Origin of the sequence: Sphingobium sp. C100, from assembly GCF_000508185.1 — a bacterium.
Lineage (GTDB): Bacteria > Pseudomonadota > Alphaproteobacteria > Sphingomonadales > Sphingomonadaceae > Sphingobium.
Genome location: NZ_AYOY01000024.1, coordinates 1 through 57,520, shown reverse-complemented (window position 1 = coordinate 57,520; position 57,520 = coordinate 1). Strand labels below are relative to the sequence as shown.

Below are 57,520 nucleotides of genomic sequence, written 5' to 3'. Positions count from 1 at the left end.
CCAGCCGCTGCATGTTCGCGAACATCTGCGCCGCCGTGCCTTCGAACAGCCGGCCGCAGCCCATGGCGAATAACGTGTCGCCGACAAAGGCGATCCGGTCGTCGGCCAGATGATAGGCGATATGGCCGGCGGTATGGGCCGGCACCGCCATCACGATGGCGACATGATCGCCGATGCGGACGTGATCGCCTTCCCCCACGGTCCGGTCCAGCGTGCCGATCCGGTCCGCCTCGGCCGCAGGCCCGGTAATGATGCAGCCGGTCGCGGCCTTGATTGCGGCATTTCCGCCGACATGGTCGCCATGCCAGTGGGTGTTCCAGATCTGGCCGATCCGCCAGCCCCGCGCCGTGGCCGCCGCCAGCACTGGTTCCGCCACGGCGGGATCGACCGCCACCGTCTCGCCGCTGGCGTCGTCATGCAGCAGCCAGACATAATTGTCAGAAAGGACGGGGATGCGGACGACCTCCAGCATGGGCCTACCAGACGCCTATATTGGGCATCGACGCCCAGGGTTCGGCCGGCGCCAGATGGCCGTCCTGCAACAGCTCGATCGAAATATTATCGGGCGAGCGGACGAAGGCCATATGGCCGTCGCGCGGCGGCCGGTTGATGGTCACGCCCGCGTCCATCAGCCGCTGGCAGGTCTCGTAGATATTTTCGACACGATAGGCGAGGTGACCGAAATTGCGGCCCCCGTCATAGACTTCGGCCGGGCTGCCATCTTCTGCCGGCCAATTATAGGTCAGCTCCACCTGCGCATCCTCATCGCCCGGCGCGGCCAGGAACACCAGCGTGAAGCGTCCCTGTTCATTGTCGAACCGCTTGACCTCCTGCAATCCCAGCAGCTCGAAAAAGCGCTTGGTCTTTTCAACGTCGGTCACGCGAATCATGCTATGCAGATATTTGGGCAAGCTCGTCTCCGTTCGTCGCTATAAAGCAACGGTTCATCTGATGGATGGCAGTTTCCTCTACAAGATAAGGTCGCGCATCAACGGACGGAAGAGGGAAGCGATATGGAAATGCGGGACAAGGTTTTTCTGGGCAGCGCCGCGCTGCTCGCGTTCGGCGCGATCGCCGGCGGTTACTTGCTCGGCGACGGGCTGAAACGCGCCAAGGCGGCGGACCGCTCGGTCACCGTGCGCGGCCTCGCGGAAAAGGATGTGACGGCGGATTTGGCGACCTGGTCGATCAGCTATTCCGCCACGGGCTTCGACCTGCCGACCGTCCGCACCGAAATCGACAATAATACCAAGGAACTGCGCGGCTATTTCGATAGCCTGGGTTTCAAGGCAGATGATCTGAAACCCGTGGGCGCGGGCGTCAACCAATGGCTTAACAACGGCGTCAACACCATTACCATCACCCAGCGGATGCTGCTGCGCACCACCGACATCGCCCGCGCGCAAAGGGCCGTGGCGCAGCAGTTCGATCTGGTCCGTCGCGGCGTGACGCTACAGGAAGGGTCGGGTATGCGCTACAGCTTCACCAGGCTCAACGACGTCAAGCCGCAGATGGTCGCCGCCGCGACCAGGGACGCCCGCGCCGCCGCCGAACAATTCGCCAAGGATTCCGGCGCCAATGTCGGCGGCATCAAGAGCGCGATCCAGGGCTATTTCTCGATCGACGCCCGCGACGGCGAAGGCGGCGATGGCGGCAGCGACACGCCCTACAAAAAGGTGCGCGTGGTCACGACTGTCGATTTCTATCTCAATTAGGATGGCGATGTCGGCGGAGCAATTGGCCGCCGACGATCACCGCATCATGGTCGTTTAGCTGTCTATTTCGCTGTCGGGTTTTATGCATCCCGACAGGGTCAGCCAGCCGATGCCGGCAGCCGCGACAGATTGTCCGCCGCCGCCTTGCCGGCGGGCGCGTCCGGCGCCAGCCTGACCGCCCGCTGCCAGGCGTCGCGCGCCACATCCTCATGGTCGGTCAGGACGGCGATATTGCCCTCCTCCAGCGCGACCGAAGCATCATCGGGCGAAAGCTGCACGGCGCGGGCAATATGCGTCTGCGCCAGGCGCAGTTCGCCCTGCCGCCGCGCCAGGGTCGCCGACAGCAGCCAGCCGAGCGGGTCTCGCGGCGCCTGCGCCAGCGCGAGGTCCAGTGAATCGCGCGCCGCGTCCATATCGCCCAGCGCCACCAGCGCCCGCGCACGATCGAGGTGCACTTCCCCCTTTTCCAACCCGTCGGCCATGCCGCGCGCCAGCGCCGCGTCGAAATCGTCGCGCGCCTTGGCCGCATCCCCGCTCACCAGCGCGGCATTGCCCGCCTGCGCCCACAGCCGCGCACTCTGCGTCATTTCGCCCTCGCGCTCGGCCTCTTCGGCCGCCTGTTCGAAGGCGATGATGGCCGGCGTCCAGCGTTCGGCGCGCGCATAGGCAAAGCCCATGCAGTGGCGCGCATAGAAGCTCCCGCCGTCGATCCGCCATTTCTGGGCGAAGGCGACGCCGGATTCGGGCGATTGAGTCGCCTCGTCCAGGCAGGCCTGGAAAGGCGCGGCGAACTTCGCGGGCACGGGGATCTTCCCGTCCGCCCGCGCGGCGGCGGCAGGCGACGCGGCAGCCGCCACCGCCTGCTCCTTCTCTTTCCGGCTGCGGTTCATCACCGCCTCGATCTCGGGATCATAGGCCTGGAGCAGGAGCGGCAGGAAAAAGGGCATCAGAGACTGTCCAACAAGCTGGCGACGGTGCGGATCAACAGGGCAATGTCGCTGTCGCGCGACAGGCGATGGTCACCGTCCTTAACCAGCAGCGTCTGCACATCGGATGAACGCAGCCGCGCCGCCGTCCGCAGCGCGATCTCCCACGGCACGTCCGGGTCCGCCTGTCCGTGCAGCAGCCGCACCGGACAATCGATCGCGATCTCGCCCTCCAGCAACCGCGAAGCCTGTCCCGATTCCCAGAAGGCCAATGTGGTCACATAGGGCTGATCGCCATAGGGTGCCGGCTCCTCGATCCGCCCCTCGGTCCGCAGCAGCGCCTTGTCCGCATCGGTAAAGCCCCAGTCGGTGAAATCGGCGGCCGCGGCGATCCCGACGATACCAGCGACCCGCTCCGGTCGCGCCAACGCGACCAGCAGGGCCAGCCAGCCCCCCATGGACGATCCGACGAGCACAACCGGCCCCTGGGTCAATATATCGAGCAGCAACAACACATCGTCCCGCCAACTCGCCAGCGTCCCGTCCGCAAAGCGCCCCTCGCTCGCACCGTTGCCGGCATAGTCCAGCCGCAACATCGCGCGGCCGTGACGCTCCGCCCATCCATGGAGCGCGACGGCCTTCCCACCCTCCATGTCGGACATGTAGCCAGGCAGGAAAATCATCATCGGCCCCGCGCCGTCGCTGCGACGATAGGCCAGCCGCAAACCGTCAGGCCGGGCAATATAGGCTGGCGGCGTGGCGGAGGCGGACTGGGACATGGCAATGGTCATCCTGCTCAAGACGGTGCCGTCCGCCCTTAGACCGCCTTTTGCGCGAAACCCAAAAAAATAATCCCGCCGTCGTTGACAGCCCCCAAGGCACCGGCTAGTTGCGCGCTCCTACCCCGTGCCCAGATGGCGGAATTGGTAGACGCACCAGCTTCAGGTGCTGGCGATCGCAAGGTCGTGGAGGTTCGAGTCCTCTTCTGGGCACCAGAGACCTTTCCGGCGACGTCCGGGAAGGTCCAGCAAGCAGCTGGTTTTACAGCATTTTTTCAGTGAAAATCGCCAAATGAAATCCGGGCTCATCCACCCGAATCCATCGACAGCACCATCAGAATGATGGTGTTTTTGATGGTGCCGGAGAGCCCCTTTGGAGCTGGCACCATCATGGCACTGAATCATATCCAGATCACCAACGCCAAACCTCGGGACAAGGCCTACAAGCTGGCCGACGCCGATGGGCTGTATCTCGCCGTCCAGACGAACGGTACGAAACTCTGGCGCATGAACTACCGGTATCTCGGTCGACAAAAGACGCTCTATTTCGGCGCCTGGCCGGAGGTAGGGATAGCCATGGCGCGCCAGCAGCGCGCCGTGGCAAGGGAGCAGATCGCTGCCGGGCTCGACCCCGCCGCCGAGAAGCGGAGCGAGACACTCGCGCGCAAGGTGGCCGCGGACAACACATTCAAGACGATCGCCGAAGAATGGGTGGTGAAGAATGAGCGGGAGGGGCGCGCGCCGATCACGCTCGACAAGATTCGCTGGCTGCTCGGCATGGCCTATCCCATGATCGGCAGCTTTCCTGTCTCAAAGATATCGCCCCAGGAAGTCCTGGCCGTCCTGCGCAAGGTGGAGGCGACCGGCCGCTACGAAAGTGCGCGCCGGATGCGCAGCGTGCTCAGCCGGGTTTTTCGCTATGCAATCGCGACCGCTCGGGCGGATCGCGATGTCGCAGCCGACCTGCGTGGTGCGCTCATCACCCCGAAGGTCCGGCATCTCGCGGCGATCACGACGCCCAAGGAGGCTGGTGCGCTCCTGCGCGCAATCGACGGTTACACAGGTCACGAAATCACCGCGATCGCTCTGCGGCTGTCGCCCCATCTGTTCGTCCGACCTGGCGAGTTGCGCAAGGCCGAGTGGGAGGAAATCGATACGCAAGACGCTGTCTGGTCGCTCCCGGCGGAAAAGATGAAAATGCGCCGTCCGCACCGTGTTCCGCTGTCACAACAGGCGCTGGCACTACTGGAGGAACTCCGTCTGCTGACGGGCGACGGACGGTATCTTTTTCCGTCGTTCCGGTCACCACGCCAGTGCATGTCGGAAAACACCATCAACGCGGCACTGCGCCGGCTGGGCTACAGCCAGGAAGAAATGACGGCGCACGGTTTTCGGGCGATGGCTGCGACCCTTCTCAACGAGATGGGAATCTGGAACCCGGACGCCATCGAGAAGCAGCTGGCCCACCTCGATACCTCCATGGTGCGCCGTGCTTACACGCGCGGTGAATATTGGGATGAACGCGTCCGCATGATGCAGCACTGGTCCGACTATCTCGACCAGTTGCGGGACGGTGCGAGGATCCTGCGGCCGAACTTTGGTAACGGCAGAGGCACGTCAGGCTAGGCGCCCGTCAGGGCTTTCAGGCTTTTATATGGGATCAGCGTGGATCGCCCGACCTTGACGGTTTCCAGATCACCGGACTGAATCAGCTCATAGAGACGTGAACGGCTGATACCGGTGAGCTGGACCGCCGTAGAGATGCGGACCGTCAGAGGCTCTATGAGGACGGCCCCGCCTTGGGGAGCGTTACTGTGCATCATGGATCACCGCTTCGTCCTGTTTCGCGCAAAGCCCCTGTCACTTTCGAGGAAGGCAGCGAGCATGGCCGGGATCAGCTCGGCAACCGGCTCGTCACGACCATAGGTCGTTGCGTAGAGCGCGGCATAGTCGATCAAGGCCTGATGGAGGTCCGGCATGACAGCGATACTGAGCTTGACCGGATTACGGTCGGGAAGCTGGGGCAATTTGAGGTCAGTCATTTCAGCGCTCCTTCTCTCGCCAAGGTGCGAGAATGAGATCCTTGTGCACAATCAGCCGAACGGCCGCGCCGGGGCGGACCGTGATGGTCGGTTGGATTTGCAGGTTGCGGGATGTGATCTGGTCTCCAGCGCGGGACACGTTCTGCTGTGTGGATTCCCTGATCGCTTGGACGAGATCGCTCTCTCCAGAGAAAGTGACGTTCGCCCCCACGCCCAGTAATGTCGAAATCGCGACGCCCTTGAGCAGCGTCCAGGTGTGGAAATCGACTTTATCAGTAAGTCCCGCATAGCCTGAAGAGTCTGTCGCGGGCACGTTGTCGAGCCGGATCGAACTGCCGTCCGGCAGGATGATCCGCTGCCACACCACCAGCGCGCGCTTCTGCCCAAAAGCGACCACTTGAGACATGCGCCGACGCCTTTGGCCGCAAGCGGCTTGGACATGCGCGTAGGCCACCCGGCCGCGTCGATGGCGGGTCAAACTGGCTTCCCAAGCGAGGTTCTCAAGCCTCGGCGCCGCCTTCGCAGCGCGCAGCCAGACTAACATTCTGATTCACAGAAGCAACACTGCAGGGAAGATTGAAGTTGGACTTGCCTATTGCCTTGAAAGAGCGGACGTCACCTTCACCAATTTTTCATGGCCCTTTCGCCCGGACAATGGTCGTGATCATACGGCACGGCCATCGGTTGAAAACGCACAGTTCATCGTCGATCTCGTGCGTATCATGGAAGCCCGATAGAGCATCATTCGCACAGGCAGAGACCCGGCGAAGCAGGGCGGCGATCTGACGGCTTCAAACCCGCATCATCGATGCGCGCCCTTTTTTGACGCTTGCTTGGCGCCAGGCGCTGCCTCTTCTGGTGCTGTGGCGCGATAGCGTGCTGAACCACCATTACGCCTGACGTCAGGGCTGATGGTCGAAGGCGCACGACCCAATCGCCGCGCTATGGCTCGCAATGGTTCGCCGACATTGAGGCCCCGGGATATCTCCTCGCGTTCCGCAGGGCTCAGGGCGCAGCTGCCACGCTTGCGATCAGCAGGCCGGATACCTCCAGTCAGTGATATAACCGAGAATACTGACCGTCTGTCACCGATCGTCATAATGTTTTCCCGACTGGAATTTCAACGACGACCCCAAACCCAGGAGACGGGAGGAGCGAAAACATGCCCCGGTGCGCGGTCGCGACCGCAGCGACGAGCGCAAGGCCCAGCCCATGTCCCTCGGACGATCGGCTCGCCTCCGCGCGCGCAAACCGCTGGAACAGCCGCGTCGCATCTTCTGGCGCTACCCCGTGTCCGTCATCGGCGACGGTCAGGCGAGCAAAGGCGTCATCACGCTCCAGCGCGACACGAACCGTCGTGCCCGGAGGGGTGTGACGAAGCGCGTTATCGAGGAGGTTGGTGATAAGCTGTTGCAGCAGTCGTCGATCGCCCGTCGTCCATATCGCTGGTGCAATCGCTGTAACGAGCCGATGACCGCTAACCTCCATATCGGGACGGTAGGTTTCGACCAGTTCCTCGACCAGTTGGTCCAGCGGCAAGTCCTGAAAATGGTCGCACGGCGACAACGCTTCCACTTCCGCGATGCGCAGCAAGGCCGCAAAGATGTCGAGCAGCTCGCGCGACTGTTGGGCGGCGGCTTCGATCGCCTGACGCTTGTCGTCCCCGGTTCGGGCTGACAGAGCTTCGTCGAGCCGGTTATGAAGACGGGTCAATGGCGTGCGCAGGTCGTGGGCCACATCGCTGGACACCTGCCGGAGATTGTCCATCAACCCACCGATCCGGTCGAGCATCCGGTTGAGCGTCGTCGCCACCCGGTCGAACTCGTCCCCCGCGCCGGTAAGCGGCATCCGCCGCGCCAGATCGCCATCGATGATGGCCAGTGCGGTTCTATCTATGCGAGACAGCCGCGCGCGCGTGACCGCTCCGACCAGCCAGGCCGCGCCGATGCCGAGCAGGAGCATGAGGCCGAACGCGCCGGCGAACAGCTTGAGCAGCGTCGCGTCCATCTCGTCGATGACGCCGCGATCGGCCGCGACGACCAACCGGCTGTTGTCGGGCAAGCGCGTGGTCAGGGCTTGTGCGATCCTCTGTTCGCCGTCGCGCCGGTAGTGCAAAAACTCCAGATAGCCGGGCGTGATAGGCGCTGTGGCGTCGAGCGGCCCTGCCACCCGGCGACCCGAAGGATCTACCAGCAGATAATCCAGGCTGGCGGTGCTTCGTGCTGCCTCGCGACGACGGATCGCGGCTGCGACTCCGGCAGGGCCGTCGTCGCCTTCGTCGATCAGCGCGCGGGTTTCGATCGCGACCCGGTGATCGAGCTGGATCTCCAGGGCTTCGTGCGTCACTTCATAGGCCACCACCCCGATGACAAGTGTCGCCAGGGCGAAGCAGAACGCTACCAGGGCTACGAGGCCGAAGGTGGAACGCCACGGCCGCGCCATCAGCCGCCGCGGATCATATAGCCAGCGCCGCGCACGGTTTCGATCGCATCCTCGTCGAACCCGGCGTTGAGCTTGGAACGCAGGCGACTCAGGTGCGTCTCGACGATATTGGTCTTTGGATCGAAATCGAAATCCCACACGCGCTCCAACAGCATCGTCCGCGTCATGACCCGGCGCGGATTGCGCATCAGTTCGGCAAGCAGCGCAAATTCGCGCGGTTGTAGTAGGATCCGGCGACCGTCACGCGTGACGGTGCGGCGATGAAGATCAAGCTCGACACCGCCTACAGCGAGGATGCTGGCTTCGCCTTGGGGTGTTGGACGCCGCCCGAGCGCATGGACCCGTGCGGCCAGCTCCGAAAAGGCAAACGGCTTGACGAGATAGTCGTCGGCACCGCCTTCGAGTCCTTCGACACGGTCGGCGATGCCGCCAACGGCGGTAAGCATGAGTGCCGGTGTCATGTTGCCCGCCGCACGCAGTGCCTTGATCAGTGAAAGACCATCCAGACCGGGAAGCATCCGATCGACGATCAGCGCGTCGAACTGGTCGCCGGTCGCCTGAAAAAGCCCGTCACGGCCGTCGGCGCTGGTGACGACATGATGCCCCAGCTCGGAAAGCCCGCGGGCAACAAAGCTCTTCGTCTCGGCATCATCTTCAACGATCAGGATTCGCATGGGTGCTTCTTAGCCCACCGGGCCGCTCGTTTGCCATCCACCACCCAACGCCCGAAACAACGCGACCTGCGCTTGCGCCACGGTGAGGTCGGACTGTGCCTGGGCAAGCGCGGCTTGTGCCAACGCACGCTCGGCATCGACCTGGACCAGGAATGCCGCATCGCCGAGCCTGACCCGAGCGGCGGCGCGTCGGGCGTAAAGTGCGGACTGGACACGCCCGGCGTCGAGTGCCCGATTGCGGCGCATCTCGGCATCGTAGGCGGCGAGTGCAGTTTCGACTTCGCGCAAGGCGCGCAGCACCGCCACGTCCCAACTGGCAAGGGCGCCACGTTCGGTAGCGCGCGCCTGTTGAAGGCGCGCACGCGCCGGAGCCTGGTTCGGGAAGGCCCAGCTGATGAGCGGCGAGGCAGTCGCTACGAAACTTCCGGTCAGCAGCCCCATCGCACCGCCAAGGTTCACGCGGGGATAAAGATCGGCACGCGCGACGCCAATCCGCGCCGCTGCTGCGGCGAGGCGACGTTCGGCCTCGCGAATATCGGGACGGCGCAAGAGCAGCGCCTGACCATCGCCGACCGGCATGGCTGCGCGGAGTTTAGGCGGCGCATTGCAGCCTATGTCAAACCCACGAGCCTCCGCCGGAGGGCGGCCCTGCAAAGTGGCGATCCGGTAAAGGGCATTAGCACGCGCCGCCTCGAACGGCGCGAGCGTCGCGCGGGTCGATTCCAGCAGGCTGGCGGCTTGCGAGACTTCGAGCGGCGAGACTTCGCCAGCGGCAAACTGGTCGCGCACCACGCCAACCGAGCGTTCCTGAACCGCGATAATCTCGCGCGAGACGGTCACCGCGCGGGTCGCGCCGCACAGATCGACATAAGCGAGCACGGTATCGGCCACGACCGCGACGCGCAGCGAGTCCAGTGCCGCAGCCTGCGCGTCCGCATCGGCTCCCTCCGCCAATGCGCCCGAACGCAACCGGCCGAACAGGTCCATGTCCCAGCTTGCGGTCAATGCGAGATCGTAGTCGGTGGTCGGCACGTTGGATGACGCGCTCGGCTGCGTCGCGCTGTTGTCGATCGTGCCCGCGCTCTCGATCGTGGTTTGCGGCAGGCGCGCGGCACGGGCCTGACGGAGCGCGGCGCGCGCGCCGTCGAGATTGGCGTACGCCACCCGCAGATCGGCGTTGGCGGCGAGACTTGCCTGCACAAGCCGGTCGAGCGCCGGGTCGTTATACAGTCGCCACCAGTCGTTCGGGACCGGGGCGATAGCGGCAGTCGGCAGGTCGGCGAATGCGCCGGTGGCAGTCGCGGGCGCGATGGTCGGCGGGGGCAGAGGCGCGGTCATGCACCCCGCAACCGCGAACGCGGCGATCGGCGCAAAACGGCGGATCATGCGGGAACTCCTGCAAGCGGAGCATCGGGCGCAGCCTTCTCCCGGCCGAAGCGTGCGTAGAGCGCGGGCATGAGGAACAGGTTGAGCACGGTCGAAGACACGAGTCCGCCCAGGATGACGATCGCCATCGGGTGCTCGATTTCATGGCCCGGCGCGTTGCCGGCGACGATCAGCGGCAGCAGCGCGAGGCCAGCGCAGGCGGCAGTCATCAGGATCGGCACCAGGCGTTCCTCCGCACCGCGCAGGATCAGGCGGGGGCCGAACGCTTCGTCTTCGAACCGACGGAGATGATCGTAGTGCGACAGCAGCATGATGCCGTTGCGTGCCGAAATGCCGATGACGGTGACAAAACCGACCAGCGAACCGAGCGACAGCACGCCGCCGGTCAGCGCCACGCCGACCACCCCGCCCACCAGCGCGAACGGCAGGCTGGTCGCGACCAGCGCGGTGATGCGTGCCGATCGGAACTCAAGCCAGACCAGCAGCAGGACGCCGATCAGGCACAGCAACCCCGTCGTCCACAGTCGTTGTCGCGAGTCACGTAGCGCTGCATATTCGCCCAGCACTTGCGGATGATAGCCAGTCGCGAACGGCACTTGCCCGACAGTTGTTTCGACCGCGCGCGCGACTGTGCCGAGGTCTGCACCGGCCACGTTCAACGTCACGTCGATCCGGCGCTGACCGTTCTCGCGTTTGATCTCGTTGGGTGCGGGCATGACGCGTATATCGGCCACGTCGCGCAACCTTACCGCTCCTGCTGGCGTTTGGATCATCAGGTCGGCCAGCGCATGCAGATCGCCGCGAACCTTGGGCTCACCCCAAAGCGCCACGTCGAACGACTTCTGGTCGCGATAGATTTCTCCGACCTTCTGCCCGGCGACCAGCGTTTGCGCCTGTCGGCGGACTTCGCCCGCGGTCAGGCCCAGGGTGGCGAGATCGGCGGGCCGTGGGCGGACCTGGATTTGCGGCACCAGCACCTGTTGCTCGACCTTCAGGTCGGCGACACCGGAGATGCCCGCCACTTTCGCGCGGACCCGTTCGGCCGCAGCGCGAAGCTCGACCTGATCGGGACCGAAGATGCGGACCACCACCGTCGCGCCCGCGCCGCTCAGCACCTCCTTGATCCGCTCGCGCAGATAGGTGAGCACGTCGCGGTAGAGGCCGGGATAGCCGTCGATCACGTCCTTGATCCGCGCGACGCTGGCGTCATAGTCAACATTCTCGTCCAAGCTGATCCACAGTTCGGTGAAGTTCGGGCCGACCACTTCGTCCGCAGCTTCCGCACGACCGATATGCGCGCCGAAGTTGCGCACGCCGGGGATTGCACGCAGCTCCTTGGACGCTCGGATGGTGATGCGGTCCATCGCCTCGATCGAGGTGCCCGGCTTCTCGACGAAGTGCATCAGGAAGTCGGTTTCGCGGAAGTCGGGCAGGAACTGGTCCTTGAACCCGGCATAGCCGACCCCCGCCAGCAGCAGCCCTCCGGCGACGATCCCCATCGCCAAGCTCGGCCGCGCCACCAAGCGAGGGAGTACGCCAGCGTAACGACGCTTGAGCGCGGTCACGAGCCGGGTGTCCCGCTCCGCCTTCAAGGGCGCGTTCGGCAGCAGGAACAGGCACATCGCCGGCGTCACGACCAGCGCGACCAGCAGCGAGGCGGCGATCGCAAGGACATAGGCGATGGCGAGCGGCTGAAAGAACGTACCCGCGACCCCGCCCAGGAAAAAGATCGGCAGGAACACAAGCATGACGATCAAGGAGGCGAACACCACCGCCGATCGCACTTCCAGCGAGGCCGACAACACGACATCGAAATTGGTACGCGGGTTGCCCGCCTCGCGGTTGAGCCGCAGTCGGCGGGCGATGTTCTCCACGTCGATGATGGCGTCATCGACCACCTCGCCGAGTGCGATCACCAGCCCGGCGATCACCATCGTGTTGATCGTCGCGCCGCTCCACAGCAGCACCAGCCCCGCGCCGAGCAGCGACAGCGGGATGGCGACGAGGCTGATCGTTGCCTGTCGCCAGTCGCGAGTGAAGACAAACAATACGATCGCGACTAGCAGGCAGCCAATCATCAGCGCTCGCGTCAGGTTATCGATCGAGCGTTCGATGAAGGTCGCGGGGCGGAAGATCGTCGTATCGACCTTCACGTCGCGCAGCCCCGGCTTCAACTCGCCGATCGCTGCCTCCACGTCACGGGTAAGCTGGAGCGTATTGCCGGTCGGCTGCTTCTCGACGATCAGCATCAGGCCGGGACCGTCGTCGATGATCGCATTGCCGATCGGCGCGGCGAAGCCTTCTACTACGCGGGCGACGTCGCCGATGCGGACCGGTGCTTCGCCGCTCTGCTTGATGACCGCCTGGGCAAGATCGGCCGAGGACTGGATCGCGCTGGTCTGTTGTACGGCGAGCCGCTGGTTCGCCGTATCGACGAAGCCGCCCCCGCCCACCAAGACCGCATCACCGGCCGCGGCGCGCAGCTCGGCGAGTGTCACCCCGGCAGCGCGCAGTCGGTCGGGATCGACCAGAACCTGCAATTGGCGGTCACGCAGACCCCAGATCGCGACGTTGGCGACGCCCGGCACTGCCATCAGTCGCGGCCGAATCGTCCAGCGCGCCAGTTCGGAGAGCTGCATCTGATCGAGCTTTGCCGACGATATGCCGATCTTCATCGCCCGACTGGTCGATGACAGCGGTGGCAGCATCACAGGGGGACGCGCCGCAGCGGGCAACCGCGCCTGCACCTGCGTCACCCGTTCCTGCACGAGCTGGCGCGCGCGGATCACATCGGTTCCGCGCTCGAACAGGATCGAAACCGACGACAGGCCGAGCACCGACTTCGACCGGAGAGTCATCAGATCGGGGACGCCGTTGACCGCCGTTTCGATCGGCACGGTGATCAGGCTTTCCACCTCCTCCGTGGAGAGGCCCGGAGCTTCGGTTTGAATCTCCACCATTGGCGGTGCGAACTCGGGAAACACGTCGAGCGGCACGTCGCCGGTCGCGCGCAGACCAAGAACGACCAGCAGCGCGGCGAGCGCGAGCACGAGGACGCGCTGCGTCAGCGCGGCACGGACCAGCCAGGCGAGCATCAGTGCGGCGTCCCGAACTCGGTCCCGAACAGCTCGGCCGCCCCGTCCGTCACGACTTCGGCGCCGCGCTCCAGGCCGCGCGACAACAGCGCACGGCCGTCCGCGACGCTCGCGACCTCAATCCGCTGGCGGACATAGGTGTCGGGCGCGGTTTTCCGGTACACCCATTCGCCGCCATAGATGTCGCGGACGATCGCGGCAGTCGGGATCGACAAACCATCTGCCTTTCCACCAAGCGGTAGAGACACTGCTACCCGCTGACCGACACGATAGGTGCGGTCGCGATTATCCAGCGCGAAGAACAGATCGACCGTGCCCGCGACCATGTTGGCGGATGGAGGAGCCTGCACCGGTCGTGCGGCGCGTGAGGCGGCGCGACCGTCGCCGAGCGGTCGCACGGTCGCGGCGCGTCCACGCTCAATGGCGCTGACATCTGTGCCGAACACCGGCACGCGCACCCAGAGCGTCGCCAGATTGCCCATTGATGCAATCGAAGGGCCAAGCAATCTGCGTTGCGCCCGTGCCGCCTCCAGCGCGGCTCGCGCCGTGGCAAGCGCCGCAGCGGCTTCGTCGCGACCCCGCACGCTGCCCGCTTCTTCGCGCACCAGGGCATCGGCGCGGTTGTAGGCGATGGCGGCGAGCCGGACTTGAGCTTGCGCCCGCGCAACCTCGCCTTCGGCTGCAACCTGACTGACCCCGATTTGGGCAAGGTTGCTCGTCGATCCCGTTGGAACACCCGCCCCGGTGGCTGGCACGACGACCTCGCCGCTCGTCTCGCGTGTTTGCGTTGCCGAACCATCGCCAATTTTTACCGTTCGGATGCCGAGACGCTGTTGCGCTCGCGCGGTGAGAGTGAGCTTAAGCAGATCGTTTTCGTGCGCAACCGCCTCGGTTTTCGCCGGCGGAGCTTTTGGTGGAGTTGGGTCGCTAAGGCAGCCTATCAGGACCGCCAGCAGAGGCATGGTGGCGATAGTAAGGCATCGGATAGGCGTCATGCCATGACGTTAGCAGCCTCATGTTGGCGGGAGCTTGGGGCGACTATACAAAATCCCAATGTTTGGAATATGAGGTATCAAAACCGGTCCGTTTCCAGACTGTCGTGCAGCCGCAGGCTTTCTCCGAAATGCAGAAGCCTGTACGACGCTGTTCGATCTCAGGATCGGCAAGCGTGGACTTCAATGACCGGGATTGGCGCGTTGCGGTCCGGCGGGTTTGCATCAGGCGAACGGCAGGTCCCATCACAAGCGGGCATTCCTGTCCCGGCCGCGTCAGGTCGTAAATTGGTCGGTTTCCGCGGGAAGGCCGCTATGCCTGCCTTGGTGAGACCGCTGGCGTCGAAGGCTGGACTATAGGCCACACCTATGTCGCTGATCGCTCATTCAGGATTAAAACCGCATCCCGATAGCAAGGCCCCCGCCCTTGCTGTCACCCCATGGCATGACCCGGACATCCGAACTGGCCTTGTTTGTGATGAGAAAGCCCGAAAGTTCGCCTACTGCCGCGCCCGCTGCCACGTCATACCAATGGTGTTTATGCGCCTGGACTCTCGCTAGGCCAACGAAAGCGGCGACGACCTGCGCCGGGACGCCCACTTCCCAGCCATAGCGATTTTGCAATGTGGCTGCGGCGGAAAAGGCGACAGATGTATGCATCGAGGGGAAACTGCGGCGGTTGCTTCTGTCCGGGCGCATTTCGGGAAAAGCTTCCTTGAGGCCAGTCGAGACAAGGGCCGAAGCAGCCATGCTGCCGCCGGCCTGAACGCCACCATCCCAGTCGTCCATCACGACAGGAGCGACCAACGCTGCTCCGATCAGTGCGTCCAGCCCTACCGTGCTGAGGTGGCTCCAGCTTTTATCACTCGCTGCCGCCATCGAAGGATGAACGGCGTACAGAATCGCCGCCGCGATACAGCCTGTTCGATATGTCATGAAGTCTCCCCTGGACTTGCGCGGAGACGGCACAGAGCAGACCTTACCTCAGTTCCACTGAGGAATAATTTTAAGAACTTGGATGACAAATGCCCTGCGACCCAACGCAGGGGTCTGGCGATGAAAATATGCTTTTGTTATCGGACTACACACTGCCAACATAAGGCATGAATTTGGACGGAGAAGATCGGCTTGAGATCGCCTATGGCGTGCATCGCGCGGACCTGATGCGTCTGCTGATGGCGCGGACGGGCGACCGGACCGAGGCGGAGGACCTATTGCAGGAGCTTTGGCTCAAGGTGCAGCAGCAACCGGGCGGTCCGGTGGAAAATGGCAGGGCCTATCTGTTCAGGATGGCGCAAAATCTGGTGATAGACCGTCTGCGAGAACGGCGCCGCCGGATGGAACGGGAACGCCGCTGGTCCGATGAGGTGACGGATTTTGCCAGAGCCGGGATCGAGCCCGCCGACAGGCGCAAGACCGCAGAAGACCTCATCCTAGATCGTGAGGAGATAGCGACGCTGACATCGGCCATCACCAATTTGCCCGAAGGCGCACGCCGGGTGTTCGAACTGCATAAATTGCAGGGACTGAGCCATGGCGAGGTCGCAGCGCATCTTGGCATCAGCAAGAGCGGGGTCGAAAAACATATGGCCGTGGCGATGAAATATCTCCGTCGCGCGCTGATGGACTGAGGTATGACAATATCATGACGTCTGACAGGCAGGGAATAACGGAAAGGACTCGCCATGACGGCGCGGTCGAACAGTGAAAAGGCCATGCTGGATCAGGCCGTGGCGTGGGCTGCGGCGCTGGAAAGCGACGACGTTGATTGGGACGGCTACATGGCTTGGCTGGAAGCGGACCCGCGCCATCGGGCGGCCTTCGACTCCATCGCTTTGGTTTCCGCTGCCGTGGACGATCATCGTGCCGAGATCACGAGTCTGATTGCGGCGCAAGCTCCCTCCAAAGCACGGCGACGCGTATTGCGCCTGTTCACCTACGCTGGCGGCAGTATTGCCGCCGCGATCGCGCTGATGGTGGGCGTGCCGCTTCTTTGGTCGCCGCAACCGGTTCGGAGCTATGCTGCCGACGCACATGGAAGCCGCGACATTGCACTTGCGAACGGCATTCATGTTACGCTTTCGCCATCCAGCAGTATCACGGTGCGCGGCAAGGATGCCGGGCAGGTCGAACTGGCGAGCGGTGAAGCCTATTTCGATGTCCGGCATGACCCGGCACGATCGCTGACGGTGACGGCTGGCAGCTATCGAATATCGGATATCGGCACGCGTTTTTCGGTCAATTTCACCCGCACGGCGTTCCGGATCGGCGTTGCGGACGGTACAGTATCAGTCTCGTCCCCTGGCTCGGAAGATGTCCAGGTCTCTGCCGGGCACCAACTTCTGTCGGGAAGCGACGGCCTGACACTGTCGTCGGTAGCGTCGAGCGATGTCGGGAGCTGGCGCCAAGGACGGCTTTCTTATAGCAATACGCCGCTCCCTCTCGTCGCGGCCGATATTTCCCGCTATTCGGGCAAGGCCGTGCAGATCGACCCATCGCTGGAGAAGACGCATTTTTCGGGGACATTGGTCATTGGCGACGGATCGAGGTTGTTGGCCGATCTCGCGATCCTCATGGGCGTTGAAGTCCATTCGCAGGAGAATGGCGCTCGCATCGGTACTGCTGCTCCTCGCTGAATCGGGAGAGCTTTTTTCGCCTGCAGCCGCGCGCGAAGCATCTTATGCGATCGATATTCCGGCAGGTCCGCTGAGTGCCAGTCTTGCGCGCTTTTCGGAGATTACGGGAATTTCGGTCGGACTTTCGGGTGAGATGCCCCGTGTCAGTACGCCCCGCGTCAGCGGCCGCATGTCGCCAGACGCAGCGCTGCGGCTGATGCTGATGGGCACCAGCCTGCGTGCGCACCATATTGGCGGCATTTATCGGATCGAAAAGCTTACCCCTCCAAAATCCAGCAAGCGCTTCGTTGCCGTCCGACCGGCGCCACCATCGGTGCTATCCCTGACAGACATTGTCGTGACAGCGCAGAAGCGCCCGCAAATATTGGCCTCAATTCCCTTTTCCGTGGCGGTTGTTTCGCTCGTTGATCTGGCGAAGAGTTCGACCACGCCGACCAGCCGCGACATCAGTTTCAGCACCGAGGGGCTGGCGATGACCAACCTGGGACCGGGAAGGAACCGCCAATTCATCCGAGGCGTGGCCGACAGCGCGTTCAACGGGCAGAGCCAGTCTACCGTCGCAGTACAACTGGACGACGCGCGCGTGACGTTCGATGCGCCCGACCCCGATCTGCGGCTTATCGATGTCGATCGGGTCGAGATATTGAAAGGGCCCCAGGGGCCTCTCTACGGTTCCGGGGCGTTGGGGGGCATCTATCATATCGTGACACGCCGGCCTGACCTGGAACAGACGAGCGGTTCCGTCCGCCTTTCGGTAGAGGGCGTGCAGCATGGCGGGATAGGGACCGGGGCGGAGGGCGTGTTCAATCTGCCTTTGGCCGATGGCAGACTGGCACTAAGGGGTGTGAGCTATCGATTGCTCAATGCCGGCTGGATCGACAATATTGACGACCGCAAGAACAGCAATTCTGCCGAAACACTCGGCCTTCGTGTCGCTCTGCGATGGCGTCCTGTCGATGAGTGGACGATCGACGCGGGCATAGCCGTGCAGGATATCAACGCGCGCGATAGCCAATATGTCGTGGCGGGAGCGAAAAGCCTGAGCCGGACTAACCGCGACCCGGAACCCACGGATAATGATTTCAAGACGGCCCATGCCACGATCGAAGGCGATGTCGGTGCGCTAACGCTTGTATCGGCGACCAGCTATGTCGATCACGGGTTCGATTATGCGCTCGACGCCAGCGATGCTGCGGCCAGTTTTGGCCTCACCGGCCCGGCACATTTCACCGACAGCCGGGCCTACACGTTGTTCAATCAGGAACTGCGCTTATCTTCGGGTGGGACCAATCACTGGCTGGCTGGATTATCCTTCCTGCGCGCTACGACAAGTGGCATTTCGAACATCACGGGCAACACGGGCGATCCGCTGACGGTCGAACGACTGGACCGCAAGACGAGCGAATATGCTGTGTTCGGTGAGGCAACATGGCGGTTATTCGGTGCGCTTGATGCCACGTTGGGCGCTCGCCTATTCCATTCGATCGCCGAGGACGAAGCAGCAGAGCAAGCGGGTCTGCGGGTTTCAAAGGGCAGCAAGACGATCCTGTCCCCCAGCTTCGCATTGTCGGTGCCGCTGGAAGATCGCGGCACTGTCTTTCTGCGCTACGCCCGTGCGATGCGACCAGGCGGGCTGGCGCCCGTCGGCGAAACATCGGCAGGCCGGTTTGATGCGGACGAGCTTAGTACGGTTGATCTGGGGATCAGGCGGACATCGGTTGGCGGCACGCTGACCGTGACGGCCAGCAGCTACTATACCCGCTGGAACGACATCCAGTCTGACTATCTGCTCGCCAACGGGCTGCTATCCACGCGCAATGCCGGACGTGGCGAGATTTACGGGCTCGAAGCAGCGATCGACTGGCAGATGGGATCAAGGTTCAGCCTGTCTACAGGGGCCAGTATCCAGAGTGCGCAACTCACGCACGCGGCCGATGGACTGGAACTTCACGACAGGCGCTTGCCAGTTACCCCGGATCTTAGCGGACGATTGACGCTGGCAAAGGCCTTCCAGCTAGGCACATGGCAGGGACTGGCCAGCGTGCAGGCCAATTATATCGGGAGCGCAAGGCTGAGTTTCGACAGCGACCTCGATCGCGGTATGGGCGAGTATACAGTGCTCGCTTCCCATGCGGAGTTGGTGCATGCGGGTTGGACGCTGGGCGCTCGCCTCGACAATCTGCTGGATGTAAAAGGCGACAGCTTTGCCTTCGGCAATCCTTTCTCGATCCGGGAAGGACGCCAGTTTACGCCGGTGCGGCCCCGGACACTGACGCTTTCGATCGCGCGTAACTGGTAGCGGATTTGCCGCCGGACAGGCTGAATGTCGCTATATATCCGACATGGTCCGACAACATGCTGCCGTCCGGTGCATGACCGAACGGTACGTCGATCCGGCGCAGGGCGATCATGCTGCGCTGGCCGGGCGCAAAAAATTCCCAGTCGCGCGCGCGCCTGCTGGAAAAGCGGGCGTCGGGAGACAGGGCAATCCCAGTGCGGTGCGCGGCGCCATAGGCGTCGTCCATCGGCTGTGACGCTGGTGACCATAGGGTGCGAACGCGAGCCAGCAAGGCTTCGCGCCGCTGCGTTGCCAAGCCGACATTGAAGTCCCCCGCCACGATCAGCGCGCGAGAGGGATCATGGGCCGCCCGAATGAACATGGTCAGATCGCGGACCTGTTCGCGATAGGCCTGAAGAGACCGGTCATTCGAAACGCCCGAGGCATGGCGGCTATTGAGGTGGGTCGTCACGATGTCGACCGGATCGGCCCGCTCGGGAAGCTTGATGCTTGCCATCAGCGCGCCTTTGTTGGCAAGGCAGTCATAGCCTGCGCAGGCATAAGCCGGAAAGGCGAAGCGGCGGATGCCAACAACCGGATAGTCGGACAATATCTGCAGGCCGCTGCCGACATATTTGCCTAAACCCTCGCCCTTCAGCCACGATCCCGCCCGCGCGAACGGCCTGTCGGCACTGTCGGGTTGCGCGCTTCCTAGCATGTCGGTCGACGGGCCGTTTACGACATAGCGATAGCCTGACGCCTGTCCGATCGACTGGGCGTCGCGGGTGAAGGCTTCCTGAAGCACGACGATATGCGGATTGCGACCATGCGCCCGCAAATCACGCAAGGTAGCAGCGATCTGGACGAGTTGCGCCGGACGCCCCCATGCCACCGGCCAAGGCAGGCCATGGACATTATAGGTCATCACCGACAATTCGCCCGCGAACGGCGGCGGTGTTGCTGGTACAGGGCCGGATGTCGGAACCTGTGGGCCCGACGCACCCATGGACAGCGCGATGGCCATGGCGAGCAATGTCGATCCGTATCTGCGCATCTGCGTCTCCTGGCTGCGTTGGCAGCAAGACGGTGAAGCGTGACGCCTACCTCAGTCGGGCTGAAAATTTCATGCGCAGACTGCGGTTGCCCCTGATGGAGGCGTCTTGCTGCCAGACGGGGAGAAAGCGTCATGATAGCGAAGCATGGCATTGCAACGGGATTGTTGACGCTGGCGACATGGGTTGCGCCGGCTCAGGCAGATACGCCGACAGATGCGCCCGAACGGGCGGTATGGAAAATTCGCGCGGCGATGACGGATACGGGATTGGCGAACCTGCGAGCTGTATCGACGGCGCAGCGGCTCACGCCCCTTGCCACCATCCTGTCTTCGTCCGACCGACGCGGCCTCGCCGAAGTTGCGCACCGATTCACGAGCGTCACGACCGGACCGGTGGATTTCACCCTGTCCGCCGACCGCGCGCGCAACGGTCCTCGCGGTAAAGACCTGCCGCTGGGCATGGACCGCTGGTCGCTGCGCAATGTAGGGTTGGATGCGCGGATCGGCCTGTGGGATCAACTGACCCTGGTGGCCGCCGCCGATTACGGCCGCATGAAAAGGCGGCTGGACGTCATGGACGTGACGCCGCGCCGCCTGTCCACCACTATGGCGCGTGTGGGCATGGCGTTGCTGTTTGGGGACGGGCCGCGGCTGTCGCTCGACTATCTGTCGGTCAGCCGACCCTCGCAACAGGGGGGAATCGTGCGGCTGGCGCAAGCGCTGGGCGGCGCGCCGCTCACCGGGCATGGCCCGGAACTGTCGCTGCGATCACGGCAGGGTGACACGCGCGGCGGGCTGGGCTGGCGGATATCGTTGAGTTCGACGATGCGCCCGGAAAAGGATCTCGGGCTGGAGAGCGATGCGATGCGGCACGACATGCGCGCGACCTCCGGCTTCAGCCTGAAGCTGTAGCATGACGAGACGACTGCTGGTTTCCATTCACGATGTCGGCCCGCGCTTCGAGGCGGAGGTCGATCTGTTGCTGGAGCGGCTGACGCGCCGTGTTCCGGTCGATCGCATCGCCATGCTGGTGGTGCCCGATCATTGGGGCGAACATCCCATAGCGCCGGGCACGCCCTTTGCGGCGCGGTTGCGGGGATGGTCCGACATGGGAATCACGATGTTCGCCCATGGCTGGTATCACAAGGACATGGCCGATCATCGCGACGGGTTGGCCCGTTTCAAGGCGCGGCACATGACCGCCGGCGAAGGCGAGTTTCTGGGGATCGACGAAGCTGCCGCCCTGCAACGGATGGCGGACGGCCGCGCGTTGATCGAGGATATTATCGGTCGCCCTGTGGCCGGCTTCGTCGCCCCGGCTTGGCTCTATGGCAAAGGGGCGATGGCGGCGCTGCGGGCTTCGGGCTTTGCGCTGGCCGAGGATCATATGAAGTTGTGGCAGGCCGGATCGGGCCGGGTGTTGGCGCGCGGGCCGGTCATCACCTGGGCGAGCCGCAGCCGGGAGCGCATCGCATCGTCGCTGTTCGCCGCGCGGATCCTGCCATACCTGTTGCGGTTTGCGCGGGTCGTGCGGCTGGCGGTGCATCCCGGCGATGTCCGGGTGCCCGCACTTCTGCTCAGCATCGACGATGCGCTGCGCCGCCTTGTCCGTACCCACAGGCCCGCGCGCTATGGCGACCTGCTTCCTCGTGACGAGACCGTGCTTGCGCATACTCACCTTCCTGCACAGCTTTGAACCTGGCGGGGTCGAGCGCATTGCGTTGCGCCTGATCCTGCGATGGCGAAGCCAAGGTGTCGATGCGCCGCTGTTCATGGGCCGCGCGTCGGGCGCGATGGCGGCCGAATTTGGTGATCGGCTGGATTATGTCATGCCCGCGCCGCCCTTTCCGGTCGGATGGTGCGAAACATTGTGGATGATCGCGACGCTGCCCGCGACGATCAGGCGAACCCGGCCCGATATCCTGTTTTGCGCCGGGAACAGCTATGCGGTCGTCGTCGTGGCGATGAAGATTCTGCTGGGTCGCCAATGCCCGCCGGTGGTGGCGAAGATCAGCAATGATCTGGACCGGCGCGACATGATCTGGCCGGTGCGCCGGATCTATCATCTGTGGTTGCGGATACAGGGACGCTTCATCGATCATTTCGTGGGGATGGAGGGCCCGATGGAAGCAGAGATTGTAGCGGCCATTCGCCCGGATCCCCATGCCATCAGCATCATTCCCGACCCCGCATTGTCGCGCGGCCAGATCGACCGGCTGCGCGCCTTGCCGCGTCCACAGCGGGGCAAGGGTTGCCGGTTCGTGTCGATAGGGCGGCTTGCCCGGCAAAAGAATTTCCCGTTGATGATCCGGGCCTTCGCGCGCGGCGCACGGCCCGCCGACACGCTGACCATCTATGGCGAAGGGCGCGAGCGGCCCGTATTGGAGGCGCTGATTGCGAAACTGGGGCTTGGCGGACGGATCATGCTGCCCGGCCATGTGCCTGACCCGGCCAGCCGCCTTACCGATTTCGACCTGTTCCTGCTCTCGTCCGATTATGAAGGCGTGCCTGCCGTGTTGCTGGAAGCGCTGGCGGCAGGCCTTCCCGTCATCACCACCCAATCCAGTCGCAGCATAGGGGCGATGATGGGGGACGGTAAGCTGGCCTGCATCGTGGCGGTCGGCGATGAAGCCGGTTTCGGAACCGCATTGGGGCAGGCCGACGCCATCCGCCAGGATGACGCCGCCAGCCTGAGACAGGCCCGGCGCTTCACGATCGAGGATGCGGCAGACGCCTATCTGGTGACTTTTGCCGCGACCGTTCATGCGCCCGAAGCCTATGGAAAAATTATCGCGCTGAACTGAGGCGCGGTCGGCAAGGCGTCGTCTCTGCGACCGAACCAATAGCGAAGAGAAGTATATGACCGGTCTCCAGACTTCCGGCACTATCATCCTTCAACCCACTGACAACAAATTTGAAAATCAGGTCGGGCGCGCGCTCGATCCTGCGCCGTTGATTCGATCGGGTCGCAACTGGACGCGATGGGCCGGCCCGGTTGTGTCCATCCTGATCCTGGCAGTCGCCCTCGTTCAGTTTCGGGGGCTGGACGTCGATAATCTATGGTTGATGATGCCCACAAGCCCGGTCTTCTGGCTGACCTTCCTTCTCCATTACGCCGCTAGCCCAATCTCCGAATGGATGATCTTCCGGCGGTTATGGAACATTCCTATCGAAGGTTTTGGTGCGCTGATGCGCAAGCTGGTCAGCAACGAGATATTGCTGGGCTATCTGGGCGAGGTCTATTTCTACGCCTGGGCGCGGCGCAATGCGCAGATCAAGACGGCGCCGTTCGGGGCGCTCAAGGACGTGACAATCCTGTCCGCGCTGGTCGGCAATGTCGTAACGCTGGCGATGGTGGTGGTCGCCATTCCTCTGTTCGATGCCCTTAATATCGGGTCGAGCCATTGGGACATAATCGGCTCGGTGCTGTTCGTGCTGGGCACGTCGTTGATTGCGATGGTCTTGCGCAAACGGCTGTTCACGCTGCCACGTCCCGAATTGTGGCGGGTTGCGGCGATCCATCTCGCGCGCGTTATCGCTACGACATTTCTGGCGGCGGCGATGTGGCACATGCTGTTGCCCATCGTCGATCTGAGCTGGTGGCTGCTGCTGGGAACGCTGCGCCAACTGGTTTCGCGCCTGCCGTTTCTGCCCAACAAGGATGTCGTGTTCGCGGGGATGACGGCGTTCCTGATCGGACCGGGCAACAACATCGTGTCGGCCATGGCTTTGATGGCCAGCCTGATCCTGGCCGCGCATCTGCTGGTGGGCATGGTGTTGGGCAGCATCGAATTGATGCGGGAATCACGGGCATGATCGGGGCGCTGATGCTGCTGGCTGCCATGTCCTCCTCGCCCGATCTGGGCAAGGCGGAGGGGCAATGCCGCCCGGAGGAGCATGGCGCCGCCTTTCTGGTCGATGTGGTAGGGATCAAGGACCGACAGGGTCGCCTGAAGCTGGAAATCTATCCCGCAAACGACAGTGATTTTCTGGCCGACGACAATGTCCTGATCGCTGCGGGCAAGGCCTTTCGTCGGGTCGAGGTGGCCGTGCCGCCATCGGGGCCGGTGTCGCTGTGCATCCGGGCGCCAGGAGCTGGTCGCTACGCGCTCAGCTTGCTGCATGATCGCAACGGCAACCGCCGGTTCGAAGTCTCTACCGACGGTATCGGTTTCGCAGGCAATCCCAGGCTGGGCATATCAAAGCCCTCGGCGGCGGCAGCCAGTGCGATCGTGGGCAACGGGCCTGCTCATGTCTCCATCATCCTCAACTACCGACGGGGCCTGCTCTCCTTCGGTCCCCTGAAGGGATAAGCCCATGCGTATCGTGGATGTCTGCGCTTTCTATGCTCCGCAGGGGGGCGGGGTGAAGACCTATGTCGAGCGCAAACTGAGCGCCGGCGCCGCTGCCGGTCATGAGGTCATCATCTTGGCGCCGGGCACCAATGACGATGTCGTGGAGCGGGAGGGCGGCCGGATCGTCACCCTCGCCGCGCGCCGTTTTCCGCTCGACCGACGCTATCATTATTTCAACGACGAAGCATCGCTCCATATGATGCTCGACCGGTTGCAGCCCGATCTGGTCGAAGCGTCGTCGCCTTGGTCCAGCGCGGCGATGGTCGGGCGCTGGCGTGGCTATGCGCCGCGCGCGCTCATCATGCATGCCGATCCATTGTCGGCCTATGCCTATCGCTGGTTCGGATCGGTCGCCACGCGTCAGACGATCGATCGCGGGTTCGACTGGTACTGGCGGCATCTGCGGCGGCTCGACAGTCAGTTCGATATGGTGGTGAGCGCCAGCGAAGGATTGTCGCAACGGCTGCGGGACGGCGGCCTGACGCGGGTGGCAACCATGCCCATGGGGGTGGAGCCGGGCATATTTTCGCCACAACGGCGGGACGAGGCGCTGCGTGCGCGGCTGCTGGAACGGTGCGGGTTGCCGCGCGACGCCACGCTGTTGATCGGCGTTGGCCGTCACGCGCCGGAAAAGCGATGGCCGATGGTGATCGAAGCTGTGACGTCGGCGGGCTATGGTCAGCCGGTCGGACTGGTGATCGTGGGCGACGGCCGCGACAGTGCGCGGGTGCAGCGGGCGGCCGCGCATAATCCGCATATCCAGTTGCTGGCGCCGACGCGTGATCGCGCGGCGATGGCCGACCTGCTGGCGAGTGCCGACGCTCTGGTCCATGGCTGCGACGCGGAGACGTTCTGCATGGTCGCGGCCGAGGCACGCGCGAGCGGCCTGCCGTTGATCGCGCCCGATGCGGGTGGCGCGGCCGATCAGGTTGGTGACGGGATGGGGCTCCACTTCCGTGCCGGCGAGACGAGCAGCATGGCGCGAGTGATCGCGCGCTTCCTGGCCACCGATCCTTCGGCATATCGCGCACGAACGGTGCGCCATGCGGCATTGGTCATGACGATGGACGACCATTTCGCCCGACTGTTCTATGCCTTTGCGCAGTTCGGCGGGGTACGGCGCCATGCGGCATGACCTTTCGCTGCCCGATGTCGTCACCGTGCCGCTTCCGATCGCCGATCTGAGATGCCGGTCACGTGCCGAACGGAAGCCTTTAAAGCCTCTCCCTTCTGATGAACCGGGATTCAAGCATCGGTTTAGCTGTGATTGCTGGCCACTGATGGTGCGGTTGATCTGGTGGGCGTTGCGCAACTGCGACTGATCCGCTCGCTACAGGATCATCCTGATTGGGGAATTGTAAATTGGCAATGTCGCGCGAGCTTCTAAAGAGTGATGCGTCAGAAACAATCAGCAGCAAAACGTGGCCAGACGAGATATCATCCTGCATCCCCTAGCGAATCGCCTTCTGGTTGCGTTGTTGTGCATTGCGCCCTGCGCGTGCGCGCGCTACGCGCCCGATCCATTGTCGGTCTCGGCGACACCGGCCGGGCCGGCCTTCGTGCGCGAATATGGCGCGTCGTCGGCCGCGACGCTTGCCATCGACCTGTCCGCGCCGCTCGACGATCGCGCGATAGCGTCGCTCGCAGTCATGGCCAACCCCGATCTCAAGGCGCTGCGCGTTCGCACGCGCGTGAGCGATGCACAGGTCTTCGCGGCCGGGTTGATGCCTGATCCGACGATTTCGCTGGGGGTCGATCATTTGTTGTCCGGTGCCGATCCGGTCGATGCCCTGACGAGCGCTCTGGGGCTGGACCTCAATGCGTTACGCACGCGCGGCGCGGTCGTTGCGAAGGCGCAGGCCGAACGCCGACAGGCGCGCACCGATCTTGTGTGGGCCGAATGGCAGACGGCGGGGCAGGCGCGGTTGCAGGCGGTTCGGATCGATGCGTTGGAACGGAAAGTCCGTTTGACCGACGCCAGCCAGATGTCGACGGAAAAGCTGCTCGCGCGTTATGTGGCTGCTACCAGGCGTGGCGATGTCGCCGCCGACGCGCTCCAGACCGCGCGGATCGCGGCGAGCGACGCCGGCGACGTGGCCCGGCAGGCGCAGAAGGATCTGGCGGCGGCGCGGCTGGAGCTGAACCGGCTGCTTGGCCTGCCGCCGCAGACCATGTTGACGATCGCTCCTGCAACGCCCTTCAATGGAATGCCCGATGCCGACGGTCTTTTTGCTCTGGCCAGCACGGAACGTGCCGATCTGCGCGCATTGCGAGATGGTTATGATGCTCAGGAGGCGGCGCTGCGCAAGGCGGTACTGGACCAGTTTCCGTCGCTCGACCTGACCGTGAATGCAGGGCGCGATACTGGCAAGAATGTGACGCTGGGTCCGGCAATCGGCTTCACTCTGCCGCTGTGGAATCGTAATCGCGGCGGGGTCGCTGTGGAAACGGCGACGCGCGCAGCGCTCAAGGCCGAATATGAAGCCCGGCTTTTCCAGACGCGGGCTGAAATCGCCGCGGCCATTTCCGGCTTGAAGGTAGCGCGCGCGCAATTTGGCGCGCAACAGGCCGGGCTGGATGGCGCGACCCGTTTCGCTGCGAAGAGCCGCAAGGCCGCGACGCGCGGCGACTTGTCAGACGCGGCCGCGCAGACCGCCGAACAGGTCGCCCGCGACCGGCAAATGCAATCTACCCAGTCGGCGCAGGATATGGCCGAACAGATGATCGCGCTCGAATTGTTGACGGGTATGCCACGGGAGCAGTGGAAATGAAGATGATTCTGTCCGCCGCCCTGGCGCTGGTTCTCCTGAGCGGGTGTTCCGGTGCGACGAACTATGCAACGCCCGCACCCGAAGCGCTGGTGAGCCTGGCAGCCGCGAGCACGCAGACGGTGGGTGAAACGATCCGGCTGTACGGCACGGCGGACAGCGGCCCGGGCGGGCGCGCCAGCCTGACGGCGCCGATCGAAGCGCGTATGGTATCGATAGAAGCGCCGGTCGGATCGGCGGTTGCGCCGGGCCAGGCGATCGTGCGCCTCGCGCCGGGGCCTACCGCAACCTCCGACATCGCCAGGGCGCGAAGCGACGCGCGGGTGGCGAGCGCTGCCTATGCGCGCGCGTTGCGGATGCGAGGCGACGGGCTGGTGAGCGATGCGGATGTGGAGACAGCGCATGCCGCATTGGCGAGCGCTAATGCAACGGTCAGCGGCTTGACGGGACGCAGCCTGATATTGCGTGCGCCGATTGCCGGGCATGTCCAAGCGATCGCCAATGTAGCGGGCGATCTGGTCGCGGCCGGCGCGACGATCGTGTCGATCAGCGGTAACGGCGCAGCACGCGCGCACTTCGGCGTAGATCCGATGACGGCCAGCACCCTGAAGCCGGGCGCATCGATCCATATATCGCGCGGTGCGGGCAGAGAGATGTTCGCCGTGCGGGTCAGCACTGTCGATCCGGTGGTCGATGCGCAGACCCGGCTGGCATCCGTCTATGCCGATCTGCCCGCCGCGGCACAGATGAGGCCGGGCGAGCCGCTCAGTGGGGAACTGTCCTTGAGAGGCGGCGCGCCATCGCTCGTTATCCCCTATGCCGCATTGCTGGACGATGCCGGACAGCCCTATGTCTATGTCGTGGCGAAGGGAGTGGCCAATCGGCGCGACATCACCACGGGGCCGACTGACGGCACGTTGGTATCCGTGACGCACGGGCTGGCGGCGGGCGAAAATGTGGTCGTTGCGGGTGGCACGGCGCTGAATGACGGCATGAAGGTGCGGCTCAAATGACGGGCCTGCTGGAACGGCATGCCCGGTCGATCTGGCTGGCGGTGATCCTGCTCACTCTGGGTGGCCTTCTGGCGGCGCGGGGCATGCCGGTCAGCCTGTTTCCGCATATCGATTATCCGCGCGTCGTTGTGACGATCGATGCGGGCGACCGCGACGCGGGGCAGATGGCGGCCGAAATCAGCCGCCCGGTCGAAATCGCTCTGCGCGCGGTGCCGGGCGTGACCCGGATACGATCCACCACCAGTCGGGGCGCTGCCGACGTCGCACTCAATTTCGGCTGGGGCGAAGATATGGTGGCCGCGACGCTCGCCACGCAGGGCGCGCTCGCGACCTTGCTGCCCGATCTGCCGACTGGCACGCGGTTCGACGTGCGCCGGTCCGACCCGACCATCTTTCCGGTGCTGGGCATAGCGCTCACGTCACAGTCGCTCGACCAACAGGCGCTGCGGCAGATCGCGGAACTCAAGGTGCGACCGGCGGTGAGCGCGGTGCAGGGCGTCGCGGCGGTCGACATCCTCGGCGGGTCTCCGCGTGAGTTGGCGGTCGATGTCGATCCCGCGCGGATGCAGGCATTTGGTGTTGGCATCAGCGACATCATAACCGCGCTGGGCAAAGCAAATGATATTCGCGGCACGGGCAAGATGGAGGACCGGCACCGGCTCTATCTCGTGCTGGTGCAGAGCCGGCTGACCTCGGCGGCGGACCTGCTGGCGACGCCGATCAAGACGGCGGGCGGGGCTGTCGTGACGGTGCAGCAAGTGGCGAGCGTGCGGCCTGCGGGCCAGCCCGACTATGTGCGGATTTCGTCGAACGGGCGCAGCGCTGTGCTTATCAACGTCCGCCAGGCGCTGACCGGCGACACGGTGGCGATCGTTGCGGCGGTCGATGCGCGGCTGAAAACGCTGGGCCTGCCCGTGACCGTGGCGGTGACGCCCTTCTATGACCAGTCGGAACTCGTGACGGGAGCCGCCAATGCCGTACGCGACGCGATCCTGCTGGGTGCTCTGCTGGCCGGGCTCATTTTGTTCCTGTTCCTGCGATCGGGGCGGTTGATGCTGATTACCGGGCTGATGCTGCCTGCTGTCCTCGCGGGCACCTGTATGCTGCTCTATGCGCTGGGCTTGAGCTTCAACATGATGACCCTGGGCGGCATGGCAGCGGCCGTGGGTCTGGTGGTGGATGACGCCGTTGTCATGCTGGAACATATGATGCGGCGCATGCAGGAGGGGACGGCCTCGACCGTATCGGCCCGGCTTGCGGTGGCGTCGGAAATGAGTCGACCGCTGGTCGGATCGACCTTGGCGACGATGATCGTGTTTTTACCCCTGAGCTTCATCAGCGGGGTCAGCGGGGGCTTTTTCAAGGCGCTGGCGATCACGATCGTGACGGCGCTCGGACTGTCCCTGCTCTATGCGCGTTTCGTCATTCCGCTGCTCGCCGCCCGCTGGTTGCGCGACAAGGATGCGCAAGCGGCAGAGAAAGCCGGTGGGTTCATGGCTCGACTGGAGCATGGCTATGCCAGGATCGGCCGTCCGATCTTCGCGCGGCCGGGGCTGGCAGCGGGCCTCATAGCGCTGGTCTTCGCCGCCATCGGCGCGCTGTCCTGGTATAATCTGCCGTCGGGCTTCATGCCCGCGATGGACGAGGGCGGCTTTGTGCTCGACTACACCGCCCAGCCCGGCGCATCGCTCGCCGACACCGATCGGCTGGTGAAGCAGGTTGAAGCGATCATTTCAGCGACACCCGAAGTCGAAAGCTATTCGCGCCGCCTGGGCGTGCAATTGGGCGGCGGCCTCACCGAAGCCGATGAGGGCGACTTCTTCGTCCGGCTGAAAGGCGGGTCGCGCCGCCCGATCGATGCGGTGATGAGCGACATTCGTGCCCAGATAGAAGCGAAAGTGCCGGGCCTGCAGGTCGAACTGGTGCAGTTGATGGAAGATCTGATCGGCGACCTCACTGCCGTGCCCCAGCCGATCGAGGTCAAGCTGTTCGGTGACGATCCCGCTACGCTTGCCGACGCGGCGTCGCGCGTCGGCAAGGCACTGGGGCAGGTATCTGGCGTCGTGGAAATCGTCGATGGCTTGCGGGTCGCGGGTGACGCGGTCGTGGTTAAGGTCGATGCCGGGCTTGCCGCACAGCAGGGGTTGGACCCGGACATGGTCGCCAGCCAGGTCGCAGCGTTCGTCGGTGGCAATGTCGCGACCAGCATCCGCATCGGCGAACAGTTGGTTGGCGTGCGCGTGCGCGGGGCGAGTGATTTGCGCAGCCGGGTCAGTCAGATCGCTGCACTGCCGATCGCTACTGCGGACGGTCGCAATGTGCGGCTGGGGTCGATCGCGCGGGTCGGGATCGAAGGGGGACAGCAGCAGATTAATCGCGAAGACCTCTCGCCGCTGATCGCTGTCACCGCGCGCCTTGAAGGTCGCGATCTGGGATCGGCGATGCAGGACGTACAAACGACCGTCGCCGGACTTCACCTTCCTTCGTCGGTTCGGGTGGATTATGGCGGGCTCTACGCCGAACAGCAAAAGAGCTTCGCCGATATGGCGATGGTGTTCGCTGCCGCGTTGCTGCTGAGCGCACTGCTTATGACGTACTTGTTCGAGAATATGGCCTGGACGCTGTGTGCGATCGTCACGGTACTGCTGGCTGCCGCCGCCGTGTTGGCCGGGCTTTGGGTTACAGGCACGGAACTCAACATCTCCGCGCTGATGGGCCTTACCATGGTCGTGGGCATGGTGACGGAACTGGTGATCTTCTATCTGGCCGAAATCGAGGAAGGTGCGCGCGCGGGGCTGGATGCGCTGCGCCGCGCGGGCGCCAATCGTTTGCGGCCGATCCTGATGTCCGCACTTATCGCCATGCTGACCCTCGCGCCGCTCGCGCTTGGCGTCAGCCGTGGGGCGGGCTTGCAACAGCCGCTTGCCATCGCGATCATCTTTGGCCTGCTGGCGGCGGTGCCTCTGGTCCTGCTCTTCCTGCCAGCGGCATTGTTCGTAGTGCGGGCCAAGCAACGAGCCTGACGATCACTGCGCGCTTTGCTGCGTCGGCAATTCGATCCTGTGCTGGTTTTGAAGATTGCGGGCGACAAGGGAACACAGCAGCGCCCATGTCGCGCCGATGATCCAGCCTGCCAGCACGTCGCTGGGCCAGTGGACGCCAAGATACACCCTGGAGCAGCCGATCGCGAGCGTCAGCAAAGCAGCGACGGACAGCAGGTAGAACCGGACATGCGGTTCGCTATGGGTACGCGCCAGCAGCGCGCCGAGCGTGAGATAGACGACCGCCGAATTGACGGCATGACCGCTTGGGAAACTGGTGGTGCTCACCTGCACCAGATGGGCGACAAGTTCCGGCCGGGCACGATGGAAACCGAGCTTGAGGAGCGTGCCAAGCGACGCGCCCCCGATCACGGCACCGGCCAGAAACACCGCCATTGCCGCTTTGCGAGCGACCAAAAGATAGCCGACGACAACCATCGTCAAGATGGTAAGACCAGCGACGCCGCCCAGCGCGGTGATATCCAGCATGGCCGCGTTCAACCATTCAGGGCCGATCGGCACGGACGGATCGGCCGGGTTGCGCAGAGCGACCAATAGCCAACTGTCGAAGGCCATGGTGGCGCCTTCCATCACCTCTGAAGCGAACTTGAAGAAAGCTAGCAAAGCGACTGCGGCGATCAGGAGCGGGATCAATATCCGGCCTTCCGCCCGCAGGAGGTTTCGACCGGTCGAGAGCCATTGGCCCAAAAATGATGTCATAAAAACCCGCTATCCTCGCCTTCGGTACAAAATACGCCAATGATGACGCGTTGCGATGACCTGTGCCGCAGTCGGCGACGGATCGGCAGGCAAAAAATTTGTGCGTCCCTCGATTTCCGACTGAGGTTACCCAAAAGCCGTGACGTCGGGCGACGATGCGTATTGGTTTCCTGTTCAATCACGACCAGATTCACCAGATCGGCCACAGCCTGCCGATCGCGATGGCGCTGGCCCAGGGCGGCTTCGAAGGCGAGATCGTCGTGGCCACGACCAACGAGCGGCTGGCGCAGGAAGTGCGGCGGGTCGCTGGGTCTCTGCTGGAATCACGAATCACCCATGTCGAGCTGTCGCTCGCGCCCGGGTCGGAGCGGCTGACCCGGTTTTTGGGTAAGATCGTACCGGCGGGCAAATTGCTGCTCTATCGCGACAATCTCGATTTCTTCCGCAGCCTCGACATGCTCGTCGTCGCCGAGAAGACGTCGCTGCTGCTCAAGACACGCTATGGCCTGACCAACCTGTTCATGGTGCATACGCGGCACGGCGCGGGCGACCGGGCGATCGGCTTCAACAAGGAAAGCGCGGGCTTCGACCATGTTCTGTGTTCCGGCGAGAAAATCCGCAACAGGCTGATTGGTGACGCAGGGGTCGATCCCGACTCCATCAGTGTCGTTGGCTATCCCAAGTTCGACATGGTCCGCCAGAACGGCCGGACCCAGCATATCGAAAGGGATCGGCCCGTCGTACTCTATAATCCGCACCCGGCCCCGCATCTGTCCTCCTGGTATGATGATGGCCGTGCGGTGCTCGACATTTTCCGTCGGAGCCCGGATCGGGAATTGATCTTCGCGCCGCATGTCATGCTATTCGAGCGGCCCTTCGTCGTCACCATCGACAAGCTGCGGATCAGCCGGGCGGGGACGATCCGCCACCGTTATCTACACGGCGACAATATCCATATCGATCTGGGCAGCCGGGCGTCGACCGACATGAGCTATACCATGGCGGCCGACATCTATCTGGGTGACGCCAGCAGCCAGGTCTATGAATTTCTGGTGCGCCCGCGCCCCTGCGTGTTCCTCAACAGCCATCGCATCGCGTGGGAGGGCAACCCCGATTTCGCCCATTGGCAGGCGGGCGAGGTGATTTCCGGTCCCGTTGAACTGGAAGCGGCACTGGACCGTGCCGGAACGCTGCACCAGCAGCGCTATCGGGCGATCCAGGAGCGACTGGTTGCCGAAAGTTTCGATCTGAATGGCCGTCCCTCGTCGGAGCGGGCAGCGGAGGTCATCACGGCATTGGCGGAGCGGCGGCGCACGCGCGTGCTGGGCAGGGCGGTGGTCCAGGCGGCGTGAGCGCGATGCTGACCATCATCTTGCCCTTCTTCAACGAAGCGGGGTGGATCGGCCGTACGGTCGCCAGCCTGGCGGCCCAGAGCGATACCCACTTTCGCCTGCTGATGATCGACAACGCATCGACCGACGATGGTGCCAGCGAAGCGGCGATGGAGGCCGACATACTGGGCGATCGCGCGACAATATCTCTCTGTGCAATACCGGGCAAGATTCCCGCAATGGCAGCTGGTCTCGCCATGGTCGACACGCCGCTGGTTGCGATATGCGATGCCGACACGCTCTATCCACCCGATTATGTCGGACGCATTCTCGAGCTGTTCGAAACGGACGCGCAGGCTGTCGCTGTCATGGCGATCGATCTTTACGCTCCCCGCGCCGATCCGCGATCAGGTCGCAGGATCGCCAGGATCATGCGCAAGAGCCGACGCTATTCCGCCAAATGTCATGCCGGGGGCTATGCGCAGGCGTTCCGTACGGATGCTCTGCGCACTGCAGGTGGTTTTGACAGCAGGCGCTGGCCCTATGTGCTGGAGGATCATGAGATCGTCCATCGCATCCTGCGCCATGGCACGGCGGTCTATCATCCCGACCATGTCTGTTTTCCGTCCGAACGCCGCGTTTCGCGCACGAGCGTCAGCTGGACGCGCGCCGAAAGGCTGTTCTACAGATATTTGCCGCGCGGGGCGCTGGACTGGTATTTCTATCGTTTTCTTGGGCGCAGACTGGCCCGGCGAAACGGCTTTGGCATTGCCTTGCGCCGGAAAGACTGGGCATCGACGGCTTTATGAGTGCACGGATCTTCAAGGATATGGGACTGGTGCTGGGTGGCAAGGCTGGCGCCGGAATCGTCAGTCTTGTGTATCTCATCATCGCCGCGCGGGCGCTCGGGCCGCATGACTATGGGCTGCTGGTGCTGGTGCATGGCTATGTCACGGCGGTGTGCGGCATCGTGGAATTCCCCGCCTGGCAGGCGATCGTGCGCTATGGTGCGGAGGCCCATGAACAGGGGGCGTCGAACCGGCTGGTCCGGCTGCTGCGGTTCGGGGCGCTGGTGGAACTGTCCGGCGGTGTCGTCGCGATCGTGGCCGCCATGGTGCTAGCGCCCCTTGTCGGCCCGCATCTGGGCTGGCCGCCCAAAACCGTCGCCTTCGCCATTCCCTACAGCTTTGCGGTACTTGGGTCCGTCCGATCGGCGCCTGCCGGCTATCTGCAACTGATCGGGCGGTTCGATCTCATCGGGTTGCACAATCTGGCACAGCCGATCGTGCGCCTGGTCGGCGCGGCGCTGGCTTGGATACTGGGTTGGGGCCTCAGGGGCTTCCTCGCGGCCTGGCTGGTTGCCGCCCTCGCCGAGTTTGCGGTCCTGTGGGCGATGGGGTTGTGGTGCGCCTATCGCCGACTGGGCGGCGCGCTGTTTCGCCCTGAACGGGGCAGTGCGACCGCCGACAATATCGGTATCTGGCGCTTTCTGGTCGCCAGCAACGCCGACGTTACCCTGAGCGAACTCGCCGGGCGGATCGCGCCGCTGATCGTGGGATGGGTGCTGGGGCCAGCGATGGCGGGGCTTTTCGCCGTCGCTCAGCGCGCCACCGTCATCATCGCACAGCCCGCGCAGATATTGGGCAATACCGCTTATGCCCAATTGGCGCGCATGGTCGCGGCGGGAGAGGGCGGCGCTCCGCTCCGACGCACGCTGGCCCACGTCATCGGCATTGCGCTGCTGGCCGCCGCGCCCGTGGTCATTATCGTCGCCCTGTTCCCGACGCCCATCGTCACCCTGCTCGCCGGGGACGCGTTCAGGGCGGCCGGTGGACTGATGGTCATCCTCGTCGGCGCGCGCATGATCGCCGTCGTCGGCCCGCCGTGCAGCGCAGCGCTGTCGGCGATGGGCCATCCCGCGCTTTCGATGAGCGCCAACCTGTTTGCGAGCCTCGTCTTCCTGCCGATTCTGCCGTGGATGTTGCATCATGGAGGCCTCGCCGGCGCAGGCGCGCAGGCCGTGGGGCAGGCGATCCTGGCCAGCGCCCTCCTCGCGGGGCTGGTATGGCGCCAGAGCTACGCCCGGTGAAGGCGATGCGGATCGCCTATGTCATCAATTCCGTGGAAGGCGGCGGCGCGACGCAGCCCGTTCCGGCGATCGCCCGCGTGCTGCGCGCCGCCGGTGCGCAAGTCCGCGTCTTTGCCCTGACCCCGCGCGACCAGCGCGGTCTTCCGGCAATGGTCGCGGCCGGGCTGGAGCCGCTGGTGCGCGAGGGCGGGACCGGGGATCATCGTGCCGCGCTGGACTGGCTGAGGCGGGAGATCGGCGCCTGGGGCACAACTCATATCTGGACGTCGCTCAGCCGCGCTACCATCCTGGGCTTGCTGCTTGGCCCCCGCCTCGGTTTGCCGGTCATATGCTGGCAACATGCTGCCTATCTCAAGCCGTGGAACCGAAGGTTGCTGCGTTTGCTACAGGCGCGGGCGACATTGTGGATCGGCGATTCCCGGGCCGTAACCGCATTGACGGCCGAGAAATTGCACGTCCCTGCGAAGCGCCTCGCCTGCTGGCCCATCTTCGCCGCCGATCCCGCCATGCCGCACGCTGCGCCATGGCATGCGGGGAGCCCGATACGTATAGGCAGCCTTGGTCGCCTGCATCCGGTCAAAGGCTATGATGTGCTGATCGCGGCGCTTGGACGTCTCATGGCAAATGGCTTTACGCTGCCGGTTCCGCTGGAGTTGGTCATTGCTGGCGAAGGGGACGAACGGGGGCGGCTGGAAGCGCTTGCCAGAGACATCGCTGGAACCATTCGCTTTCCCGGTTATGCCGACGATCCCCGACGCTTCCTGTCGGGTCTGCATCTTTACACGCAGCCGTCTCGTTCGGAGGGCTTCTGTATCGCCGCGCATGAGGCGATGACGGCGGGGTTGCCCGTGGTCGCATCGGCCGTTGGCGAGATGCCATGGTCGATCCGGCAGGGCGAGACAGGATGGACGGTGCCGCCCGACGATGTCGATGCGCTGGCAGGCGCGCTCAGGGCGATGCTCCAAGATCCGTCAAAGCTGCATCTTATGGGTATGGCAACGCGAACGGACATGCTCGAACGCTATTCACAGGCACGCTTTGCCGAAACCGGCGAGGCTATCCTGCGCGATATTCGCCGAGCATCCTCCTGAGATCGAGGGCGAGGCCCGCAACCGAAGCATCGACCCGCTTCACGTCGATCAGGGTCATGTCGCCGCATGCCGACAGGGTATGCATGCCATCGTGATACGCGCCGGTCGGCAGCGCCAGCGCGTCACCCATTTCCGCTGCGAAACTGCCCTCGTCCAGCCGATCGATCCAGAGCGGCCGGACCGCGCCGCCATAGGTGGTCGCGCAATCCTGTACCGGCAGCATGATCCTGCCATTGATGATTGCCGGTGTCCCGCCGGGGCGCGACGATCGATAATCCGTCCGCACCGGATTTTGCCGATGGCATGTCCATGGCCCGGTCAGCTCATCGGCCCAGGCTACGTGCAGATGGGACAGTTTCGTCGCCTTGCTGGTGGCGGGCGAGTAGAAGAGCCACCAGCGGTCTGCAAGGCGCAGGATGGTGGCGTCGACCGGCACGCCATCCAGCCGGATGCGGCATTCGGGTCGCCAGTCGGTCAGGTCGCCATGGTCGCGATACAGCGTCAGGCCGCCCGACTTGTGCGCCTCCGGCAACATCCACATCGCTCCGTCCGCTGCAAAGACCTGCGGGTAGGAGAGGTGCCAGTCCTCGCGCAGGCAAAGGCGGCGATCCAGCAGGTGCATGGCGCGATCGAAGACCAGTGTCTCGATCGTGCCGTGCCGGGTGCGATAGTCATAGTGTTCGGCGAAGACATGCAGCCTATCATCCTGTTGCCAGCCGAACGGGTCGGCCAGAAACTGGAAGGCAGGCTCTTCATCGAACCAGTGGATCGGCGCGTCGATCCGTCCGGCGCAAATGATGCCCTGCACCGGCATTGCGACAAGTCCGCATCGCCAGATGTCTTTCCTGCGCGGCATAGGCTAGCGCTAGCGGCTATCGGGCCTGCGCTCAAGGCAGGTCCGATAGCCGATTGATATGCTCGCCTCAGAAACTGAGCGTGATGTCGCCCGTGATCGAACGGCCTGGCTGGTAATAATATTGATCATAGGGCTGTGATACAGCCTTGGAGACCGGATCGGTATAGGCCTTGTTGGCCGTGATGTTCGTTGCCTTTCGCGAATTGAACAGGTCGTTCACTTCGACACCGATGCGGACCGGGCCGATCTCGTAGCGGGCCGACAGGATCGCCGTATTGTAACCGGACAGGCGATAGGCGGCAGGCTCACCGTCGGTGGCATATTGCTCGCCGGTATATTTATCGATCAGCTAGAAGCGGATCGGACCGCTCTTGAACGGTACGCCGCCTGCTGCCGTCCACAAGGGGGCGTTGGCAAGCTGGGTCTTGGGTGCGCCGTCATTGTGGGTCTTGGCGTAGTTGCGCGACGCGTTGGCGAAAACGGCAAGACCATTGGCGAAGGCGTAGGTCGCCTGGGCTTCGACGCCCTTATAGACCGCCTTGCCCTGGTTGACGAAGATCACGCCTTCGCCCGGAACGACCGATGTAAAGAAGGTTCGACGTGCTTGAAGCCGGGTGTGACGGTCAGGCCGGAGAAAGGGCGCAGTTCCAGTTCGACAAATTCCTCGCGTGGTTGGTGTCGCTATTCTGGTCAAACTTGATGTTCGCCGGTTTCGCCGCGCCGGTCACCGGATCCTTGACCGCCTTTTCCGCGAAATTGGGCGCTATGGTCACCAGATCGACATCGCGCTGCTGGCGGTAGGTGTCGGCATATTCGATCCACAGGCCCGCTGTCAAAGTGGCAAAATCGAATAGCTGGATGCGGGTCTTGGCGATGTCGCCCCAGACGCGATATTTGTTGGTCTTGGTATAGCCCGGTACGCCAAACACCTTTGCTCCGCCCGACGTCAGCGTTACCTTGTTGGCTGCAACGATATCGGCAGCCGACGTCGGCGTGGCCGCGGCGAACAGCGTGACGTCGTTTCCGCTCAGCGTCTCATTGTCATAGCTGTAGGTATAGGCGCGGTTTTCGAACGTAGCGGTTGGCGACAGGTTCGCTTCCAGCTTCACGATCTCGAAATCGGTCGTCTTGTGGGTGTGATTGTAGCCATAATAATTCTGGCTGTTGGGGTCGTCGTTCAGGCTGAAATCCTTGCCGTACAACGCTTGCTGTCCTGCGGTTACACCATCTTTGTCAGGTTGGTTGAAGCTGTTCTCATTGTAGGTGGCGAGCAGGGTCAGCTTAACGTCCGGGCCGATCGGGATCATCATCTTCCCGAAGACATTATTCGATTTGAAGGGCGAGAAGCTGCGCGCGCCGTCGGATTCGATATGCTGGCCGGACAGCATGATCTCGCTGCCGCCCAATGCATCGATCGCCACGCTTTGCAGTACGGCGCGGGCGAGCCATGTGTTCCATGTACCATAGCTGGCCTTCGCTTCGACGCTCGCATCGTCGCGGGTTCAGCGCGAAAACAGGTTCATGCTTCCACCGAAGGTCGCAATACCAAGGTTCGAGGCATTGCCTGGTCCGCGATCCACAACCAGCGTCTCGATCGTGTTGGACGGGAAGAAGGTGTTGCTGTGATGCGAAGGATCGTTGGTGTCGCCGAACGGCACACCGTCATAGGTGATATTATACTCGGCGTCCTGGAAGCCGCGGATCTGCGCCTTGGATTCCGAAAGTCCGCTGCCATTGGCGCCGCCGAAGTTGGAAACGGAGGGCGAAATGAGAGCGATCTGGTTGAAATCGGCGGTTGCGGGCAAAGAGTCTTCGATGAAGGAGCGTGATATGATCGCCTGCGGCTGCATGGTCTGCAGCGATGCAGTGACCGGTGCGATTTCGTTCGCGCGCGTTGCCGTGACGATGATGCTGGAGCCCTCGGCGATCGCTTGTGCACTATCGGCACCGTCCGATGGGCTGGCCGTCTCGGCCGCCTGTGCGGCGATCGACGTCGCATCGGGCGCTGCAACACAACTCCCTACCGCCAGCAAGGCACATGCCGTCGTCGTCATTCCCGACTGTGGATTGTTGGCAGAGACCGACGGCAACAATGGCAGCGTGCGTCTGATTGATCGCCATAGCGGCGCAGAAATCGCCAGAATTGCGGTCGGCGAAAAGCCCGATGCAGCTTTTACGATCCCCTGACACACAGGCTGCTGGTCATGAACGCGAAGTCTGGCACCATGTCCGTGATCGATCCGGTAAAAGCGATAGTGACCGCGACTGTCAGCCTGAAGCCAGGCCTGGAGTTCGCGGCGATCGATGACGCGCATCGCCTGTTCGTCAACAATGAAGATAAGAACGAAAGGGAAGTGGTCGATCTCGATATCTTGAAAATGCTTGAAGCCATCCCCTTACCCGGGTGCACGGAACCAAGTGGACTCGCCTATTCGGCGATCGCACGCCGTCTGATTGCCGCCTGCGCGAACGGCGTGGCGGCTGCGGTCGATCCTAAGGCCAGAAAGATGGTCGCTTCCATCGCTATCGGGCAAGGTCCCGATGCGGTCATCCTCGACGACGCACACGACCTAGCGTTCATCCCGGCAGGCGAGTGTGGCGAACTCGATATGCTGAAGATTGAATCCTCTGGCCAGGTCATTTCAGCGGGGCATGTGGAAACTGCTATAGGCGCCCGTACCGGCACGATCGATCCTTCGAAACGGGTCATCTTTCTGCCCAACGCCCGTTTCTCGCCAGAAAAGCGTGATGAACTTCGTCCGTCCATCGTGCCCGGTAGTTTCAATATAATGACCCTCCGCCCATCGTAGGCACGGTGCTGCTGGCATCGATCGGTTTCCGAAAAGCTGCCGTCTATTCTAGAGGGCATAATGAAGATGGTACGCCAGACAACGCTTTCGAGAAAACGCGCTGTTTGGCACGACGATGATCATGCCTTTCGCCCGCCTTGTGGCTATTGCTAAGCCGCAGTCCAACAGTGCAAATTTGCGGCTTTCCGGCGACATCCGGCCTTTTCCAGACGATGTGATGGTGCTATTGATGGTTTCGTCGATTTCCCACTGCCAATTTGCAGGGTAGATCAGCTGCTTGAGTGCCCAATAGGAGTGTTCTTCTGGCACCATTTGTTCTTCCGGCGACGTCTGATGGAACCATCAAACGCCTGATCTCGGGCTTTGAGCCGAAATTCGCCGGCTGATTAGTAGTCCGGCAATCGTCCCCGGCTGCTGAAAAATCCATATGCCGACATCTATAGCGCAGAAGACTGGACTGTCGCCGCCGCGTCGGTATCAAGCCCTCCATGATGATTGATCTCGCGCCCGGAGACATCCTCTTCCGTGCCGCCTTGTGGTGATCTCAGATCGAAATGTTGGACGGGTTCGACGTCATGATGAACAAATGGCGGCCCAATGCCGCAGGCTTATGCTCACGCTGCTGCACGGTCCGCGCGGCCGCCCCGTCGCCGAACGTGCCCCATCGTCTTGCGCCCGCTGAACCGGCAACGTCTCCCTAGCCCACCGACAGCGCCGTCCACTTACTGTCCCCACCGGCATTGGCGATGACCGTCTCGACGAACGCCATGGTGCGCAGGCCATCCTCCACCGACGGAAACCAGGCCGCAGCGCCAGCCGGCGCCTCGGCCTCCACGCCGCTTATCCGCGCCGCAAAAGCGCGATACAGATTGGCGAACGCCTCGATATAGCCTTCGGGATGACCGGCCGGCGTGCGCAACCGCGCCTGCGTCGATGATGCAAGCCCCGCCCCCCCGGCCCGCACGATCTCCGCCGGGCGGTCCAGCCAGCGCAACGTCAGCGTATTGGGTTCCATCTGCGCCCATTCCAGCCCGCCATGCTCTCCATGGATACGCAGCTTCAGCCCATTTTCATCGCCCGCCGCCACCTGCGTCGCCTTCAGCACCCCGCGCGCGCCGCCGTCCAGGCGCAGCAGCACGCTGACATCATCGTCCAGCCGTCGCCCCGCGACATGGGTGGTAAGGTCGGCGCACAGTTCGCGCACCTCCAGCCCCGCCACATGCTCGGCGAGGTGAAAGGCATGGGTGCCGATATCGCCCAGGCAGCCGCCCAGCCCGGCACGCGCGGGGTCGGTCCGCCATTCGGCCTGCTTATTCCCGTCCCGGTCGATCGCCTTGGCCAGCCAGCCCTGCGAATATTCCACCTGGACCAGCCGAATCCGCCCGAAATCGCCCCGCGCCACCCGCGCGCGCGCCTCTTCCACCAGCGGATAGCCGCTATAGGTGAAGGCGAGGCCGAACTGGCAGCCGGACCGCTGCGCCGCCTGGGCGATCTGGCGCGCCTCCGCCAGGTCGATCGCCATCGGCTTTTCGCAAAAGACATGAAAACCCGCGTCCAGCGCGGCGATCGCCATGGGTGCGTGCAGATGATTGGGCGTCACGATCGACAGCGCGTCGATCCGCTCGCATTCCGGCAGAGCCTGTTCGCCGGAGATCAGCGCCTCGATCGAATCGTAGATGCGCGCCGGCGCGATGCCGAGTAGCTCGCCCGACCGGCGGTTGCGCTCCGCATCGCTGCTGAAAGCGCCCGCCACCAGCCGCCAATCGCCGTCCAGCGCAGCTGCGGCGCGGTGGATCGCGCCGATGAAGGCGCCCTCGCCGCCGCCGACCATAGCCAGATGCAACATTTTTTTCGCCATTTCTCTCCTCCCCTCATCGATTCACGGTAGCGCAACCATTCTTATCTTGATCTGCCACGGTTTACCGGTAAATAATAAGCAAGAATAGAAAAAATGGAGAGTCGAAGGGTGCGAAGCGCAGCAAGCCTCAGCCTGACACTATTGGCCGCTGGCGCGGCGGTGATATCGTCGCTATCCGCCCGGGCGCAAACCGCCCCGCCCGCCTTTAACGCCTGCCGCGCCTGCCACACGGTGCAGAAGGACGCCAAGAGCGGCGTCGGTCCCAATCTCCATGGCGTCGCCGGCCGCCCCGCCGCTTCGTTGTCCGGCTTCACTTATTCCGCCGCGCTCAAAGGCGCGAAGCTGCGCTGGGACGACGAAACGCTGAGCGACTATCTGGCTGCCCCGATGAAAAAGGTGCCCGGCACGCGGATGCCCATCGCCACGCCCGATCCGGCCAAGCGCGCCGCGATCATCGCTTACCTCAAAAGCCTGAAATGACGGCCGCGCCCCGCTCCATGCGCGGCCCGGCGGTCTTTCTGGCGCAATTCATGGGCGATGCCGCCCCGTTCGACACGCTGGACAATGCCGCGCGCTGGATGGCGCAGGCGGGCTATGAGGGCGTTCAGGTTCCCAGCAACGATCCTCGTTGCATGGACCTCGCGCTCGCGGCGGAGAGCCAGGATTATTGCGACGATCTTATCGGCCGCTGCCGCGAGGCCGGGGTCGAGATCACCGAACTGTCCACCCATCTGCAGGGCCAACTGGTCGCCGTCCATCCAGCCTTCGATGCGGCATTCGACAATTTCGCGCCGCCCCACCTGCGCGGCAAGCCGACCGAGCGGCAGGCCTGGGCCGTCGACCAGCTCAAACTCGCCGCCCGCGCCAGCCGCCGCCTCGGCCTCTCCGCCCATGCGACCTTCTCTGGCGCCTTCGCCTGGCCCTTCGTCTATCCCTGGCCGCAACGTCCCGCCGGCTTGGTCGATGAAGCTTTCGCCGAACTGGGCAAGCGCTGGCGCCCGATCCTGGACGCTTTTGACGAACAGGGCGTCGACCTGTGCTATGAACTGCATCCAGGCGAGGATCTGCACGACGGCCTGACCTTCGAACGCTTCCTCGCCGCGGTGGAAGATCATCCGCGCGCCAACATCCTCTACGACCCCAGCCATTTCGTGCTGCAGGCGCTGGACTATCTTCAGTTCATCGACATTTACCACGACCGCATCCGCATGTTTCACGTAAAGGATGCGGAGCTGAACCCGACCGGGCGCGCGGGTGTCTATGGCGGCTATGCCGACTGGGTCGACCGCCCCGGCCGCTTCCGCTCGTTGGGCGATGGCCATGTCGACTTTACCGGCATTTTCTCCCGCCTTACCCAATATGGCTATGACGGCTGGGCCGTGCTGGAATGGGAATGTTGCCTCAAACATCCCGAGGACGGCGCGCGTGAAGGCGCGCCCTTCATCGCGGCGCACATGATCCGCCGGCCGGAAAAAGCTTTCGACGATTTTGCAGGCGGCGGCGATCCAGCCGACAACCGGCGCTGGCTGGGACTGACCTGACGACGCCAACGCATAAGAACAACCCCGATCAGAGAAAAGACCGACGGGGCACAACAGAGAGGAGCGGGCATGATGGGCATAAACCGGCACCGATTATTCTGGTTGAGCGTCCTGACGCTGTTTACCGCGTCGATGAGCGCCGCACTGCGGGCCGCCGTGGCGAGCAGCCTCAAGGCGCAGTGGATCGACCCGATCGCCCCCATCAAGGCGGGCGAACTGATCGGTGCGGCGCTGGGGTCCGCCTTTCTCGGCTTCTCGATCACGCTGCTGATCGCCAGCGCCTTGCTCGACAGGGCGGGAATGCGCAACATCCTGATCGGCTGCGGCGTCGCCTTCCTGATCGGCACCACCCTTATCATCGGCGCGGGCGCGATGGCCGGTGGCATGGCGGTCTATCATCTGGTATGGCTCGGCATGTTGCTCAGCGGCATCGGCTGGGGTCTGGCCGAAGCGTCGATCAACCCGCTGACCGCCCGCCTCTATCCCGAAGATACGACCCATCGCCTCAACGTGCTGCACGCCTGGTATCCCGGTGGCCTGATCGTCGGCGGCCTGGCGGGGGTGTTCCTGGCGCCGCTGCTGCCGTGGCAGGGGATCATGGCGCTGGCGTTCCTGCCCGCCATCGGCGTCATCCTGATCGCCGCGACCACGCGCTTTCCCGCGCCGCCGGAGCGCATCGGCGACCGGGGCATGAAGGACATGATGATGGAGGTGTTCCGTCGCCCCAGCTTCTTCATCTGGTTCGGCGCGATGTTCCTGACCGCCTCGTCCGAACTGGCGCCGGGCCAATGGCTCGACGTCGCACTCAGCAACCGGGTCGGTATGCGCGGCATATTGCTGCTCGTCTATGTCAGCGCACTGATGTTCGTCTTCCGCCATTTCGCCGGGCGGATAGCCGGGCGCCTCTCCAATCCCGGGCTGCTCTGGGTATCGAGCCTGCTTGCCGCGATCGGCCTGTTCCTGCTGTCGCAGGCGCAATCGCCCGTCTCCGCCATCCTCGCCTCCACCGTCTGGGGCCTTGGCGTCTGCGCCATGTGGCCAACGATGCTCGCCTCGGTGGCGGAACGCTATCCGCGCGGCGACGCCTGGGCGCTGGGGCTGGTCGGGTCGGCCGGCGCGCTGGCCAGCTTCTTCGTCCTGCCTCGCCTCGGCGAGATGTTCGATGAGGCCAAGGTGGAAATTGCGGGCGGGCCGGAAGCCTTCACCCGCCTCACCGGCGAAGCGCTGCGCATGGTGGAGGATGCCGCCGCGTCCCAGTCCTTCGCCCGCCTTGCCTTCGTGCCGCTCACGCTGCTGGTCGTCTTCGGCCTCATCTGGCTGGCCGACCGGCGCGCGAACCGGCGCGCGACACATGTAGCGGAGGGCATGGCATGAACATATCGAGACGGAGCATGATCGCGGCCGGGCTTACCACGGCGGCCGCTCCGGCCATGGCGGCGACGGCGGGCAAGCGCGGTTCCAATGCAGCGCATTTCTCACTCGCTTACGCCCCCCACGAAGGCAGCTTCGCCAGCCGCGGCGACCGGCTGGAACAGATCGCCTATGCCGCCGACCAGGGCTTTCGCGCCTGGGAGGACAATGAAGCGCGCGCGCGCCCCATCGACCAGCAGGTCGCCATGGCCCGCGCCCTGGAACAACGTGGCATGACCATGGGCGTCTTCGTCGCCAGTATGCCCAAATGGGGGGACTCCCGGCCGGTTTTGGGCGCCAATGACGCGGCCGACCGCGACGCCTTCCTCGCCGACATCCGCACCTCGATCGACGTGGCCAAGCGGCTCAACGCCACGCACATGACCGTGGTCGCCGGCTTCATGGACGCCCGCGTGCCACAGGAGATCCAGACCGGCCGCATCATCGACTGTATGCGCCGCGCCGGCGACATCGTCGCGCCGCACGGGCTGGTGCTGGTGATGGAGCCGCTCAACACCCGCACCGATCATCCCGGCGTCTTCATGCGGTCGGTCGCGCAGGGCTATGCCGTCGCGCGCGGCGCAAACAGCCCCGGCGTCAAGATATTGGCGGACCTCTATCATGAGCAGATCCAGTCGGGGAACCTGATCCCGACGCTCGACGCCTGCTGGGCGGAGGTCGGCTATATCCAGTTCGGCGACAATCCCGGCCGCAAGGAGCCGGGCACGGGCGAGATCAACTATGCCAACATCGTCCGCTGGCTGCGCGCGCGCGGCTATGCCGGCGTGATCGGCATGGAACATGGCAATTCGGCGGAAGGACGCGCGGGCGAGGATCGGCTGGTCGCCGCCTATCGCGCGATCGACGGCATATGAAGGGGAATGAGGGGATGAAGCGCATCCACGCGGTCATGGCCATGACGGTCGGCATCATGGCCGGCACGCTCGCCCAGGCGGCCGACAAGCCGGGGTTCACGGACACGCCGATGCTGCCCGGCGGCAAATGGCATGTCCATGATCCCGACCGCCCGGCCCCGACGGTCGTCACGCCGGCCGCCACGCCGGGCGGCGCGCCCTCCGACGCGATTATCCTGTTCGACGGCAGTTCGCTCGACGCCTGGCGCGGCGAGCGCGCGCCCTGGACACTCGACAGGGGCGCGATGACCGTCCCGTCCCGCGCCAGCAGCGGCGGCGAAAACAACCTCATCTCGAAACAGGCTTTCGGGGACGTCCAGCTCCATCTGGAATTCCGCTCCCCCACCCCGCCGCAGAAAAGCTCGCAGGACAGGGGCAATAGCGGCATCTGGTTCATGCAGCGTTACGAGGTTCAGATTCTCGATGGCTATGACAATGCGACCTATGCCGACGGCACGGTGGGCGCGGTCTATGCGTGGAAGCCGCCGCTTGTGAACCCGTCGCGTCGGCCGGGCGAGTGGCAAAGCTACGACATCATCTTCGAACGCCCCCGCTTCGCCGCCGACGGCAGCCTCCTGCGCCCCGCTTATGTCACGGCGCTGCTGAACGGCGTGCTGGTGCAAAATCATCAGGCGATGCTCGGCACCACCGTCTGGCGCACGGTCGGCCAATATCAGGCGCATGGCGACACCGCGCCGATCCAGTTGCAGGACCACGACTCGGCCGTCTCCTTCCGCAACATCTGGGTCCGGCCGCTGCCGGAAGACGCCATCGCACAGGATCTGAAGGGAACAGGACAATGATGGATCGCAGACACGCGCTTGCCGGCATGGCCGCCATGTTCGGCGCCCAGCTTTTCACTCCGCTCGCCCGTGCCGCCGGCCTCGCGCCTGCCATGCCAGTGATCGATCAGGGCGCACCGGGCATCCAGGTCTTCACCCCGCCGCAGCGCGCCTTGATGACCGCCCTTTCCGAACGCATCCTGCCCACGACCGACACGCCGGGGGCGATCGCGGCTGGTGTGCCGGCCTATATCGAAAAGCTGCTGGCCGACTGGGCCGATGTAGAGGACCGCGATCCCATCATTTCCGGCCTCGCGGAAATCGACGCGCGCAGCCGGCAGGACTATACTCTGGCCGCCATCGACGCCACGCCTGCGCAGCAGGATGCGCTGCTCACTTTGGCGATGAACAACGACATACCGGACGGCTGGGAATTTTTCGAAGCTTTCCGGCAGATGGTCATCGCCGGCTATTACACGTCGGAAATCGGCATGACGCAGGAACGCGAATATCTGCCGGTGCCCGGCGAATATGACGGCGCTTTCCCCTATTCTCAGGTCAACAAGGTCTATTCCGCATGATGATGAACCGTCGCACCATGATGCTGGCTGCGGGCGGCGTGACCGCCCTCGCCGTTCAGCCCTTCCTCGCCACCCCGGCCCGCGCGGCGCGGATCGAGCGCATCGGCCTGCAACTCTACACCGTGCGCGACATGTTCACCGCCGATCCAGTCGCGACGCTCGAAAAGGTCGCCAAGGTCGGCTATCGCGAGGTCGAATATGGCGGCGGCGGGTATGACGCCATGGACCATGGCCTGCTGCGCCGGACCATGGACCGGTTAGGCCTGACCTGCCCGTCGCTCCATATCGGTTATGAGGCGCTGCTCGACAATTTCGACGCCAGCGTCAAAATGGCCAAGACGCTGGGCGCGGACACGGTCGTCCTGCCCTATATGGTCGACAAGTATCGCAATGCCGATGCCTGGACCCCGGCGCTCGCCAACTTCAACCGCTTCGCCGCGCAATTGAAGGACGTCGGCCTCGGCTTCGCCTATCATAATCATGATTTCGAATTCACCATCCGGCCCGACAACGTCAGTCTGTTCGACCGGTTGGTCAAGGCCTGCGACCCCGCATTGGTGCAGATCGAACTCGACCTCTACTGGGCCATTTTTGCCGGACAGGATCCGCAAGAACTGGTTCGCAGCCTCGCCGGGCGCATCTATTCCTACCATGTGAAGGACATGCGCGCCGACCGCGCCATGGCTGCGGTGGGCAGCGGCACGGTGGATTTCGCGGGCATCTTCAAGCTCAACGACATCACCGGCGTCCGCCATTTCTATGTCGAAAACGACCAGGCGCCCGCCCCCTATATTCCCGACATCACCAAAAGCTTCCAAACCCTGCGCGCACTGCGCTTCTGACCTGCATCCTGGAAGGGGATCAACATGGCTTCGACGGACAGGTTCGACGCGATCGTCATCGGATCGGGCATCAGCGGCGGCTGGGCCGCCAAGGAATTGACGGAAAAGGGGCTGCGCGTGCTGATGCTCGATCGCGGCCACATGGTCGAACATCAACAGGATTATACCTATGATGGCCGGCCCGCTTATGATGTGCCGGCCCGCAACATGATGCCTGAACGGCTGATGGAGAGCGACTATTTCATCGCCAAGCACGGCTATGTCTCGCCCAGCAACCAGGCGTTCCACAATAATGACCGGCTGAACCCCTATGATTATGGGGAGGGCAGCAAATTCTACTGGATTCGTCCCGCGGCTGTCGGCGGCAAGTCGCTGATCTGGGGCCGCTGGAGCTTCCGCTGGAGCCCTGCGGATTTCGAGGCGAACAAACGCGAAGGCGTCGATGGCGTGTGGCCGATCGGCTATGACGATCTGGCGCCCTGGTACAGCTATGTCGAAAAATATATCGGCGTGTCGGGTTCGCGGGAGAACCTGCCCTATCTGCCCGATAGCGAGTTCCAGCCCGCCATGCCGATGAACGTCGCGGAAAAATGGATGAAGCAGCGGCTGGAAACGGCGTTTCCCGGCCGCAAGATGATCAACGCCCGCCTGTCCAACATGACCGAGGACAAGCCGGAGCAGAACCGCACCAAGTGCCAGTTCCGCAACCAGTGCGGCAATGGATGTTCCTTCGGCGCCTATTTCTCGACCCAGGCGGTCACCCTGCCCGCCGCGCGCGCGACCGGACGACTGACCCTGCGGTCCGACGCGATGGTCACCAACCTGGAATATGATGCCGCCACCAAAAAAGTGACCGGCGTCCGCTTCATCGACGCCAAGACCGGCCAGGCGGAGGTGGTGCAGGCCAAACTCGTCTTCCTCAACGCGTCGACACTCGGTTCGGTGCAAATCCTGATGAACTCGCGCCAACCCGGTGGCGGCCGCAGCCATTTCGATTCCAGCGGCACACTCGGCCGCTATGTCATGGATCATATCTTCCGCGTGAGCGTAGGGGGCGACATCCCCGGCATGGAGGAATTTATCGAATATGGCCGTCGCCCCGGCGGCATCTATGTGCCGCGTTTCCGCAATATCGACAGCGCCGACGATGTCGGCTTCAAGCGCGGCTATGGCTATCAGGGCAGCGCATTCCGCGCGCCCGCCTGGCCGGTGGGCTTCGGCAAGTCGATGAAGGAAGGGATGCGCCGCTATGGCGGCTGGCAGTTCCAGATGGGCGCGTTCGGCGAATGCCTGCCCTATAAGGATAATCAGGTCGTGCTCAGCCCCGACAAGACCGACCGTTTCGGTATCCCGCTGATGCGCTTCAATGTGACCTTCCGCGACAATGAACTGCGCATGATGGCCGACGCCCGCGAACAGGGGGAAAAAATGCTGCGCGGCGCCGGCCTCAAAAATGTCGGGAGCAAGGTGCGCGAACATGTGCCCGGCGACGCCATCCATGAAATGGGCGGCGCGCGCATGGGCGACGACCCGCGCGCATCGGTGCTCAACAAATGGAGCCAGGCGCATGACGCGACCAATTTGTTCGTCACCGACGGCGCGCAGATGGCCTCCATTTCCTGCGTCAATCCCTCGCTCACCTTCATGGCGCTGACCACGCGCGCGGTCGATCATGCCGTCAAGTCGCTGAAGGCTGGCGCGGCCTGACCCGTTCGCCCCCTATGCCGCCGCCGGAAACGCGCTATCAGGAGGCCGGGGGCATGAAGTTGATGACGCGACGAAGACGAAATGGCGTGACGATCCGCGCGGTGGCGGAACGGGCGGGCGTATCCGCAATGACTGTATCGAACGTGCTCAACGGTGCCGGCCGCGCGAGCGCCGCCACCATCGCCACGGTGCGGGCGGCGATAGCCGAATTGGGTTATGTGCCCAATCTGGCGGCGCGGCGCCTGGCGAAGGCGCGGGCGACGACCGTGGGCCTGCTCTACAGCAACCGGCGCACGCCTTTCCTCGATGCGGTACTGGTCGGCACGTTGCGGGCGACCAATGCCCACGGGTTGCAACTCATCCTGCGCGATGGCGAGGGCGTGACCAGGGACGAAGCGGAACGGATCGCCCGCGATCTGGTGCAAAGCGGCGCGGACGCGCTCCTGCTCATCCCGCCCTTTGCCGAGCAGCTCAGCGGATCGGCGGAACTCGCTGCCTTGGCTGTTCCGCTGGCCGCGATCGCGACCGGCACGGCCATGCCGGACATCACGACCGTCAGGATCGACAATCGCGCGGCGATGCACGCCCTTACGGACCGCGTCATCGCCAGCGGCCATCGCCGCATCGCCTATGTCGCGGGGCCGGACCCTTATAGCGTGGTCGCGGCGCGGCTGGACGGCTTTCGCGCCGCCCTCAGCCAACAGGGCATCGCCGAATATCCCAACCTGATCGTGCAGCATGGCGCGTTCGACTATGCAGCCGGCATGGCCGCCGGACAGGCATTGCTGGCACTGCCGGATCGCCCCACCGCCATCATCTGTAGCAGTGACGACCTTGCCGCCGGCGTCATCGCGCAGGCCAGCCATCAGGGGCTGCGTCTGCCCGCCGAACTCAGCGTCACCGGTTTCGACGACACCATCCTCGCCTCGCGCATCTGGCCGCCACTGACCGTAGTGCGCCAGCCGGTCGAGGACATGGCCTTTCGCGCTACCCAATGCCTCATCGCCGCGCTGGGTGACCGCACCGGCGGCGCATGGGTCAGCGACGAGATTTTCAGCCACGACATTATCGAGCGCCAGTCGATCGCAAGCGTGCATGATTGACTACATAGGGGAGATCGCAGGATGAAAACGAGCAGGCGGGAATTGGCGGCGATGATGGCCGCAGGCGTGGGCGCGGCAACCCTGTCGTCCGGCCATGCCGCGACCCCACAGGGCCAGCCTATGCTGGTCCACCATGTCTTCTTCTGGCTGAAGCAGGCCGGATCGCCGGCCGATCGCGACCGGCTGGTCGCCGGGCTGCGCACGCTCGCCGCCATCCCGATGGTGCGCCAGCTCCATGTCGGCCTGCCCGCCCCCACCGAACAGCGCGACGTCATCGACAATAGCTACGACGTGTCGGAACTCATCTATTTCGACAATATCGCCGACCAGAAAGCCTATCAGGACCACCCCATCCACCGCGCCTTCGTCGCATCCTGCGAACCGCTCTGGCGCAAGGTGCTGGTCTACGACATGGCGATCCTAACGCCTGCGTGATATGTCCCACCTTGAGGGAGAAGGATACGCAGCCTTGCCGCGCAGCGGTTTGGCGCAGTTGAATGAGGGTGCGCAGCCCTCTCCCTCAAGGAGAGGGCTAAAAGCCTCCCTATTCCGGCCGCACCGAATAGAGTGCATGATGCGCCAGAATGAACAATGTCTTCCCGTCCGCCCCGCCGAACAGCAGTTGCAGCGGCCGTTCGGGCACGTCGATCCGCCCGATCTCTTTCCCGTCGGCCGCATAGACGAACACCTGCCCGTTGGCGACATAGACGCGCCCCTTGGCATCCGTCGCCACGCCCTCGCCGCCGCGATCGGCGAAGGGCTTGAGCTCCGTCACCGCGCCCCCTGCGCCCACTGTGCCGCTATAGGTGCGGTTCTCCGACCCGTTGGTCAGGAATAATCGCCCGCCCGCCCGCGCCTGCACAAAGCCATAGGTGTCGAGCGCGTCGGAAAAGCGCCGCCCGCGGTGGTCCGCCGGCCCCTGCGCGAATACGCGCGCGGCGGGCAGCACAACCGATCCATCGGGGGAAACATATTCGCTTGCCTTGGGCTTGGCCATGTCGCGCGCGAACATCGCCTCCAGCGTGGTGAAGGCGTAGGTCTTGGGGTCGATCTGGTCCCTGAACTCGCCGTTATTCCACCAATTGACCGGCAACACCACGGCCGCGCCCGGATGCGGCGCGGTTGGCGTCGCGGGGATGACCGTCATCTCACTGTCGGGCGCGCCCGGCTTGAAGCTGTATACTGTGCCATTGCGCCCCTGCGACGACAGCACCATCACATTGCCCGACCGGTCGATCGTCAGGTTCACCGGGTCGAGCGCCGCGTCGCGCACGATCTCCAGCTTGCCCGCGTCCGACCAGCGCCAGATGCGCTGGAACTGCCGGTCGATGAAATAGAGCCGCCCGGCTTCATCCACCGCGCCGCCGCCGATGGAATGGAACCCGTCGGCCAACTTGCCGACCGCCCCGCCAAAGGTCGCGGGCCTGACCGGCGCGGGCGTGGCGTCGATGTCCAGCACGGCAAATTCACGCTCGCGCACGTCCAGCCCGTGGGTGACATCCCGGATCGCATTCTCATAGGGGAATTTCGTCACCCGCAGGAATGTCGCGCAGCCATTTTCGTCGCAGGTGCCCAGCCCGCTCTCGCCATTGACATGGACATTGCGGAACCGGATGTCCTGCGAATTATAGAGGGTCACCGCCGCGGACGCCGCCTTGCGCGTCCGGGTGACGCGATAGCCATGGAAATTGGCGACCAGAATATTGCGCGAATCCCGGATTTCCAGCGCCACCGCGTCGCCGCTCTCGCCCCCCTCGCCCTCGGTCTGCGGCGCCAGCAATTCCCAGTTGGCGACGCGATTGAGGCCGATTTCGGTCCGCACATGATGCTCGACCGACGCCTGGATGATGCGGCCTGGCGTCTGCGTGTCGGAAATCAGGATGCCGGGATGGGCGAAGGTGCTGGGGCTCCAGATATTGGCGAAGGTGCCACCGCCGCCCTGCGTCACCCACAGGCTGGCATATTGTCCGTCCCATCGCCGCGCCGCGTCGGGATCGCCGGTGGCGTTGTTGTTGTAGGGATTGACGCGGCTGCCGTCGAACGCCTGCGTGCCGTGCCCGCCCTGAAACTTGACGTCGTTGACCATCGATTGCGCGCCCGCCTTCCACAGCAAAGCGGTCGCGCGCAGATTGGCGCCATTGGTGTCCAGGCTGATCCCCGACACGATGGCGTCGCCGCCCTGCGCGCTTTCGATCAGCGCCTTGGGCGCGCCCACGCCCTGAAAACCGGCCGAGCCGTCGGGGAGGACGATCTGCGTCAGTCCGGGGTGCAGCCCCACCAGCACGGTATCGGCGCGCAGGCGCAGCGTGTCGCTGACCTTGTAGAAACCGACGGGCAGATACACGACGCGATGCGTGTCTATCGCCTTTTGCAGCGCGGCGGTGTCGTCTGTCTCGTTGTCGCCCTTCGCGCCCAAAGTCCGCACGCTCACCCACTCGGCCACCGGCGGCAGCGCGCGGATCGCGGGCGCGCCGGGCGCGGGTAGCGCGCCCACTGCCTGCGCCTGCATATCGGTCTTGTATTCGCCCATTTTTCCGACGCCCGGCAGCGTCAGCCCATGGGTGAAGCTTGTCACCTTATAAGCCGCGCCCATGCCCGCCACCGTCCTACCGCTCTCGCGAAAGCGCGCGAAAATGGGGGTGTTGGCCCCCACCACATTCTGGAAGCCGACCTGCGTGTAGACATTCTTCTCGTTGGAGATGATGACGCCCGCTTTCGACACATTTTCGAACCGCACATCCTGGCCCCACAGCCAGTCGCCATAGCCCCGGTCGATCTCGATTCCGACCGGCGTGTCGCGGATTGCGACATTGACCAGCGTCAGCCCCGCCTCATGCTCGCGGATGGCGGCGTCCCGCTGCCCGTCGAACGTCGCGTCGACCAACGCGAACGGCCAAGCCGGCGATGTCTTTTCCGCCAATATGCCGTAGCGCCCGCCATGAAAGTGCAGATCCTCCGCCTCGTTGGCGACGTGATAGAGGCCCGCCAGCCCCGACCCGATGTGGAAATCGACATGGCTGACGAAACTATGCTGCGCCGAATGGAAGCGGATCGCGGTCGCGGCCGGGTTGCCGTCCATGATGCGGAAATCGATATTGCCGAGCGCGGAATAGAAGGTGCCAGGATTGGCGTCGGCGATGTCCTTGTTGAACGGCACACTCCCGGCCGGCGGAAAGGCCGCTGGCGGCGTCCCCTTGTCAGTCTGGCGCTGGCTGCCGGTGAACATCAGCATATGAGCGACGCCGCGCTGGAACCCCGGCGTATTGGCGCCCAGCAGGATGACCGGCCGCTGCGCGCCGATGCCGAAGATGCGCACGCCCGGCCACAGGAACAGGGTGCGGCTGATGCGATAGGTGCCTGCGGGCAGGAACACGATGCCTCCGCCGCCGGCCTCTGCGGCCTTGTCGATCGCCTGCTGGATCGCGGCGCCGTCATCGGCGCGGCCATCGCCCACGCCCCTGACCGTCACCGCGCGCGGCTCGTTGGGCGCGACCATATAGACGGACGGCGACGCCAGCGCCGGTTGCCAGCCCGCCAGGGACAACAGCACCGACGCGCAGGCGCCGCTCAATCCGCATTTCATCATGGTCGCTCCGAAAAAAATATGTCCCGGCCGTGCAGGACCGGGACAAGTTGGGGGGGAAGGATCTTTTGAGCTAGAAGTTGAAGCGGACACCCGCGCGGTAAATGCGCCCCAGCGTGTCATACAGCGCCGGGTTGATGTCGAGGCCGGTATTGGTTTGCGGCGACGCCACCGGGTCCTTGTCGAACAGATTGTCGACCTTTCCGTAGATCGACAGCTGGTCCATGATCTTGAACGACGCGCCGACGTCAACGTAGAAGGCGCCCTTCATCTTGTTGTAATCGATGGTCGGGTGGTTGCCGTTGGAGGCCGGGCAAGATGATTGGCACACCACATATTGATTTCCGAATGTGCCGTCGCTGAACCAGCGTTCCTGCACCGTCAGACTTAACCGCCCGCTGTCATAGGTCTGCACCGCCAGCCATTTCCAATCGGGCGTCGCGCCATTATTGGCGCCCGCCTGATCCACCGGATCGACACCGTCGATACCGGCACTGACGATGAACTTGCGGATATGAGTGCCCAGCGCCCGGACGGTGAAGCTGCCCGGCAGGCCCAGCGGTTGCTGCCACTGGTAGCTCGCCTCGATGTCGAAACCGCTCGTTTCCCATGACGCCAGGTTGAACGGCTGGACGTTGATGAAATTCTGCTGTTGGTTGGCATTGTCGAGGCTGAAGCCACCGCAGAAGGCCTGATTGCCTTCAGAGCAGAATTGCACGATCTGTTGCGCCGACAGGCTGGACACGACGCCCTTCAGCTTGATGTTGTAATAGTCGAACGACAGGCTCAGGCCCGGCGCCCAGGATGGTCGCGCCAGCACGATGCCCAATTCGGTGTTGCGCGCGATTTCCGGCTTCAGATTGGGGTTGCCGACGGTGTTCTGGAACGCCGATACCGCTACGTCACGGAACGGATCATTGAAGTTCGGCAATGTCGTCACCGTCGGCGCCGCGAACAGTTCCGACAGGTTGGGCGCGCGCACATCGCGCGACGTCACCGCGCGCAGGCGGATGCCGTCCAGCGGCGTGTCCCAGGTGCCACCGACCTTCCATGACCAGACCGTCCCCGACGTGCTGTAATGCGTCCCGCGCCCGGCGGCGTTCAGATTGGCGCGACCGGCCCCTTCGCTGTCGAACAGCGGCAGGTTGATCTCCAGAAAGCCTTCATAAACCTCATATTTGCCGCTGCCATTCTTGTAGTTGCCGGCCGCCCAGTTGCTGCCCAGCTGCGGATTGAGCAGAGGATCGGCCGGATAGTCCGCGCTGTTGGGACTGCGATCGGACACGCCCGCGCCATAGGGGTCGGCATTTACCCGATAAAATTCGCGCCGATATTCACCGCCGAACGCGACTGCCAGCGGGCCTGCCCACAACTCCACCGGCTCACCCGAGAAGTTGGCGCTGACCACGTCCTGTGTCAATTTGGTGTGCTGGAACGGTCCGTTTTCGTGCGGCGCGACATAGGCCAGAGCGGAAGCCGACGGCGTGAAGTTGCCGAAGATGTTGATCGGGACACAACCATTGGCCCGCGCCACCGGATCGGCGCACACAATCGCGCCGTTAAGCGTGGTCGCATTGGCAGCGGCGACATAGCGGTTCTGGAGCACGATATCGCGCACGCGTACGTCCGAAATGGTGATGCCATGTTCATAATAGGCGTCGTAGTTCCAGTCCGTGCCGGCGACGCCGAACTGCCCCTTCAGCCCGCCGACGAAGCGATATTGCTTGCGATCGGTATAGACTTGCGGGTCGGGGAAGGATGCATTGGCGGAACCGAAGTTGAATTTGGTGATGCCTGCCGTAGCGCACTGGTCGCGAATCAGTTGCGGCAGGAAGGGGTTGGAACATTGCACCTCCAGGTTCGACCGGCCATAGCCTGGGCTCGGCTGATTGTTTGTCTTCACCTGCGCGATGTTCACCGTGACATAGGCTTCGTTATTGTCGGCAAAGTCATAGCCCAGACGCGTATAGCCGTTGATGCGCTCCAGCGAGGATTTGAGCGACGCGCCCGAACCCGGCGCGCCGGAAAGGTCTCCGCCTTGGCAGAAGCTGTTGCCCGAAAAACAGTTGCTGACCCGGCCATCGCCTTGCGGCTGGCCGTTCGAGCCATATTGGAAATTATAGGGCGTGCCGTCGGCGTCAAAGGCGATGCCCTGAAGCGGGCCGTTGTTGATGAGGCCGTAGCGGGCATATTGGTAAGGCTGAGCATAGTCGCCATAGACGAATTGCGGCGACCCATTGTTGGTCTGGCCGGTGTTGAACAGCGTGGTCGCCCGATACCAATCCCGGCTCCCCGCCAGGTCGGTGCCGAAATCGCCCGCATCGACGCCGCCTTCATGGTCATATTCGCCACTGACCACGAAATGCAGCCGCCCGTCCATGAAGGACGTGCCATAGGCGCCTTGGACCAGTGCCGTCTCGTCATCGCCATATTTGGTGATGCTGCCCAGGATGTTCCCCTTGAACCCCTCGAAATGCGTATCGGTGATGAAGTTGACGACGCCGCCGACCGCATCCGACCCATAGGAGGCCGACGCGCCGCCGGTCACAACATCGACACGCTTCACCAGCAATTGCGGGAACATGGAAATGTCCGGCACGCCGGTCACGTTCGCGCCCACCACCCGCTGGCCGTCGAGCAAGGTCAGCGTGCGGATGGTGCCAAGGCCGCGCAGCGAGAAGGAACTGAGGCCCTGCTGCCCGCTCGACGTGCTGAATGTCCCGGTCGCCGCGCCGGTCGAACCCTGCAACGAAGGCAACTGGGCGATGGTGTTGAAGATATTGGGCTGCGCATTGTTGGCGATCTGCTCCTCGCCGATCACGGTGGTCGGCGTGGGCGCATTGAAACCGCTGGTGGTGATGCGCGACCCGGTGACGATGATGTCGGCGGCGCGCGGTGCTGCGGCTCCGCTCGTCTCGTCCTGCGGCGCGACGTCCTGCACTGCGGGCGTGGGCGCGGTCTGGGCCTGTGCGGCGCCCGCCAACGCCATCGTCGCGACAGCCGCCAGGCTGGCGCTGGCCAACTGCCGATGGATAGAATTCCTCACCTTCATCGATCCTTCCCTATTGTCGGCCGCCCTCCCTGGGTCGGCCGCGACGCTTTCGGC

Annotated in this window: 53 protein-coding genes, 1 tRNA gene and 2 pseudogenes (1 of these 56 cut by a window edge); 31 read left to right on the top strand and 25 right to left on the bottom strand. The window is 63.9% G+C overall.

Features of this window, described 5'->3' with window-relative positions; translation table 11 throughout:
• Together gloB and C100_RS28150 are read right to left on the bottom strand one after the other, a co-directional pair.
• On the bottom strand, positions 1-472 hold the 5' portion of the coding sequence (gene gloB, locus C100_RS28155) for a hydroxyacylglutathione hydrolase (protein WP_024018366.1). Its footprint begins 251 nt before the window's first position; 472 of the gene's 723 nt are visible here — the first part of the coding sequence; the start codon lies at positions 470-472; its stop codon lies off the left edge, out of view.
• A 4-nt stretch (positions 473-476) separates the two neighbouring features.
• Positions 477-911 carry a VOC family protein gene (locus C100_RS28150; RefSeq protein WP_024018365.1) on the bottom strand — a complete coding sequence of 145 codons (435 nt, stop codon included), beginning with the start codon at positions 909-911 and terminating at the stop codon, positions 477-479.
• A 102-nt stretch (positions 912-1,013) separates the two neighbouring features.
• On the opposite strand from C100_RS28150, the gene C100_RS28145 reads away from it, so the two are divergent.
• On the top strand, positions 1,014-1,715 hold the full coding sequence (locus tag C100_RS28145) for an SIMPL domain-containing protein (protein WP_024018364.1): 702 nt from the start codon (positions 1,014-1,016) through the stop codon (positions 1,713-1,715).
• A 98-nt stretch (positions 1,716-1,813) separates the two neighbouring features.
• Here C100_RS28145 and C100_RS28140 read toward each other — a convergent pair whose 3' ends face one another.
• Positions 1,814-2,662: a tetratricopeptide repeat protein gene (locus tag C100_RS28140; protein WP_024018363.1), complete on the bottom strand. Its 849-nt coding sequence runs from the start codon at positions 2,660-2,662 to the stop codon at positions 1,814-1,816.
• Positions 2,662-3,420, bottom strand: a complete 759-nt coding sequence (locus C100_RS28135; RefSeq protein WP_024018362.1) for an alpha/beta hydrolase — start codon at positions 3,418-3,420, stop codon at positions 2,662-2,664. The genes C100_RS28140 and C100_RS28135 overlap by 1 nt, the downstream gene beginning before the upstream one ends.
• Positions 3,421-3,549: 129 nt before the next feature.
• Between C100_RS28135 and C100_RS28130 the strand changes: the two genes are divergently transcribed.
• Both C100_RS28130 and C100_RS28125 read left to right on the top strand, forming a co-directional pair.
• Positions 3,550-3,636, top strand: a tRNA-Leu gene (locus C100_RS28130).
• A gap of 174 nt (positions 3,637-3,810) precedes the next feature.
• Positions 3,811-5,046: a tyrosine-type recombinase/integrase gene (locus C100_RS28125; protein WP_031308662.1), complete on the top strand. Its 1,236-nt coding sequence runs from the start codon at positions 3,811-3,813 to the stop codon at positions 5,044-5,046.
• Here C100_RS28125 and C100_RS28120 read toward each other — a convergent pair.
• From C100_RS28120 to C100_RS28085, 10 genes and pseudogenes are all read right to left on the bottom strand, one after another.
• Positions 5,043-5,240 (bottom strand): helix-turn-helix domain-containing protein, encoded by a 198-nt coding sequence (locus tag C100_RS28120; RefSeq protein WP_037529598.1) that lies wholly within the window; start codon positions 5,238-5,240, stop codon positions 5,043-5,045. The genes C100_RS28125 and C100_RS28120 overlap by 4 nt on opposite strands.
• Positions 5,241-5,246: 6 nt before the next feature.
• A complete protein-coding gene (locus tag C100_RS28115; protein WP_024018359.1) occupies positions 5,247-5,462 on the bottom strand; it encodes a DUF2274 domain-containing protein in 216 nt (71 codons plus the stop codon).
• A 1-nt stretch (position 5,463) separates the two neighbouring features.
• Positions 5,464-5,859 (bottom strand): annotated as a pseudogene (locus C100_RS0123960) (TrbI/VirB10 family protein); the annotation flags it as partial.
• A gap of 447 nt (positions 5,860-6,306) precedes the next feature.
• Positions 6,307-6,549 (bottom strand): annotated as a pseudogene (locus C100_RS49410) (helix-turn-helix domain-containing protein); the annotation flags it as partial.
• 8 nt (positions 6,550-6,557) lie between these two features.
• Positions 6,558-7,904: a sensor histidine kinase gene (locus tag C100_RS28110; RefSeq protein ID WP_024018357.1), complete on the bottom strand. Its 1,347-nt coding sequence runs from the start codon at positions 7,902-7,904 to the stop codon at positions 6,558-6,560.
• Positions 7,904-8,578, bottom strand: coding sequence for a response regulator transcription factor (locus C100_RS28105; protein WP_024018356.1), 675 nt, complete (start codon positions 8,576-8,578; stop codon positions 7,904-7,906). The genes C100_RS28110 and C100_RS28105 overlap by 1 nt, the downstream gene beginning before the upstream one ends.
• A gap of 9 nt (positions 8,579-8,587) precedes the next feature.
• Positions 8,588-9,964, bottom strand: coding sequence for an efflux transporter outer membrane subunit (locus C100_RS28100; protein ID WP_024018355.1), 1,377 nt, complete (start codon positions 9,962-9,964; stop codon positions 8,588-8,590).
• Complete coding sequence (locus tag C100_RS28095) at positions 9,961-13,059, bottom strand: efflux RND transporter permease subunit (protein WP_024018354.1); 3,099 nt, start codon at positions 13,057-13,059, stop codon at positions 9,961-9,963. The genes C100_RS28100 and C100_RS28095 overlap by 4 nt, the downstream gene beginning before the upstream one ends.
• Positions 13,059-13,814 carry an efflux RND transporter periplasmic adaptor subunit gene (locus tag C100_RS28090; RefSeq protein WP_235219006.1) on the bottom strand — a complete coding sequence of 252 codons (756 nt, stop codon included), beginning with the start codon at positions 13,812-13,814 and terminating at the stop codon, positions 13,059-13,061. Before C100_RS28090 ends, C100_RS28095 begins: the two co-directional genes overlap by 1 nt.
• 630 nt (positions 13,815-14,444) lie before the next feature.
• On the bottom strand, positions 14,445-14,987 hold the full coding sequence (locus tag C100_RS28085) for a phosphatase PAP2 family protein (protein ID WP_031308658.1): 543 nt from the start codon (positions 14,985-14,987) through the stop codon (positions 14,445-14,447).
• Between the two features lie 173 nt (positions 14,988-15,160).
• On the opposite strand from C100_RS28085, the gene C100_RS28080 reads away from it, so the two are divergent.
• The 3 genes from C100_RS28080 to C100_RS28070 are packed head-to-tail and all read left to right on the top strand — an operon-like array spanning position 15,161 to position 18,986.
• Positions 15,161-15,682, top strand: coding sequence for an RNA polymerase sigma factor (locus tag C100_RS28080; protein ID WP_442800301.1), 522 nt, complete (start codon positions 15,161-15,163; stop codon positions 15,680-15,682).
• A 54-nt stretch (positions 15,683-15,736) separates the two neighbouring features.
• Complete coding sequence (locus tag C100_RS28075; protein ID WP_052028223.1) at positions 15,737-16,687, top strand: FecR family protein; 951 nt, start codon at positions 15,737-15,739, stop codon at positions 16,685-16,687.
• Positions 16,653-18,986 (top strand): TonB-dependent receptor, encoded by a 2,334-nt coding sequence (locus tag C100_RS28070; RefSeq protein WP_024018349.1) that lies wholly within the window; start codon positions 16,653-16,655, stop codon positions 18,984-18,986. The genes C100_RS28075 and C100_RS28070 overlap by 35 nt, the downstream gene beginning before the upstream one ends.
• Here the strand turns inward: C100_RS28070 and C100_RS28065 are convergent.
• The gene (locus tag C100_RS28065) at positions 18,934-20,019 is read right to left on the bottom strand and encodes an endonuclease/exonuclease/phosphatase family protein (protein ID WP_037529581.1); all 1,086 of its coding nucleotides are present in this window, start codon (positions 20,017-20,019) and stop codon (positions 18,934-18,936) included. The two genes, C100_RS28070 and C100_RS28065, sit on opposite strands and share 53 nt — an antisense overlap.
• 132 nt (positions 20,020-20,151) lie before the next feature.
• On the opposite strand from C100_RS28065, the gene C100_RS28060 reads away from it, so the two are divergent.
• The 9 genes from C100_RS28060 to C100_RS28020 all read left to right on the top strand — a co-directional run bounded on the left by C100_RS28060 (position 20,152) and on the right by C100_RS28020 (position 31,178).
• A complete protein-coding gene (locus tag C100_RS28060) occupies positions 20,152-20,931 on the top strand; it encodes a hypothetical protein (RefSeq protein ID WP_024018347.1) in 780 nt (259 codons plus the stop codon).
• Position 20,932: 1 nt separating this feature from the next.
• Positions 20,933-21,715 (top strand): DUF2334 domain-containing protein, encoded by a 783-nt coding sequence (locus tag C100_RS28055; protein ID WP_024018346.1) that lies wholly within the window; start codon positions 20,933-20,935, stop codon positions 21,713-21,715.
• Entirely contained in the window at positions 21,684-22,823 is a 1,140-nt protein-coding gene (locus C100_RS28050; protein WP_024018345.1) for a glycosyltransferase, read from the top strand. The genes C100_RS28055 and C100_RS28050 overlap by 32 nt, the downstream gene beginning before the upstream one ends.
• Before the next feature lie 55 nt (positions 22,824-22,878).
• A complete protein-coding gene (locus C100_RS28045) occupies positions 22,879-23,835 on the top strand; it encodes a hypothetical protein (RefSeq protein ID WP_024018344.1) in 957 nt (318 codons plus the stop codon).
• Complete coding sequence (locus C100_RS28040) at positions 23,832-24,332, top strand: DUF2141 domain-containing protein (RefSeq protein ID WP_024018343.1); 501 nt, start codon at positions 23,832-23,834, stop codon at positions 24,330-24,332. Before C100_RS28045 ends, C100_RS28040 begins: the two co-directional genes overlap by 4 nt.
• 4 nt (positions 24,333-24,336) lie before the next feature.
• Positions 24,337-25,509, top strand: coding sequence for a glycosyltransferase (locus C100_RS28035; RefSeq protein WP_024018342.1), 1,173 nt, complete (start codon positions 24,337-24,339; stop codon positions 25,507-25,509).
• A 286-nt stretch (positions 25,510-25,795) separates the two neighbouring features.
• On the top strand, positions 25,796-27,145 hold the full coding sequence (locus C100_RS28030) for a TolC family protein (RefSeq protein WP_235219005.1): 1,350 nt from the start codon (positions 25,796-25,798) through the stop codon (positions 27,143-27,145).
• The gene (locus C100_RS28025) at positions 27,142-28,155 is read left to right on the top strand and encodes an efflux RND transporter periplasmic adaptor subunit (RefSeq protein WP_024018340.1); all 1,014 of its coding nucleotides are present in this window, start codon (positions 27,142-27,144) and stop codon (positions 28,153-28,155) included. Before C100_RS28030 ends, C100_RS28025 begins: the two co-directional genes overlap by 4 nt.
• Positions 28,152-31,178: an efflux RND transporter permease subunit gene (locus tag C100_RS28020; protein WP_024018339.1), complete on the top strand. Its 3,027-nt coding sequence runs from the start codon at positions 28,152-28,154 to the stop codon at positions 31,176-31,178. The genes C100_RS28025 and C100_RS28020 overlap by 4 nt, the downstream gene beginning before the upstream one ends.
• 3 nt (positions 31,179-31,181) lie before the next feature.
• On the opposite strand, the gene C100_RS28015 is transcribed toward C100_RS28020, so the two are convergent.
• Positions 31,182-31,916: a phosphatase PAP2 family protein gene (locus tag C100_RS28015; RefSeq protein WP_024018338.1), complete on the bottom strand. Its 735-nt coding sequence runs from the start codon at positions 31,914-31,916 to the stop codon at positions 31,182-31,184.
• Positions 31,917-32,071: 155 nt separating this feature from the next.
• Here C100_RS28015 and C100_RS28010 point away from each other — a divergent pair, with 155 nt between their 5' ends.
• The 4 genes from C100_RS28010 to C100_RS27995 are packed head-to-tail and all read left to right on the top strand — an operon-like array spanning position 32,072 to position 36,427.
• A complete protein-coding gene (locus C100_RS28010; protein ID WP_024018337.1) occupies positions 32,072-33,268 on the top strand; it encodes a hypothetical protein in 1,197 nt (398 codons plus the stop codon).
• Positions 33,269-33,273: 5 nt separating this feature from the next.
• Positions 33,274-34,056, top strand: coding sequence for a glycosyltransferase family 2 protein (locus C100_RS28005; RefSeq protein WP_031308650.1), 783 nt, complete (start codon positions 33,274-33,276; stop codon positions 34,054-34,056).
• The gene (locus C100_RS28000) at positions 34,053-35,336 is read left to right on the top strand and encodes a lipopolysaccharide biosynthesis protein (protein WP_024018335.1); all 1,284 of its coding nucleotides are present in this window, start codon (positions 34,053-34,055) and stop codon (positions 35,334-35,336) included. The genes C100_RS28005 and C100_RS28000 overlap by 4 nt, the downstream gene beginning before the upstream one ends.
• Complete coding sequence (locus tag C100_RS27995) at positions 35,312-36,427, top strand: glycosyltransferase family 4 protein (protein WP_235219004.1); 1,116 nt, start codon at positions 35,312-35,314, stop codon at positions 36,425-36,427. Before C100_RS28000 ends, C100_RS27995 begins: the two co-directional genes overlap by 25 nt.
• On the opposite strand, the gene C100_RS27990 is transcribed toward C100_RS27995, so the two are convergent.
• From C100_RS27990 to C100_RS49040, 5 genes are all read right to left on the bottom strand, one after another.
• Entirely contained in the window at positions 36,393-37,241 is an 849-nt protein-coding gene (locus C100_RS27990) for a glucosamine inositolphosphorylceramide transferase family protein (RefSeq protein WP_024018333.1), read from the bottom strand. The two genes, C100_RS27995 and C100_RS27990, sit on opposite strands and share 35 nt — an antisense overlap.
• 109 nt (positions 37,242-37,350) lie before the next feature.
• A complete protein-coding gene (locus C100_RS48955; protein WP_024018332.1) occupies positions 37,351-37,503 on the bottom strand; it encodes a hypothetical protein in 153 nt (50 codons plus the stop codon).
• A 129-nt stretch (positions 37,504-37,632) separates the two neighbouring features.
• Positions 37,633-37,845, bottom strand: coding sequence for a hypothetical protein (locus tag C100_RS48950; protein ID WP_024018331.1), 213 nt, complete (start codon positions 37,843-37,845; stop codon positions 37,633-37,635).
• A gap of 61 nt (positions 37,846-37,906) precedes the next feature.
• Entirely contained in the window at positions 37,907-38,704 is a 798-nt protein-coding gene (locus C100_RS48945) for a hypothetical protein (RefSeq protein WP_024018330.1), read from the bottom strand.
• A gap of 81 nt (positions 38,705-38,785) precedes the next feature.
• A complete protein-coding gene (locus tag C100_RS49040; protein WP_235219003.1) occupies positions 38,786-39,088 on the bottom strand; it encodes a TonB-dependent receptor plug domain-containing protein in 303 nt (100 codons plus the stop codon).
• Positions 39,089-39,098: 10 nt separating this feature from the next.
• Between C100_RS49040 and C100_RS49035 the strand changes: the two genes are divergently transcribed.
• Both C100_RS49035 and C100_RS27980 read left to right on the top strand, forming a co-directional pair.
• Positions 39,099-39,470, top strand: coding sequence for a YncE family protein (locus C100_RS49035; RefSeq protein WP_235219002.1), 372 nt, complete (start codon positions 39,099-39,101; stop codon positions 39,468-39,470).
• Between the two features lie 17 nt (positions 39,471-39,487).
• On the top strand, positions 39,488-40,093 hold the full coding sequence (locus C100_RS27980; RefSeq protein ID WP_052028218.1) for a YncE family protein: 606 nt from the start codon (positions 39,488-39,490) through the stop codon (positions 40,091-40,093).
• Positions 40,094-40,141: 48 nt separating this feature from the next.
• Here C100_RS27980 and C100_RS48120 read toward each other — a convergent pair whose 3' ends face one another.
• Both C100_RS48120 and C100_RS27975 read right to left on the bottom strand, forming a co-directional pair.
• Positions 40,142-40,405 (bottom strand): hypothetical protein, encoded by a 264-nt coding sequence (locus tag C100_RS48120; RefSeq protein ID WP_152536397.1) that lies wholly within the window; start codon positions 40,403-40,405, stop codon positions 40,142-40,144.
• Positions 40,406-40,790: 385 nt separating this feature from the next.
• Positions 40,791-41,939, bottom strand: coding sequence for a Gfo/Idh/MocA family protein (locus C100_RS27975; RefSeq protein WP_235219001.1), 1,149 nt, complete (start codon positions 41,937-41,939; stop codon positions 40,791-40,793).
• A 120-nt stretch (positions 41,940-42,059) separates the two neighbouring features.
• On the opposite strand from C100_RS27975, the gene C100_RS27970 reads away from it, so the two are divergent.
• From C100_RS27970 to C100_RS27925, 10 genes are all read left to right on the top strand, one after another.
• On the top strand, positions 42,060-42,431 hold the full coding sequence (locus C100_RS27970) for a c-type cytochrome (RefSeq protein WP_024018327.1): 372 nt from the start codon (positions 42,060-42,062) through the stop codon (positions 42,429-42,431).
• Entirely contained in the window at positions 42,428-43,492 is a 1,065-nt protein-coding gene (locus C100_RS27965; RefSeq protein ID WP_024018326.1) for a sugar phosphate isomerase/epimerase family protein, read from the top strand. Before C100_RS27970 ends, C100_RS27965 begins: the two co-directional genes overlap by 4 nt.
• A gap of 69 nt (positions 43,493-43,561) precedes the next feature.
• Positions 43,562-44,866 (top strand): MFS transporter, encoded by a 1,305-nt coding sequence (locus tag C100_RS27960; RefSeq protein ID WP_031308642.1) that lies wholly within the window; start codon positions 43,562-43,564, stop codon positions 44,864-44,866.
• A complete protein-coding gene (locus C100_RS27955) occupies positions 44,863-45,777 on the top strand; it encodes a hydroxypyruvate isomerase family protein (RefSeq protein ID WP_024018324.1) in 915 nt (304 codons plus the stop codon). Before C100_RS27960 ends, C100_RS27955 begins: the two co-directional genes overlap by 4 nt.
• Before the next feature lie 14 nt (positions 45,778-45,791).
• Positions 45,792-46,619: a 3-keto-disaccharide hydrolase gene (locus C100_RS27950; protein WP_031308641.1), complete on the top strand. Its 828-nt coding sequence runs from the start codon at positions 45,792-45,794 to the stop codon at positions 46,617-46,619.
• Positions 46,616-47,179 carry a gluconate 2-dehydrogenase subunit 3 family protein gene (locus C100_RS27945; protein WP_024018322.1) on the top strand — a complete coding sequence of 188 codons (564 nt, stop codon included), beginning with the start codon at positions 46,616-46,618 and terminating at the stop codon, positions 47,177-47,179. Before C100_RS27950 ends, C100_RS27945 begins: the two co-directional genes overlap by 4 nt.
• Entirely contained in the window at positions 47,176-48,021 is an 846-nt protein-coding gene (locus C100_RS27940) for a sugar phosphate isomerase/epimerase family protein (RefSeq protein WP_024018321.1), read from the top strand. The genes C100_RS27945 and C100_RS27940 overlap by 4 nt, the downstream gene beginning before the upstream one ends.
• A gap of 24 nt (positions 48,022-48,045) precedes the next feature.
• Entirely contained in the window at positions 48,046-49,728 is a 1,683-nt protein-coding gene (locus tag C100_RS27935) for a GMC oxidoreductase (protein WP_024018320.1), read from the top strand.
• 53 nt (positions 49,729-49,781) lie between these two features.
• A complete protein-coding gene (locus C100_RS27930) occupies positions 49,782-50,831 on the top strand; it encodes a LacI family DNA-binding transcriptional regulator (protein WP_235219000.1) in 1,050 nt (349 codons plus the stop codon).
• A gap of 21 nt (positions 50,832-50,852) precedes the next feature.
• Positions 50,853-51,266, top strand: a complete 414-nt coding sequence (locus tag C100_RS27925; protein WP_024018318.1) for a Dabb family protein — start codon at positions 50,853-50,855, stop codon at positions 51,264-51,266.
• A gap of 109 nt (positions 51,267-51,375) precedes the next feature.
• Here the strand turns inward: C100_RS27925 and C100_RS27920 are convergent, their stop codons facing one another.
• Both C100_RS27920 and C100_RS27915 read right to left on the bottom strand, forming a co-directional pair.
• Entirely contained in the window at positions 51,376-54,417 is a 3,042-nt protein-coding gene (locus C100_RS27920) for a glycosyl hydrolase family 28-related protein (RefSeq protein ID WP_024018317.1), read from the bottom strand.
• Between the two features lie 70 nt (positions 54,418-54,487).
• The gene (locus tag C100_RS27915) at positions 54,488-57,466 is read right to left on the bottom strand and encodes a TonB-dependent receptor plug domain-containing protein (RefSeq protein WP_031308635.1); all 2,979 of its coding nucleotides are present in this window, start codon (positions 57,464-57,466) and stop codon (positions 54,488-54,490) included.
• Positions 57,467-57,520 lie beyond the last annotated feature (54 nt).

Bases quoted from the DNA above. Each gene is read 5' to 3' on its own strand.
- C100_RS28045 (WP_024018344.1), top strand. From the start codon at position 22,879: ATGACCGGTCTCCAGACTTCCGGCACTATCATCCTTCAACCCACTGAC.
- C100_RS28025 (WP_024018340.1), top strand. From the start codon at position 27,142: ATGAAGATGATTCTGTCCGCCGCCCTGGCGCTGGTTCTCCTGAGCGGG.
- C100_RS28065 (WP_037529581.1), bottom strand. From the start codon at position 20,019: ATGCGCAGATACGGATCGACATTGCTCGCCATGGCCATCGCGCTGTCC.
- C100_RS27955 (WP_024018324.1), top strand. From the start codon at position 44,863: ATGAACATATCGAGACGGAGCATGATCGCGGCCGGGCTTACCACGGCG.
- C100_RS28115 (WP_024018359.1), bottom strand. From the start codon at position 5,462: ATGACTGACCTCAAATTGCCCCAGCTTCCCGACCGTAATCCGGTCAAG.
- C100_RS27915 (WP_031308635.1), bottom strand. From the start codon at position 57,466: ATGAAGGTGAGGAATTCTATCCATCGGCAGTTGGCCAGCGCCAGCCTG.
- C100_RS28055 (WP_024018346.1), top strand. From the start codon at position 20,933: ATGACGAGACGACTGCTGGTTTCCATTCACGATGTCGGCCCGCGCTTC.
- C100_RS27940 (WP_024018321.1), top strand. From the start codon at position 47,176: ATGATGATGAACCGTCGCACCATGATGCTGGCTGCGGGCGGCGTGACC.
- C100_RS28110 (WP_024018357.1), bottom strand. From the start codon at position 7,904: ATGGCGCGGCCGTGGCGTTCCACCTTCGGCCTCGTAGCCCTGGTAGCG.
- C100_RS49035 (WP_235219002.1), top strand. From the start codon at position 39,099: ATGAAGGAGCGTGATATGATCGCCTGCGGCTGCATGGTCTGCAGCGAT.
- C100_RS48120 (WP_152536397.1), bottom strand. From the start codon at position 40,405: ATGGTGCCAGAAGAACACTCCTATTGGGCACTCAAGCAGCTGATCTAC.
- C100_RS28085 (WP_031308658.1), bottom strand. From the start codon at position 14,987: ATGACATATCGAACAGGCTGTATCGCGGCGGCGATTCTGTACGCCGTT.
- C100_RS28005 (WP_031308650.1), top strand. From the start codon at position 33,274: ATGCTGACCATCATCTTGCCCTTCTTCAACGAAGCGGGGTGGATCGGC.
- C100_RS27980 (WP_052028218.1), top strand. From the start codon at position 39,488: ATGAACGCGAAGTCTGGCACCATGTCCGTGATCGATCCGGTAAAAGCG.
- C100_RS28095 (WP_024018354.1), bottom strand. From the start codon at position 13,059: ATGCTCGCCTGGCTGGTCCGTGCCGCGCTGACGCAGCGCGTCCTCGTG.
- C100_RS28145 (WP_024018364.1), top strand. From the start codon at position 1,014: ATGGAAATGCGGGACAAGGTTTTTCTGGGCAGCGCCGCGCTGCTCGCG.
- C100_RS28010 (WP_024018337.1), top strand. From the start codon at position 32,072: ATGCGTATTGGTTTCCTGTTCAATCACGACCAGATTCACCAGATCGGC.
- C100_RS27930 (WP_235219000.1), top strand. From the start codon at position 49,782: ATGAAGTTGATGACGCGACGAAGACGAAATGGCGTGACGATCCGCGCG.
- C100_RS27995 (WP_235219004.1), top strand. From the start codon at position 35,312: ATGGCGCCAGAGCTACGCCCGGTGAAGGCGATGCGGATCGCCTATGTC.
- C100_RS28125 (WP_031308662.1), top strand. From the start codon at position 3,811: ATGGCACTGAATCATATCCAGATCACCAACGCCAAACCTCGGGACAAG.
- C100_RS28070 (WP_024018349.1), top strand. From the start codon at position 16,653: ATGGCGCTCGCATCGGTACTGCTGCTCCTCGCTGAATCGGGAGAGCTT.
- C100_RS27950 (WP_031308641.1), top strand. From the start codon at position 45,792: ATGAAGCGCATCCACGCGGTCATGGCCATGACGGTCGGCATCATGGCC.
- C100_RS28060 (WP_024018347.1), top strand. From the start codon at position 20,152: ATGATAGCGAAGCATGGCATTGCAACGGGATTGTTGACGCTGGCGACA.
- C100_RS27990 (WP_024018333.1), bottom strand. From the start codon at position 37,241: ATGCCGGTGCAGGGCATCATTTGCGCCGGACGGATCGACGCGCCGATC.
- C100_RS27925 (WP_024018318.1), top strand. From the start codon at position 50,853: ATGAAAACGAGCAGGCGGGAATTGGCGGCGATGATGGCCGCAGGCGTG.
- C100_RS28140 (WP_024018363.1), bottom strand. From the start codon at position 2,662: ATGCCCTTTTTCCTGCCGCTCCTGCTCCAGGCCTATGATCCCGAGATC.
- C100_RS27920 (WP_024018317.1), bottom strand. From the start codon at position 54,417: ATGATGAAATGCGGATTGAGCGGCGCCTGCGCGTCGGTGCTGTTGTCC.
- C100_RS28015 (WP_024018338.1), bottom strand. From the start codon at position 31,916: ATGACATCATTTTTGGGCCAATGGCTCTCGACCGGTCGAAACCTCCTG.
- C100_RS27945 (WP_024018322.1), top strand. From the start codon at position 46,616: ATGATGGATCGCAGACACGCGCTTGCCGGCATGGCCGCCATGTTCGGC.
- C100_RS28135 (WP_024018362.1), bottom strand. From the start codon at position 3,420: ATGTCCCAGTCCGCCTCCGCCACGCCGCCAGCCTATATTGCCCGGCCT.
- C100_RS28120 (WP_037529598.1), bottom strand. From the start codon at position 5,240: ATGCACAGTAACGCTCCCCAAGGCGGGGCCGTCCTCATAGAGCCTCTG.
- C100_RS27935 (WP_024018320.1), top strand. From the start codon at position 48,046: ATGGCTTCGACGGACAGGTTCGACGCGATCGTCATCGGATCGGGCATC.
- C100_RS27965 (WP_024018326.1), top strand. From the start codon at position 42,428: ATGACGGCCGCGCCCCGCTCCATGCGCGGCCCGGCGGTCTTTCTGGCG.
- C100_RS28040 (WP_024018343.1), top strand. From the start codon at position 23,832: ATGATCGGGGCGCTGATGCTGCTGGCTGCCATGTCCTCCTCGCCCGAT.
- C100_RS27975 (WP_235219001.1), bottom strand. From the start codon at position 41,939: ATGTTGCATCTGGCTATGGTCGGCGGCGGCGAGGGCGCCTTCATCGGC.
- C100_RS28105 (WP_024018356.1), bottom strand. From the start codon at position 8,578: ATGCGAATCCTGATCGTTGAAGATGATGCCGAGACGAAGAGCTTTGTT.
- C100_RS28075 (WP_052028223.1), top strand. From the start codon at position 15,737: ATGACGGCGCGGTCGAACAGTGAAAAGGCCATGCTGGATCAGGCCGTG.
- C100_RS28035 (WP_024018342.1), top strand. From the start codon at position 24,337: ATGCGTATCGTGGATGTCTGCGCTTTCTATGCTCCGCAGGGGGGCGGG.
- C100_RS28000 (WP_024018335.1), top strand. From the start codon at position 34,053: ATGAGTGCACGGATCTTCAAGGATATGGGACTGGTGCTGGGTGGCAAG.
- C100_RS28100 (WP_024018355.1), bottom strand. From the start codon at position 9,964: ATGATCCGCCGTTTTGCGCCGATCGCCGCGTTCGCGGTTGCGGGGTGC.
- C100_RS28020 (WP_024018339.1), top strand. From the start codon at position 28,152: ATGACGGGCCTGCTGGAACGGCATGCCCGGTCGATCTGGCTGGCGGTG.
- C100_RS27960 (WP_031308642.1), top strand. From the start codon at position 43,562: ATGATGGGCATAAACCGGCACCGATTATTCTGGTTGAGCGTCCTGACG.